The organism is Lentzea alba, from assembly GCF_011067745.1.
GTDB lineage: Bacteria > Actinomycetota > Actinomycetes > Mycobacteriales > Pseudonocardiaceae > Lentzea > Lentzea alba.
The window spans coordinates 114990-172660 of sequence record NZ_JAAMPJ010000010.1 but is presented as its reverse complement, the minus strand read 5'-3'; the positions used below and the strand labels follow the sequence as shown (position 1 = coordinate 172660).

At 68.9% G+C, this 57671-nt stretch carries 42 protein-coding genes (2 of these 42 cut by a window edge); 17 read left to right on the top strand and 25 right to left on the bottom strand.

Annotated features, from left to right (window positions below; translation table 11 throughout):
* The 4 genes in view from dmpG to G7043_RS31980 are tightly spaced (at most 9 nt apart) and all read right to left on the bottom strand, a layout consistent with a single transcriptional unit that may run on beyond the window.
* A protein-coding gene (gene dmpG / locus G7043_RS31995; RefSeq protein ID WP_166052055.1) for a 4-hydroxy-2-oxovalerate aldolase crosses the window boundary here: on the bottom strand, positions 1 to 371 show its 5' end (the start). It extends 640 nt beyond the left edge of the window; the window shows 371 of its 1011 coding nt (coding positions 1-371); the start codon lies at positions 369 to 371; the stop codon falls past the left edge of the window.
* Positions 337 to 1215 carry an acetaldehyde dehydrogenase (acetylating) gene (locus G7043_RS31990; RefSeq protein ID WP_166052053.1) on the bottom strand — a complete coding sequence of 293 codons (879 nt, stop codon included), beginning with the start codon at positions 1213 to 1215 and terminating at the stop codon, positions 337 to 339. The genes dmpG and G7043_RS31990 overlap by 35 nt, the downstream gene beginning before the upstream one ends.
* Positions 1216 to 1224: 9 nt before the next feature.
* Positions 1225 to 1995, bottom strand: a complete 771-nt coding sequence (locus G7043_RS31985) for a 2-keto-4-pentenoate hydratase (protein WP_166052051.1) — start codon at positions 1993 to 1995, stop codon at positions 1225 to 1227.
* Complete coding sequence (locus G7043_RS31980; protein WP_166052049.1) at positions 1989 to 3446, bottom strand: FAD-binding protein; 1458 nt, start codon at positions 3444 to 3446, stop codon at positions 1989 to 1991. Before G7043_RS31980 ends, G7043_RS31985 begins: the two co-directional genes overlap by 7 nt.
* 116 nt (positions 3447 to 3562) lie before the next feature.
* Here G7043_RS31980 and G7043_RS31975 point away from each other — a divergent pair, with 116 nt between their 5' ends.
* From G7043_RS31975 to G7043_RS31955, 5 genes are read left to right on the top strand one after another with little or no spacing between them, the layout of a single operon-like run.
* Positions 3563 to 5134: an FAD-dependent oxidoreductase gene (locus tag G7043_RS31975; RefSeq protein ID WP_166052047.1), complete on the top strand. Its 1572-nt coding sequence runs from the start codon at positions 3563 to 3565 to the stop codon at positions 5132 to 5134.
* Positions 5131 to 6273, top strand: a complete 1143-nt coding sequence (locus G7043_RS31970; RefSeq protein WP_166052045.1) for a Rieske 2Fe-2S domain-containing protein — start codon at positions 5131 to 5133, stop codon at positions 6271 to 6273. Before G7043_RS31975 ends, G7043_RS31970 begins: the two co-directional genes overlap by 4 nt.
* Positions 6270 to 6509 carry a hypothetical protein gene (locus G7043_RS31965; RefSeq protein WP_390828550.1) on the top strand — a complete coding sequence of 80 codons (240 nt, stop codon included), beginning with the start codon at positions 6270 to 6272 and terminating at the stop codon, positions 6507 to 6509. Before G7043_RS31970 ends, G7043_RS31965 begins: the two co-directional genes overlap by 4 nt.
* Positions 6502 to 7470 carry a ferredoxin--NADP reductase gene (locus G7043_RS31960; RefSeq protein ID WP_166052043.1) on the top strand — a complete coding sequence of 323 codons (969 nt, stop codon included), beginning with the start codon at positions 6502 to 6504 and terminating at the stop codon, positions 7468 to 7470. The genes G7043_RS31965 and G7043_RS31960 overlap by 8 nt, the downstream gene beginning before the upstream one ends.
* Positions 7471 to 7480: 10 nt before the next feature.
* The gene (locus G7043_RS31955) at positions 7481 to 8323 is read left to right on the top strand and encodes a MaoC/PaaZ C-terminal domain-containing protein (RefSeq protein ID WP_166052041.1); all 843 of its coding nucleotides are present in this window, start codon (positions 7481 to 7483) and stop codon (positions 8321 to 8323) included.
* Here G7043_RS31955 and G7043_RS31950 read toward each other — a convergent pair.
* The 7 genes from G7043_RS31950 to G7043_RS31920 all read right to left on the bottom strand — a co-directional run bounded on the left by G7043_RS31950 (position 8295) and on the right by G7043_RS31920 (position 16350).
* On the bottom strand, positions 8295 to 9749 hold the full coding sequence (locus G7043_RS31950) for an arabinofuranosidase catalytic domain-containing protein (protein ID WP_166052039.1): 1455 nt from the start codon (positions 9747 to 9749) through the stop codon (positions 8295 to 8297). The genes G7043_RS31955 and G7043_RS31950 overlap by 29 nt on opposite strands.
* Before the next feature lie 138 nt (positions 9750 to 9887).
* Complete coding sequence (locus tag G7043_RS31945) at positions 9888 to 11048, bottom strand: lipid-transfer protein (RefSeq protein WP_166052037.1); 1161 nt, start codon at positions 11046 to 11048, stop codon at positions 9888 to 9890.
* The gene (locus G7043_RS31940; protein ID WP_166052035.1) at positions 11045 to 11428 is read right to left on the bottom strand and encodes a MaoC family dehydratase; all 384 of its coding nucleotides are present in this window, start codon (positions 11426 to 11428) and stop codon (positions 11045 to 11047) included. Before G7043_RS31940 ends, G7043_RS31945 begins: the two co-directional genes overlap by 4 nt.
* The gene (locus G7043_RS31935) at positions 11415 to 12302 is read right to left on the bottom strand and encodes a bifunctional MaoC family dehydratase N-terminal/OB-fold nucleic acid binding domain-containing protein (RefSeq protein ID WP_166052455.1); all 888 of its coding nucleotides are present in this window, start codon (positions 12300 to 12302) and stop codon (positions 11415 to 11417) included. The genes G7043_RS31940 and G7043_RS31935 overlap by 14 nt, the downstream gene beginning before the upstream one ends.
* Positions 12302 to 13429 carry an acyl-CoA dehydrogenase family protein gene (locus tag G7043_RS31930; RefSeq protein ID WP_166052033.1) on the bottom strand — a complete coding sequence of 376 codons (1128 nt, stop codon included), beginning with the start codon at positions 13427 to 13429 and terminating at the stop codon, positions 12302 to 12304. The genes G7043_RS31935 and G7043_RS31930 overlap by 1 nt, the downstream gene beginning before the upstream one ends.
* Entirely contained in the window at positions 13419 to 14381 is a 963-nt protein-coding gene (locus G7043_RS31925; protein ID WP_166052031.1) for an acyl-CoA dehydrogenase family protein, read from the bottom strand. The genes G7043_RS31930 and G7043_RS31925 overlap by 11 nt, the downstream gene beginning before the upstream one ends.
* Before the next feature lie 73 nt (positions 14382 to 14454).
* Entirely contained in the window at positions 14455 to 16350 is a 1896-nt protein-coding gene (locus G7043_RS31920) for an acyl-CoA dehydrogenase family protein (RefSeq protein ID WP_166052030.1), read from the bottom strand.
* Between the two features lie 159 nt (positions 16351 to 16509).
* Between G7043_RS31920 and kstR the strand changes: the two genes are divergently transcribed.
* Both kstR and G7043_RS31910 read left to right on the top strand, forming a co-directional pair.
* A complete protein-coding gene (gene kstR, locus G7043_RS31915; protein WP_242642927.1) occupies positions 16510 to 17085 on the top strand; it encodes a cholesterol catabolism transcriptional regulator KstR in 576 nt (191 codons plus the stop codon).
* An 82-nt stretch (positions 17086 to 17167) separates the two neighbouring features.
* A complete protein-coding gene (locus tag G7043_RS31910; protein ID WP_166052025.1) occupies positions 17168 to 17566 on the top strand; it encodes a hypothetical protein in 399 nt (132 codons plus the stop codon).
* Here G7043_RS31910 and G7043_RS31905 read toward each other — a convergent pair whose 3' ends face one another.
* On the bottom strand, positions 17567 to 19108 hold the full coding sequence (locus tag G7043_RS31905; protein WP_166052023.1) for an SPFH domain-containing protein: 1542 nt from the start codon (positions 19106 to 19108) through the stop codon (positions 17567 to 17569). It lies immediately after the preceding gene.
* A complete protein-coding gene (locus G7043_RS31900; RefSeq protein WP_166052021.1) occupies positions 19105 to 20025 on the bottom strand; it encodes a TIR domain-containing protein in 921 nt (306 codons plus the stop codon). Before G7043_RS31900 ends, G7043_RS31905 begins: the two co-directional genes overlap by 4 nt.
* Positions 20026 to 20264: 239 nt before the next feature.
* Here G7043_RS31900 and G7043_RS31895 point away from each other — a divergent pair, with 239 nt between their 5' ends.
* Genes G7043_RS31895 through G7043_RS31885 form a run of 3 tightly spaced genes read left to right on the top strand, consistent with a single transcriptional unit; the run spans position 20265 to position 23958 of the window.
* Positions 20265 to 20840: a (2Fe-2S)-binding protein gene (locus G7043_RS31895; protein ID WP_166052019.1), complete on the top strand. Its 576-nt coding sequence runs from the start codon at positions 20265 to 20267 to the stop codon at positions 20838 to 20840.
* Positions 20840 to 21817 carry an FAD binding domain-containing protein gene (locus G7043_RS31890; protein ID WP_166052017.1) on the top strand — a complete coding sequence of 326 codons (978 nt, stop codon included), beginning with the start codon at positions 20840 to 20842 and terminating at the stop codon, positions 21815 to 21817. The genes G7043_RS31895 and G7043_RS31890 overlap by 1 nt, the downstream gene beginning before the upstream one ends.
* On the top strand, positions 21814 to 23958 hold the full coding sequence (locus G7043_RS31885; RefSeq protein ID WP_166052015.1) for a xanthine dehydrogenase family protein molybdopterin-binding subunit: 2145 nt from the start codon (positions 21814 to 21816) through the stop codon (positions 23956 to 23958). The genes G7043_RS31890 and G7043_RS31885 overlap by 4 nt, the downstream gene beginning before the upstream one ends.
* Before the next feature lies 1 nt (position 23959).
* Here the strand turns inward: G7043_RS31885 and G7043_RS31880 are convergent, their stop codons facing one another.
* Genes G7043_RS31880 through G7043_RS31860 form a run of 5 tightly spaced genes read right to left on the bottom strand, consistent with a single transcriptional unit; the run spans position 23960 to position 29706 of the window.
* On the bottom strand, positions 23960 to 25327 hold the full coding sequence (locus G7043_RS31880; RefSeq protein ID WP_207312001.1) for a cellulose binding domain-containing protein: 1368 nt from the start codon (positions 25325 to 25327) through the stop codon (positions 23960 to 23962).
* Complete coding sequence (locus tag G7043_RS31875; protein ID WP_166052013.1) at positions 25312 to 26715, bottom strand: beta-N-acetylhexosaminidase; 1404 nt, start codon at positions 26713 to 26715, stop codon at positions 25312 to 25314. Before G7043_RS31875 ends, G7043_RS31880 begins: the two co-directional genes overlap by 16 nt.
* Positions 26712 to 27530 carry a carbohydrate ABC transporter permease gene (locus G7043_RS31870; RefSeq protein ID WP_166052011.1) on the bottom strand — a complete coding sequence of 273 codons (819 nt, stop codon included), beginning with the start codon at positions 27528 to 27530 and terminating at the stop codon, positions 26712 to 26714. The genes G7043_RS31875 and G7043_RS31870 overlap by 4 nt, the downstream gene beginning before the upstream one ends.
* Positions 27527 to 28471: a carbohydrate ABC transporter permease gene (locus G7043_RS31865; protein WP_207312000.1), complete on the bottom strand. Its 945-nt coding sequence runs from the start codon at positions 28469 to 28471 to the stop codon at positions 27527 to 27529. The genes G7043_RS31870 and G7043_RS31865 overlap by 4 nt, the downstream gene beginning before the upstream one ends.
* Entirely contained in the window at positions 28468 to 29706 is a 1239-nt protein-coding gene (locus G7043_RS31860) for an extracellular solute-binding protein (protein WP_313888175.1), read from the bottom strand. The genes G7043_RS31865 and G7043_RS31860 overlap by 4 nt, the downstream gene beginning before the upstream one ends.
* Positions 29707 to 29886: 180 nt before the next feature.
* Here G7043_RS31860 and G7043_RS31855 point away from each other — a divergent pair, with 180 nt between their 5' ends.
* Together G7043_RS31855 and G7043_RS31850 are read left to right on the top strand one after the other, a co-directional pair.
* The gene (locus G7043_RS31855) at positions 29887 to 30651 is read left to right on the top strand and encodes a GntR family transcriptional regulator (protein WP_166052009.1); all 765 of its coding nucleotides are present in this window, start codon (positions 29887 to 29889) and stop codon (positions 30649 to 30651) included.
* 52 nt (positions 30652 to 30703) lie between these two features.
* A complete protein-coding gene (locus G7043_RS31850) occupies positions 30704 to 31624 on the top strand; it encodes a S41 family peptidase (RefSeq protein WP_166052007.1) in 921 nt (306 codons plus the stop codon).
* On the opposite strand, the gene G7043_RS31845 is transcribed toward G7043_RS31850, so the two are convergent.
* Together G7043_RS31845 and G7043_RS31840 are read right to left on the bottom strand one after the other, a co-directional pair.
* Positions 31593 to 33290 carry a cation:proton antiporter gene (locus G7043_RS31845; RefSeq protein WP_166052005.1) on the bottom strand — a complete coding sequence of 566 codons (1698 nt, stop codon included), beginning with the start codon at positions 33288 to 33290 and terminating at the stop codon, positions 31593 to 31595. The genes G7043_RS31850 and G7043_RS31845 overlap by 32 nt on opposite strands.
* A gap of 51 nt (positions 33291 to 33341) precedes the next feature.
* Entirely contained in the window at positions 33342 to 34967 is a 1626-nt protein-coding gene (locus tag G7043_RS31840; RefSeq protein ID WP_166052003.1) for a purine-cytosine permease family protein, read from the bottom strand.
* A gap of 78 nt (positions 34968 to 35045) precedes the next feature.
* Here G7043_RS31840 and G7043_RS31835 point away from each other — a divergent pair, with 78 nt between their 5' ends.
* Positions 35046 to 35513: a hypothetical protein gene (locus G7043_RS31835; RefSeq protein WP_166052001.1), complete on the top strand. Its 468-nt coding sequence runs from the start codon at positions 35046 to 35048 to the stop codon at positions 35511 to 35513.
* A gap of 3 nt (positions 35514 to 35516) precedes the next feature.
* Entirely contained in the window at positions 35517 to 35816 is a 300-nt protein-coding gene (locus G7043_RS31830; RefSeq protein ID WP_166051999.1) for a hypothetical protein, read from the top strand.
* Positions 35817 to 35822: 6 nt separating this feature from the next.
* On the opposite strand, the gene G7043_RS31825 is transcribed toward G7043_RS31830, so the two are convergent.
* Positions 35823 to 37799 carry a serine/threonine-protein kinase gene (locus tag G7043_RS31825; protein WP_166051997.1) on the bottom strand — a complete coding sequence of 659 codons (1977 nt, stop codon included), beginning with the start codon at positions 37797 to 37799 and terminating at the stop codon, positions 35823 to 35825.
* 123 nt (positions 37800 to 37922) lie between these two features.
* Entirely contained in the window at positions 37923 to 38597 is a 675-nt protein-coding gene (locus G7043_RS31820; protein ID WP_166051995.1) for a class I SAM-dependent methyltransferase, read from the bottom strand.
* Positions 38598 to 38668: 71 nt separating this feature from the next.
* Here G7043_RS31820 and G7043_RS50055 point away from each other — a divergent pair, with 71 nt between their 5' ends.
* The 3 genes from G7043_RS50055 (at position 38669) to G7043_RS31805 (ending at position 42775) form a co-directional block, all read left to right on the top strand.
* Positions 38669 to 39580 (top strand): helix-turn-helix transcriptional regulator, encoded by a 912-nt coding sequence (locus tag G7043_RS50055; RefSeq protein ID WP_166051993.1) that lies wholly within the window; start codon positions 38669 to 38671, stop codon positions 39578 to 39580.
* Between the two features lie 98 nt (positions 39581 to 39678).
* Positions 39679 to 40152, top strand: a complete 474-nt coding sequence (locus G7043_RS31810) for a GtrA family protein (protein WP_242642897.1) — start codon at positions 39679 to 39681, stop codon at positions 40150 to 40152.
* Positions 40153 to 40300: 148 nt separating this feature from the next.
* Positions 40301 to 42775 carry a helix-turn-helix transcriptional regulator gene (locus G7043_RS31805; protein ID WP_166051992.1) on the top strand — a complete coding sequence of 825 codons (2475 nt, stop codon included), beginning with the start codon at positions 40301 to 40303 and terminating at the stop codon, positions 42773 to 42775.
* Here G7043_RS31805 and G7043_RS31800 read toward each other — a convergent pair.
* The 3 genes in view from G7043_RS31800 to G7043_RS48700 are tightly spaced (at most 11 nt apart) and all read right to left on the bottom strand, a layout consistent with a single transcriptional unit that may run on beyond the window.
* Positions 42723 to 43064 (bottom strand): EthD family reductase, encoded by a 342-nt coding sequence (locus G7043_RS31800; protein WP_166051990.1) that lies wholly within the window; start codon positions 43062 to 43064, stop codon positions 42723 to 42725. The two genes, G7043_RS31805 and G7043_RS31800, sit on opposite strands and share 53 nt — an antisense overlap.
* Before the next feature lie 11 nt (positions 43065 to 43075).
* Positions 43076 to 47302 (bottom strand): type I polyketide synthase, encoded by a 4227-nt coding sequence (locus tag G7043_RS31795; protein ID WP_390828536.1) that lies wholly within the window; start codon positions 47300 to 47302, stop codon positions 43076 to 43078.
* On the bottom strand, positions 47292 to 57671 hold the 3' portion of the coding sequence (locus G7043_RS48700) for a type I polyketide synthase (RefSeq protein ID WP_242642896.1). 4626 nt of this gene lie beyond the right edge of the window; 10380 of the gene's 15006 nt are visible here — the last part of the coding sequence; its start codon lies off the right edge, out of view — the gene reads right to left on this strand; its stop codon occupies positions 47292 to 47294. The genes G7043_RS31795 and G7043_RS48700 overlap by 11 nt, the downstream gene beginning before the upstream one ends.

Below are 57671 nucleotides of genomic sequence, written 5' to 3'. Positions count from 1 at the left end.
CGAGCCAGCTGGAAGTGCTGGACGGAGACGTCCGCTTCGGTGCAGTGCGTGGCGATCCGGACGATCGAGGCGCCGTTGTCCTGCGACACCAGGATGTCGTCCTTCACGCCGACCCCGGGCAGCATCAGCACGGCGATCTTGGCCTGGGTCGCGGTCTCCACCGCGACCTTGATCAGGTCCTGCTCAGGCGTGAGACTGAAGCCGTAGTTGAACGACGACCCGCCGAGCCCGTCGCCGTGGGTCACCTCGATCACCGGCACCCCGGCGCCGTCCAGTGCCGCCACGATCGAGCGCACGTCCTCGACGGTGAACTGGTGGCGCTTGTGGTGCGAGCCGTCACGCAGTGACGTGTCGGTCAGCCGCAGCTGCATTGGCGATCTCCTCCCCCACCTTGGTCGCGGCGGCGGTCATGATGTCGAGGTTCCCGGCGTACGCGGGCAGGAAGTCACCGGCACCGGCGACCTCCACGAAGATCGACACGCGACCGGCGTCGAACTGCGGTTCGCTCAGCAACCGGAAACCCGGGACGTACGAACGGATGTCGGTCTCCATCCGGGCGATCGAGTCCGTGATCAGATCCGGGTCGGCGTCCTCGGGGATCGCGCAGAAGATCGTGTCGCGCATGATCATCGGCGGGTCCGCCGGGTTCAGCACGATGATCGCCTTGCCGCGTTCCGCTCCCCCGATCGCCTCGATCCCGTGGCTGGTGGTGCGGGTGAACTCGTCGATGTTGGCCCGCGTCCCCGGTCCCGCCGACACCGACGCCACGCTCGCGACGATCTCCGCGTACGACACCGGCACGACCCGGGACACCGCGTACACCACGGGAATGGTGGCCTGGCCACCACACGTGATCAGGTTGAGGTTGGGCGCGTCGCGATGGTCGCCCAGGTTCACCGGCGGCACGACGTACGGCCCGACCGCGGCCGGGGTCAGGTCGATCGCCCGGATCCCGGCCTCGGCGTAGCGCGGCGCGTTCGCCCGGTGCACCGCCGCGGACGTCGCCTCGAACACGACGTCCGGCAGCTCGTCCTGACACAGCAACCACTCCGCGCCGTCGACCGAGACCTCCAGGCCCAGCGACGCCGCGCGCTTGAGGCCCTCGCTGGCCGGGTCGATGCCCACCATCCAGCGAGGTTCCAGCACTTCGGAACGCAGGAGCTTGTAGAGCAGGTCGGTGCCGATGTTGCCGGAGCCGACGATGGCCGCCTTCACCCGTTCACCTCATTCGAATTTCAGGTCGACAGAACCAAGTCCGGCGAACTCGGCGTGGAACTCGTCACCCGGCCGCGCGTCGATCGCCCGCGTGCACGATCCCGGCAGCACGATGTCGCCTGCCAGCAACCGGACGCCGAACGAAGCGACCTTCTCCGCCAGCCACGCCACCGCGATCGCCGGGTCGCCGAGCACCGCGTCACCACGTCCTTCGGCCACCACTTCACCGTTGCGGCGCAAGGTCGCCGCCACCGCGCCGATGTCCAGTTCGGACGGACGAACGCGTTCGGAGCCGAGCATGAACCCGGCCGACGACGCGTTGTCCGCGATGGTGTCCTGCAGCCCGATCCGCCAGTTCTCGATCCGGCTGTCGATCAGCTCGATGGCCGGCGCGACGAACTCGGTGGCGGCCAGCACGTCCTCGACCGTGCAGCCCTCACCCGGCAGATCACGAGCCAGCAGGAACGCGATCTCCACCTCGACCCGCGGGTACAGGTACGCCGACGCGTCGGCCGTGCCCGCGAGCTGCATGTCGTCGAGCAGGTGGCCGTAGTCCGGTTCGTCGACACCCATCATCTGCTGCATCGCCAACGACGACAGCCCGACCTTGTGACCGATCACGTCGCGGTTGCGATGGCGGACGTTGAGCAGCTGGATCTCGTACGCGTCCACCACGTCGATCTCGGGATACAGCTCGACCAGCGGCTTGATCGGCACGCGGTCGCGTTCCGCCACGCGCAGCAGCTCGGCGGCCGCCTCCCTCTTCTGGATCGTCAGCACCTGGCCTCCTTCGAGACGTGTTGCCCAGCGCGACGCCCGGAGAAGACGCAGTCGGCGAGCGCGAGTCCACTGACGTAGGACTCGGAGCACACCCCGACTGCCGACCGCCCGGCGGCGTACAGTCCGGGAACTCCCTGCACCTGGCCGGTTTCCTCGTCGACGACGAGTCCGCCGAGCGTCAGCATCGGGCACGGGTAACCGAACCCCGCACGCACCGACACGTTGATCAACGAATAGGGCGGCCTCCCGAACGCTTCCGGTACGCCGATTCCCGCTTTCGCAGCTACTTCCTCGACGGTCAGCGCGGTGACCAGGCCGCGGCCCAGCAGGTGGCGGACCTGCCAGCGCTGGAACCGCGCCGTCTGCGTCCGCACCTGAGCGCGCGCCGTCCGCAGGACGTCGTCGTCGATCAGCAGCCACGCCTTGCCCCCGCGCGCGACGATCTCACTGCCGATGGCCGCGCCGTACCGCGTCGCGTCGCCGAACCGCCGGCCCTCGCTGTCGACGAGCACCCCGCGCTGCAACGCGCTGGGCGGCGTGATGAACCGCCACACCGAGACCTTGTCCATCCGCGCGGTCTTCCCACCAGCCGCGATGCCCAGCCGGATGCCGCCACCGTCGTCGCCCGGAGTGCCCAGCGCGAGTCCTCCCCGGTACGCCGGAGCGTTCTCGTGCACCAGGTCGCGATCGGCGATGAACCCACCGGCGGCGATGATCACGCCCTGGCGTGCGGTCACCGTCACCGTGCGGGCGAACCGCTCCAACCAGGCCGCGAGCCCGAACAGCCTCCTGCCGAGCGGTGGGTAGTAGAGCCACGGCTTGGCGCCGGCCCGGGACAACGCCCCGTGCAGGGCTTTCGGCAGCCCGGACAGCACGCGGCACCGGACGCCCGTCACCCGGCCGTCCGTCGTGACCAGCTCGACCGCGCGGGCCTGCGGCATGATCCGCACGCCCGCCCGGCGGGTCGCTTCCGCCAACCGGGCGAAGAAGACCTTGCCCGAGGTGCCTTTCGCCCTGGTCCGGTGCCCGCGCGGGGCCGGGTTCGGCCAGGCGTCCTCGCTGCCGGACTGATACAGGTAGTAGTCGTCGGTCGGGTACGAGGTCTTGAACGGGGACACGCGGGCGTCGAACGGCACGCCCTGGTCCTCCAGCCAGGCCAGCATCTTCGCGCTGTCCTCGCAGAACCGGCGCAGCGTCGCCTCGGACACCGCGTCGCGGACCTCGTGCCGCAGGTACTCGACCATCGCGTCGACCGAATCGGTGACACCGGCCTCGACCTGCTGCCGCGTCCCACCGCCCGCGTAGACGACTCCACCGGACAACGCGGTCGCGCCACCGCCGGCGAACCGGTCGAGGACCACCACGGACGCACCGCCGGCAGCGGCCTCGATGGCGGCGCACGCACCAGCAGCACCGAAACCGATGACGACCACGTCCGCGGAGACGTCCACGCTTAACCCTCCCGAAACGTGTTCTCGGTGAGTCGACTTGCCTGGAACTCCTACACCATAGCGCCAAAGCGCCCCAGAACTATAACCTGTTCTAGTCTGACTTCCGGGGAGGTGCGATGTACGACGTGATCGTCGTCGGCAGCGGCGCGGCGGGCATGACAGCCGCGCTCTGCACCGCTCAACACGGCCTGCGCACCCTCGTCGTGGAGAAGGCCGAGCACTACGGCGGCTCGACCGCGCGGTCCGGCGGCGGCATCTGGGTGCCGAACAACGGCGTGCTCACCGCCAACGGCGTCGCCGACTCACCAGAGCAGGCCAGCACCTACCTGGGGCACATCGCCGGGGAGGTGCCCGCCGAGCTCCGTCAGGCGTTTCTCGACTCCGGACCCGCGATGCTCGCGTTCGTCGTCGCGCACACACCGCTGAAGTTCCGCTGGGTCCGCGACTACGCCGACTACTACCCCGAGGCACCCGGCGGCCAGCCGCGGGGCCGCTCGGTCGAGCCCCTTCCGTTCAACGCGACCCTCCTCGGCGACGAGCTCAAGAACCTCGAACCGCCGTACGTGCCGACCCCCGCGGGCATCGTGATCACCCAGTCCGACTACAAGTGGCTGACGCTGGTCGGACGGCATCCGCGCGGCCTGGTCACCGCCGCCAAGGTCTTCGCCCGCCGGTTCCTGCCGGGCAGGCGGCTGACCATGGGCCAGGCACTGGCCGCCGGACTTCGCACCGGCCTGAAAGCACTCGACGTCGAGGTCCGGCTCAACACCGCGATGACCGACCTGCACTACGAGAACGGCCGGGTCGCCGGAATCCTGGTGGGCGACAAGCTGATCCTCGCGAACCACGTGGTCCTGGCAGCAGGCGGGTTCGAGCACAACGAAAGGATGCGCAAGCAACACCAGGGCATCGGTACGGAGTGGACAGTGGGCGCCAAGGCCAACACCGGCGACGGCATCGAGGCGGGCGTGCGAGCCGGTGCCGCTGTCGGTCTGATGGACGACGCCTGGTGGGGCCCGTCGGTCCCGTTGCCGCGCGGCCCGTTCTTCCTGCTCGCCGAACGCTCACTGCCCGGCTGCGTGCTGGTCGACAAGATCGGCCGCCGGTTCGTCAACGAGGCCGCGCCCTACATCGACGTGGTCAACGCGATGACCGGCGACACCTGGCTCGTCTTCGACCACACCTACCGCAGCCGTTACCCGTTCTGCGGCGTCCCGCCCCGCCGCCCGCTCCCCCGGCGTTGGAAGGAATCCTTCGTCACCGCGCCGAGCCTCGAAGAACTCGCCCAGGAAGCCGACCTGCCCGAGCTCATCGAAACCGTCCGGCGGTTCAACACGCTGGCCGTGGACGGCAACGACGCCGACTTCCAGCGCGGCGAGAGCGCGTACGACCGTTACTACGGCGACCCGCGCAACCACCCGAACCCCAACCTGGCGCCGCTGACCACCGGCCCGTTCTACGCGGTGAAGATCGTGCCCGGCGACCTCGGCACCAAGGGCGGCCTGCGCACCGACACCCGTGCGCGGGTGCTGCGCGAGGACGGTTCGGTGATCGAAGGCCTGTACGCGGCGGGCAACACCAGCGCGTCGGTGATGGGTCACACCTACGCGGGCGCGGGCGCCACCCTCGGACCGGCCATGACCTTCGGTTATCTCGCCGGCCTCGACATCTCTGGAGGAGAGCCATGACGCAGGACGCCGTACGCAACATCGACACCGGCGCGCCTCCAGCGCGGTTCGCGCGCGGCTGGCACTGCCTCGGACTGGCGAGCAGCTTCCGCGACGGCAAACCCCACGCCGTGGAGGCGTTCGGCACCAAGCTCGTGGTGTTCGCGGGCGAGGACGGCAAGATCAACGTGCTGGACGGGTACTGCCGGCACATGGGCGGTGACCTCACCCAGGGCACGATCAAGGGCGACAACATCGCCTGCCCGTTCCACGACTGGCGCTGGGCGGGCAACGGCCGGTGCGTCGACATCCCTTACGCCAAGCGGGTTCCGTTGCGGGCGCGCACCCGGTCGTGGATCACGATGGAGGAGAACAAACAGCTCTTCGTGTGGAACGACCCGCAGGGCAACCCGCCGCCCGAGCACGTGACGATCCCGCGCATCGACGCCGCGTTCAGCACCGAGTGGAGCAACTGGACCTGGGACTCGGTGGTGATCGAGGGCGCGAACTGCCGCGAGATCATCGACAACGTCGTCGACATGGCCCATTTCTTCTACATCCACTTCGCGTTCCCGACGTACTTCAAGAACGTGATGGAGGGCCACGTCGCCTCGCAGTACCTGACCACGCGGGGCCGGCCGGACGTCGCGATGGGCTCGAACTACACGGGTGACGTGGAAGTCCGGTCCGAGGCCGCGTACTACGGGCCGTCGTACATGATCGACTACCTGTGGAACGACTACAAGGGTATCGAGATCGAGACCGTGCTGATCAACTGCCACTACCCGATCACGCCGAACTCGTTCCGGCTGCAGTGGGGCGCGATCGTGAAGAAGCTGCCCGGCGTCGACGACGTGCACGCCGACAAGATCGCGGCCAAGTTCGCCCGCGGCATCGGCGTCGGGTTCCTGCAGGACGTGGAGATCTGGCAGAACAAGACGCGGATCGACAACCCGTTGCTGTGCGAGGAGGACGGGCCGGTCTACCAGCTGCGGCGCTGGTACGAGCAGTTCTACGTCGACGTGGAGGACGTCAGCGACGACATGGTGCGGCGCTTCGAGTTCGAGGTCGACACGAGCCGCGCGGTCGAAGTCTGGGAGAAGGAGGTCGCCGAGAACCTCGCCAGGCGGGAACCGGCACCTCAGGAGCAGGCGACGTGAGCGAGCGCGACGAGTTCCTGGTCGGCGGGATGGTGCCGGTTCGCTGCGACTGCGGGAACCGGGTGCTGGTGAAGAAGAACAGCCCGCAGCACACGAGCGTGCAGTGGCTGTCCGACACCAGCTCCTGTCCGGAACTGTGCGGGGCGCGGCTCGCGCTGGTGCCGACCTGCCTGCGGTTGCGCGACAGCATCGAGAAGGCCGTGCGCGAGGGGACGCTGGAGGTCGCCGATGGCTGAGGTGCACCGGCTGCGGGTCGACGCCGTGATCGAGGAGACCGCCGACGCGCGCTCCTTCGTGTTGTCCGGCGCCTCGTTCTCTCCGCGTCCCGGCCAGTTCCTCACCGTGCGGGCGGGTGACGTGGCGCGCTGCTACTCCCTGTCCAGCGCGCCGGGTGAGCCGTTGAAGATCACGGTCAAGCGCACGCCGGACGGCTACGGCTCGGCGTGGATGTGCTCCTCGTTGTCCGTCGGCATGGAACTGGACGTGCTGGCACCGGCCGGGGTGTTCACGCCATCCTCGCTGGACGGCTCGTTGCTCGCGTTCGCGGCCGGCAGCGGGATCACACCGGTGATGTCGATCATCAGGGCTGTGCTGACCCAGGGCTCCGGGCGGGTGTTCCTGGTGTACGCCAACCGGGACGAGAGCTCGGTGATCTTCGCTCGCGAGCTGGACGAGCTGTCCCGTTCCTGCCCGGATCGGCTGACTGTCGTGCACTGGCTGGAGTCGGTGCAGGGGTTGCCGCACGCGGGCGCGCTGCGGGCGTTCGTCCGGGAGTGCGACGAGGCTTTCGTGTGCGGGCCCGGGCCGTTCATGGAGGCGGCCCGCAAGGCGTTGCACGATGTTCCGGTCGTGCACATCGAGAAGTTCGTGTCGTTGTCCAGCGACCCGTTCTCCGAGGTAGTGCCGGTGGCGGACGATCGACCGGACGCGGTGGTCGAGGTCTCACTGGACGGCTCGCAGCATCGGTTCGCCTGGCCCGCACGTCAGAAACTGCTCGACCTGTTGCTGGAGAACGGACTGGACGCGCCGTACTCGTGCCGCGAGGGCGCGTGCAGCGCGTGCGCGTGCCGACTCGTCGAGGGCGAGGTGAAGATGCTCAACAACGACGTGCTCGACTCCGAGGACATCGCCGAGGGCATCGTGCTGGCGTGCCAGTCGGTTCCGGTCACCGACACGGTGAAAATCACCTACGAGTGAGGGGCGCTTGATGCCGATCGATCCTGCCGTCGCCGTCGGGGCGGAGCTGCCCGAGATCAAGTTCTCCTGGACCCAGTCGGACGTGCTGCTCTACCACCTCGCACTGGGGGCAACGGAACTCCGTTACGTGTATGAGGAAGGCCTGCGGGTGCTGCCGACGTTCGGCGTCGTCGCGCCCCGGTTCCACGAGACCGCACCGCCCGTCGTGTCGTTCCCCGGTGTCGACATCGACCTGGCGCGGGTGCTGCACGGCACGCAGGAGATCACCGTGCACGGGGCGTTGCCCGCCTCGGGCGAGGCGGTGCTGCGCACGCGGATCGCGGACGTGTGGGACAAGGGCAAGGCCGCGGTCATCGTGCAGGAAGCCACGGCTTTCTCGTTGGACGGAGCCGCGCTCTACACGACCCGGTCCAGCATATTCGCGCGCGGCGAGGGCGGGTTCGGTGGCTCACGTGGCCCGTCGGGCAAGGTCGAGATGCCTTCCCGGGAGCCTGATGCCGTGATCGAGACCCCGACGCTGCCGCAGCAGGCCTACCTGTACCGGCTTTGTGGCGACCGGAATCCGCTGCACGCCGATCCGGAGTTCGCTCAGCGGGCGGGCTTCGACGCGCCGATCCTGCACGGCCTGTGCACGTACGGGGTGGTGTGCAAGGCGGTGATCGACGCGCTGCTCGACGGGCCGGAGCAGGTGCTGTCGTTCGGGGCGAAGTTCGCGGGCGTGGTCTTTCCCGGCGAAACGCTGACGACGCGGGTGTGGCGGGACGGGCCACGGTTCGTGTTGACGACGTTCGCCGCGGACCGTCCCGTGCTCGCTGATGCCGTGCTCAGCCTCGCAGAGTCCACCGTTGGTTAGCACCGCCGTGGCACGACCAGAGGATGAGTTTCGTGCCGGCGGCCGTGCCACCGGCGTTGGCGTCCAGGCACAGACCTGACTGCACGCCGGAGATGGTGCCGTTCGAGTTGACGTTCCACTGCTGGTTCGCACCGCCGTGGCAGTCCCAGATGATCACCTGGGTGCCGTTGGTGGTGCCCTGACCGTTGGCGTCCAGGCACTTGTTGCCGTAGACCTGCAGCTTCTTGTCCGCCGTGTAGGTCCAGCGCTGCCGGTCGGTGCTCTGGCAGTCCGCCAGCTGCGCCTGGGTGCCGTTGGTGTTGGCCGGCGCGTCGGCGCACCGGTTGGATTGGCCGCCGACGATCTGCACGCCCGGCTGCGGGTTACCCCCTCCCGGTGGGGCGTAGCCGGCCGCGGCGATGTTGGCCTGCACGGCGTCCTCGGTGGCGTTCGACGGATAGCCGGAGGTGAGCACGCCCTCGAAGAACGTGCCGGCGCCGGTGACGCTGTTGTCACCGCCGATGCCGAGGAGGATCGCGCCCTGCTTCTTCATCGGGTGGTAGCCCTTGGGGCGCGGACCGTCGAACATGGTCGACAGACCGCCCGACTGCGCGTTGCCGCCGCGGATGGCCCAGTGGTTCGGCTCGCCCTTGACGATCGCCGTCACGAAGCGGTGGTTGATGGTCGGATTCTTGTTGTAACCGGCGTTCACCCCGGAGAACAGCCCCCACTCCAGATCAGCCATGATCCACGGGCCAGGGCCGTCGCCGTAGCCCCACTGCTTGCTGGATCCGAAGTAGACGGTCTCCATGATGGCGGGACTGTCGGCGGTGTTGGTCGTCTGCGCGTTGCCGTAGTCGAAGCAGCACCACTGGTTGTAGTGCTGGCCGTCGACGACGGCGTAGATGCCTTCCGGCTGGTCACCCGTCGCGACACCGTTCGTCTTGTTGTTGCGGTAGCCGGTGCCCGGAGAGATGTAGACCCCGTAGGCCTTCTGGCCGCCAACGGTGACCGGCGCGGCCTTCGCGTCGGCGAGGTTGTCCCATCCACCGGGCGCGGGGCCGGGGAAGTGACCGGGTGGCGCCTGGGTGAGGTGGTTACCCCGGCCGGACTGGTCGTAGATGACGCTGATGAGGCAGGTCGCGGTGGCGCAGAACGCGTCCTGGGCGGCGCTGTCGGCCACCCCGCCCGCGCTGAGCACACCGATGTCCCGCGTGGTGTTGTCCGAGGACCTTCTGACCTGGTAGAGCGGGCCGTTGTAGTTGCCGTACAATGCCCTCGTGGTGCTGTGCGCGGCCACGCAGGGTGTGCCGCCGGTGGTATAGATGTCGCACGGACCGGATGCCGCCGCGAGTGCGCTCGACTCCTCGGACAGAGCGATGGCGGGGACAGCGAGCGCGAGTGACGCCGTAACAACGATGCCGAGACGGGCTGATCGACCTCTCATGCCTGCCGATGCCTTCCGTGGGCTGCCCCCAGGTCGAACCGGTTCGGCAGGATCCGAGGACAAAGCTGAATACCGTCAACTGCACAACGTCCCGCAAATGACGGTATTCAGCAAGGCACCCATGTCGAACGGCACCAACTATGGTCGAACCGGTTCGACGGACTGGGCCAGGACCAGGCCGCTGGTCGGGACGCCGGTACCCGCGGTGACCAGGACGTGCTCGACGTTCGCCACCTGGTTCACCGCGGTGCCGCGCACCTGGCGCACGCCCTCGGCGATGCCGTTCATCCCGTGCAGGTAGGCCTCGCCGAGCTGGCCGCCGTGCGGGTTGAGCGGAAGCGCGCCGTCCAGTTCGAGAGCACCCGACGCCACGAAGTCGCGAGCCTCGCCCTTGCCGCAGAACCCCAGCTCCTCCAACTGCACCAACACGAACGGCGTGAAGTGGTCGTACAACACGGCGACGTCCACATCGGACGGACCGATGCCCGACTTCTCCCACAACCCGCGCGCCACGACACCCATCTCGGGCAGGCCGGTCAGATCATCCCGGTAGTAGCTGGTCATGATGAACTGATCGACACTGCTGCCCTGAGTGGCCGCCTTGATGTGCGCGGGCTTGTGCGGCAGGTCGCGTGCCCGTTCCGCCGAGGTCACCACGAGTGCGACCCCGCCATCGCTCTCCTGGCAGCAGTCGAGCAGCCGCAACGGTTCGGCGATCCACCGCGACGCCTGATGGTCCTCCAAGGTGATCGGGCGGCCGTGGAACCACGCGTGCGGGTTCGTGGCGGCGTGCTTGCGGTCGATCACCGCGATCCGGCCGAAGTCTTCCGAAGTCGCGCCGTACTCGTGCATGTACCGGCGGGCGAACATGGCGACCATCGCGCCCGGTGTGCCCAGGCCCATCGGGTACGACCAGCTGTTGTCGATGTTCGCCGCGGCCGCGGTCTGGACCTGGCCGAACCGGTGGCCCGACCGCTCGTTGAACGCCCGGTAACACACGACTACCCGGGCCGCGCCGGTCTCGATCGCCATCGCGGCCTGTTGGACGGTCGCGCACGCCGCTCCGCCGCCGTAGTGGACGCGACTGAAGAACGTCAGCTCCGGGATGCCCAGCTCACGGGCGACCGCGATCTCGGTGTTGGTGTCCATGGTGAAGCTGACCAGGCCATCCACATCGGACGGTTCCAGGCCGGCGTCCGCCAGTGCCGCTCGCACGGCCTCGGCGGCCAGTTGGAGTTCGCTGCGGCCGGAGTCCTTGGAGAAGTCGGTCGCGCCGATTCCCACGATCGCGGCGTTCATGCCGGCACCTCGATCTTCACGGTGCCGGTGACGTGGTCACCGTGCGCGGTCCGGCCGACCACCTCGACGACGAGGTCCTGCTGCGAGCGTTCGATCACCTGGCCGAAGAACTTCAAAGTGTCGTAGGCGAAGCAAGGCGCGCCGAGGCGGATGTTCACCTGACGCACCAACGCTTCCGGGCCCGCCCAGTCCGTGACGTAGCGCTGCACCAGGCCGGTCGTGGTGAGAATGTTGATGAAGATGTCCTTCGAGCCGCGCTGGATCGCCAGGTCGCGGTCGTGGTGGACGTCCTGGAAGTCGCGCGTGGCCAGCGCGGTGCTGATCACGAACGTCGGCGTGGCCTCGACGTGCCACTCGGGCAGGGAATCACCGATCCGCACGGGGCCTCCAGCTCGGCATCGTCAGTTCGTCGTCGACCTTCGTGAACACGACCTCGACCGGCAGGCCGATGCTCGGCTCGCCGTCCAGTTCGCCGAGCATCCGGACGCCCTCGTCCAGTTCGATCAGCGCGATCACGAACGGGGTCTGCTTGCCGGGCACCTGCGGGTGGTGGTGCACGACGTAGCTGTAGACCACGCCGCGGCCGTCCGAAACCAGGTACTTCGGTTTGGTGGCACCGCATTCCGGGCACATCGGGCCCGGCGGGTGCCTCAGCAGCCCGCAACCACCGCAGCGCTGGATACGCAGCTCGCCCACCCGGCAGCCTTCCCAGAAGTACTCGGTGTCGCGGTTGATGGACGGCCGGATCGCCTGGGCTTTCGGGGTTTCCGACGCCGGTTCGGGGCTCCGCGCAGCGGGCTTGAACTTCAGCACCCGGAACCGCATCTCGGCCACGGCCTCGTCCCCGACCCACCAGGTGCTGCGAGTCGTCACGAACCAGCCCTCACCCAGCCCCGTCTGCTTCGGGCCGGTGACGTCCTCCAGGCTCGTCGTCACCGACAGGTGCTCGCCGACCTTCAGGTACCGGTGGTAGGTCTGGTCGCTGTTGGTGGCGACCACGGACGTGTACCCGGCCTCGTCCAGGATCTTCATCATCGCGCCGAGCGGGTCGTCGAGGGCGCGCTGGCCGTGCAGCCCGGCCATCGTCCACACCTGCACCATCGCGGGCGGCGCGACCTCGGTGTAGCCGGGGTGCTGGTCGCCGATGGCCTCCAGCCAGTTGTTGATCATCGGCAGGTTGACCGGGTCACGCGCGAACCGTGGCGCCGACTCGCCCTGTTCGGCGATGCGCGCGGCTTCCTTCTCGATGTCGATCATCGCACCACCCGTGGTAGTCCGAGTCCGATGTTGGCGATCAGCTCGCGCTGGATCTCGTTCACTCCCCCGCCGAAGGTCAGCACGAGGTTGCGCCGCGCCTGCACGTCCAGCCACCGCACCAGTTCCGCGTCGGCGCCGTGGCGCCCGACCAGTTCTTCCAGCAACCGGCCGATGCGCTGGGTCCGGTCCGCGGCGAACACCTTGGTGGCGCTGGCGTCGGCGACCTCCACCTCACCGCTGGCGACCTGCCAGTTGAGCAGTTCGTTCACCCGGTGCACGGCTCGTGCCTCGGCGAACGCCCTGCGCACGTCCGGTTCGTCGAGCAGCTGACGGTCCGCGGCCCAGCGGTGGACCCGTTCGATCAGCGCGCCGAGCCGGCCGGACGGGCCGAGCATCACGCGTTCGTGGTTGAGCTGGGTGGTGATCAGCCGCCAGCCCTTGTTCTCCTCGCCGACGCGCCTGTTTTCGGGCACCCGCACGTCGTTGTAGTAGGTGGCGTTGACGTGGTGCGCGCCGTCGCAGGTGATGATCGGCGTCCACGAGTAGCCGGGATCCGTGGTGTCGACGATGAGGATCGTGATGCCCTTGTGCCGCGAGTCCGGCGCTCCGGTGCGGCAGGCCAGCCACACGTAGTCCGCGTCGTGCCCTCCCGTCGTGAACGTCTTCTGCCCGTTGACGACGTAGTGATCGTCTTGGCGTACGGCCTTGGTGCGCAACGCGGCGAGGTCGGTGCCCGCGTCCGGTTCGGTGTAGCCGATGGCGAAGTGGATGTCGCCCTTGAGGATCCGCGGCAGGAAGAAGTCCTTCTGCTCCTGCGTGCCGAACGCCTGCAGCGTGGGCCCGACCGTCTGCAGCGTCACGTACGGCAGCGGGACGTCCGCGCGGGCAGCCTCGTTGACGAAGATCTGCTGCTCGACCGGCCCGAACCCCTTGCCGCCGTACTCCCGCGGCCATCCGACACCGAGCCTGCCGTCGCGCCCGAGCCTCTTGACGAGTTCGCGGTAGGTGTGGCCGTGCCGTTCGGTGAGCATCGCCTCGCGTTCCCCGGCGGACATGAGGTTCGCGAAGTACTCGCGCAGCTCGTCCCGCAGCGCGACCTGCTCGGCGGTGAGGTCAATGAACATCGATGGCTCCCAAGCGGTGCTCCACTCCGCCGACGAACCGCGTCAGCTCCTTGGCCATGCCGTAGTACCGGTGCATCGGGTAGGTGATGTCGAGGCCGAGGCCGCCGTGCAGGTGGTGACAGGTGTGCACGGCCGGCAGGGCTTCGGCCGCGAGCCAGTACGCGGCCGTGTCCAGGTCGCGGTCGTCGAGGCTCCAACAGGCGGTCAGCGCGGCCAGGTGGAGGGTGCGGGCGGCGATGTAGACGTCCGCGACCTGGCTCGCCGCCGCCTGGAAGGTCGAGATGGGTTTGCCGAACTGGTGGCGGGTGCCGACATGCTTGACGGTGAGGTCGAGGGCTCCGGCCAGCACGCCGTCCGCGACCGCGCACGCCCCGGCCAGGGCGAATCGCCGCAGATCCGCGGCCGCGCCGGCCAGCTCTTCGCCACGGGCGCGGTCGAAGCGCACGGTTCCGTCCGATGTGGACACACCTGGTTGCGCCGGGTCGACGATGAAGACGCCGGTGTCGGTGCTGACCAGGATCCGTCGTGCTTCGGCGGCGTGCGGCACGTTGATCTTCACGCCGGTGATCCCGTCCGGGCCCGCCGTCGTGCTCGGCGAGGCCGGCAGTGGACGGGACGGTTCACTCAGCGCGGCGGTCAGCACGCCGTGGTGCTCGGTGACCAGCGGCAGGAGCTCGTCCTGTTGCTCCGGCGTGCCGTGCTTGGCGATCGGCAGCACGCCGAGCGCCAGCGTGGCCAGCGCCGGCACGTCCACCGCCTTCCGTCCGACCTCGGTGAGCAGCACGGCGGTTTCCAGGACGCCGAGCCCGTCGCCACCGAGCCGTTCCGGAACGGCCAGCGCCAGCAGTCCCGCCTCCCCCAACGCCTTCCAGGGGGTGTCGCTCTCCCTGCCCAGCACGTCGGCCGCGAGCGCGGCGATCTCCTGCTGGGTCTCGTCGAGCTTGAAGTCCATCAGGGCTCCTCGATATTTGCGGCGATCTCCTGCTGGGTCTCGTCGAGCTGAAAGTCCATCAGGGCTCACTGCGTCAAATTTCCCTGGGCAATCCGAGAATCCGTTCGCCGGCGAGGTTCATCAGCACTTGCGTGGTGCCGCCCGCGATGCTCAGGCACCGCGTCAGCAGGAACTCGTGGACCAGCTCGTTGTCGGCCGCCGCATCGGGCCCGAGCAGCTCAACGGCGAACTCGGCGACGTCCTGCCGTTGCCGCACCCCGACCAGCTTGCGCACGCTGGACTCCGCGCCCGGCTCCTGCCCGCTCAGCACCCGCAGGCTCGCCCTCAGGTCCAGCGCGGACACCGCGAGCCCCTGGGCCACCAGTTCGCCGAGCCGTTCCGGGTGTTCGGCGGCTTCCGGTTGGCGCAGAACACGTTCCAGCGCCTCACCCAGCGACGACCCCATCGCGACGCGTTCATTCGCGAGGGTCGTGCGCGCCAGCCGCCAGCCGTCGTTGACCGCGCCGACCACGCAGTCGTCCGGCACGAACACGTCGTCGAGGAAGACCTCGTTGAACCGCGCGTCGCCGGTGATCTCCCGCAACGGCCGGACGTCGACGCCTTCAGCACGCATGTCGACCAGGAAATACGTGATGCCCTTGTGCTTCGGCACGCTGGAGTCCGTGCGGGCCAGGCAGATCGCCCAGTCGGCCTGATGCGCGAGCGACGTCCACACCTTCTGCCCGGTGAGCCGCCAGCCGCCCTCAGTCCTGACCGCTTTGGTGCGCAACGAGGCCAGGTCCGAGCCGGCTTCCGGTTCACTGAACAGCTGGCACCAGGTGAGCTCGCCGCGCAACGTGGGTCGCACGAACCGTTCCTGCTGCTCGGCCGTGCCGTGCCGGAGGATCGTCGGCCCCGCCCAGCCGCCGATGATCAGGTCCGGCCGGCGCACCCCGGCACGCGCGAGCTCGTCGTCGATCACCATCTGCCGGGCCGGTGAGGCGTCCTGCCCGTACGGCCGAGGCCAGTGCGGCACCAGGAACCCGCTGTCCGCCATCCGTTCCCGCTGCCGCGTCGCGTCCAGCCCGGCGATCTCCTCGGCGAACGCCCGCACCTCGTCGTCCCGTTCGACGTCGAGGGAGTGCGACCTGCGCGCCCCTTCCAGCGCCAGCTCGGCGACCCGCCGACGCCACCGCGCGACACCGCCCGCGAGCTGCTGCAACGCCAACGCACGCCGCAGGTAGCGATGCGCGTCGTGCTCCCAGGTGAACCCGATCCCGCCGAGCACCTGGATGCAGTCCTTGGCGTTGCGCACCGCCGCGTCGAACGCCACCGCCGCCGCGACCGCCGCCGCCAGCGGATGCTCGTCGTCACCGACCGAACTCGCCGCGTCCCACGCGACCGAACTCGCCTGCTCGGCGCGGCACAACATCTCGACGCACAGGTGCTTGATCGCCTGGAACGACCCGATGACACGCCCGAACTGCTGCCGCTGTTTCGCGTACTCCACCGCGGTGTTCAGGCACCACGTGGCCACCCCGCTCGCCTCGGCGGCCATCAGCGTCACCGCGAGGTCGGTCGGATCGTCGACCTCGACCCCAGGCGCGTCGACCACGACCGATCCGAGCGAACGGGACAGGTCGACGGCTTCGAGCCCGGTCACCTGCCCGACCGGCACGAGTCTCCACGAGCCGTCGCGCACCAGCACGTGCGTCGCCTCGGCGGCACCCACCACGTGCTGTGGCGAAAATCCGAACCCGGCGACCCCGTCGAAATCCGGGAACAGCACCGAAACCAGCGCCGTGGGCAGCAACGGCCCCGGTACCAGGTTCTCCGCCGCCCGCTCCAGCATCACCGCGAGATCGGCGACCGTGCCGCCCTCCCGCGTCACCTCGAAGAACCCGACCCGGACGAGATCAGCCCACTCGCCCTTGGCCGCGTCCACGCTGTCCCGCAACGCTCGTTGTTCCCCGGTCGTGGCGATCGGCATGCGGCCTCCTCGAATACGTGAAGGAGTTTATAGAACGTGTTCTAATTCCGGCAACAGATCATGGCCGCGAAACCGATCGAGTATGATGCGAGGGCAGCTGCAACACGTTCCAGGAGGATCATCTCCGTGTCACCTTCGAAGTCGCGCACGGACGCGCTCATGGCGGGCGAGGAGCTCAGCTCCGCAGCCCAGCGCGAACGGCGCAAGCGGATCGTCGACGCGACCATCGCGCTGGCGTCCAAGGGCGGGTTCGACGCCGTCCAGATGCGCGCCGTCGCGGACCGCGCGGACGTCGCGCTGGGCACGTTGTACCGCTACTTCCCGTCGAAGGTCCACCTGCTCGTGTCGAGCCTCGCCGTGGAACTGGAGCGCGCCCAGGAGAAGATGGACCGCACCACGGTCCCCGGCGACAGCCCCTACGAGCGCGTGCTGTTCGTGCTCGGCCGCATCACCCGCGGCCTGCAGCGCAACCCGCACCTCACCGAGGCGATGACCCGCGCGTTCACCTTCGCCGACGCCTCCGCCGGCGCCGAGATCGACCGCGTCTCCTGGCTCATGGAGTCGATGTTCACCCGCGCGATGAGCGAGGAGGAGCCGACCGACGAGCAGAAGGCGATCGCCCGCGTGATCGGCGACGTGTGGCTGTCGAACCTGGTCGCCTGGGTGACGCGCCGCGCCACGGCCACGGACGTCGCGAACCGCCTCGAACTCACCGTGCGCCTGCTGCTCAAGTGAGAGCGGGTAGTCCTGGGGAATGACCCCGGAGTCCCACTCCCGAACGATGCCGGTGCACCCGTGACGCCCTAACGTCTGTCCTGTGAAGACACTCATCGTCCTCGCCGTGCTGGCCGTGATCGGTGGTGGCACGGTGTTCCTGGTGAACCAGAAAGGCGGCTGGTCGACGCTGACCGGCAAGGCCTGGGCCATCACCTACGAGGTCAAGGCCCAGCCCGCCGACACGGCCGTGGACGTCACCTACGCCGAGAACGCCGACCGGTACCGCAAGGAAACGCCGAAGACCTTCACCACGAGCAAGCCGCTGCCGTGGCAGTACGAGGCCGTCATCAACGCGGGCGAGAAGGCGCAGGTCAGCGCCACGCCCAAGGGCGACCAGGTGCTGACCTGCCGCATCCTGCTCGACGGCATCAAGGAACTGGCGACCGCGACCGCGAAGCCCGGCCAGAAGGTCACCTGCGAGGCCGTCACCGCCGGCTGATCACGCGGACGGCTCGTCCTCGTCGCCCGGTTCGAGCTGCGGCGGTGGGTCCTGCGGGAGGTTCTTCAAGGTCTGGTTGATCATCTGCTGGCCCACCACGAGCGGCATGGCGCCGTTGGCCGCGCCGGCGTCGGTCACCACGCTCGGCGTGTTGAAGTCCTTCAGCTGCCCGAGTGACTGCAACAGCACCTCCGACTGCACGCCCCACACCTTGGCCCTGGCCTCGTTCTCCGCCACCGGGACCGCGGCCTCCTCGCGCGCCGTCTCGAGGCGCAGGCGCTTGATCTTCTCCTCGACCTCGGCGTTGCGCAGCCGGTACGCCAGCGAGTCCTGCTCGTCGCGTTCGCGGGCTCGCTGACGGCGCCGCGCATCGAGCTCCGGGTCCTCCGACTCGAAGTCGCTGAGCGTCGTCCGGCCGGCCTCCACGCCCCACTCGGCGAGCGCCTCGGCGACCTTGGACTCCAGTTCCATCCGGACCTCGTTGAGTCCCTCGATGAACTGCAGCACCTCGTACTCCGAGGCACAGCTCTCGAAGTAGCCCTTCACGGTGCGGCCCAGCACGCGTTCGACGAACCGCTGCACGGGCGCGGGGCTCTGCACGTCGCCGAGACCGGTCATGTCGCGGTCCTCGCCGAACCGGCGCACCAGCCGTGGCGCTGCTTTGGCCGGGATGCGGATGATCTGGGTCATCGTGAACAGCAACCGGTGGCCCTCGACGTTGGCGACGATCTGGTCCAGCGCGGCGTCGTAGCGGTCGGCGGTCTTGGTGTCGCTGCGTTGCCAGTCCAGCGTCAGCTCACGGGTCGGGATGATCACGACACGGGCGAACCACGGGTTGATGCGGTAGACACCGCCGTGCGACAGCGTTTCGGCTTGGGCGCCGCGACGGCCGCCGTTCGCCAGGAACACCCAGGGTTTCTGGAAGCTCGCGTGGCCGGGCACGATCGGGCCGACCGCGTTGTCGTCGTCGTCCGGTGCCGCGCCTTCCTTGGCGATGACGACGCCGGTGGCGCCTTCCGGGATGCTGATGTCCATCAGGTCCGAGCGGGTGAGCTCGTACTTCTCCTCCTCCCCCAGCGTCTCCGTCGTGATGACCTCGAACAGCTCCGGGTTGATGTCGTAGTAGGCGCCGCCGGGCAACACCATGGGCTGCTTGCCCATCTGCCCACCGTTCAACAGGAACGTACGGCCGTCCTGGAAGTAGTCGCACTCCACGTGGTCGCACAGGGTCCGCTCCACCGGCGGCACGGCGCCGACCTTCGCGATGACCAACCCGATCGTGCCGGTGGGGACGTGGGTGCGCTCGACGTTCCTGATCCGGAACAGCAGCGGTGGCAACAGGTAGCGGCGGTCGGCCTGCAAGGTCGCCGCCTGCACGCCCTGGCCGCCGTGCACGCGCACCGGGTACTTCTCGCTCTTCAGGCTGCCGAACCGACGGTGGACCAGGCCGATCTTGCCGGTCGGCACCGACTGGTAGCCGGTGAGCGCCACCGCCAGAGCGGCGATGGCGGCGATCACCAGAACGACGATGAAGGGTGTCATCGAACCTCGCTGTTCCGCAGTCTTGTGTGCACGGCCATCACCGTGTCGGTCCACTTGTCGTGCCAGCTCTCGTACCGTTCGAGCTGTGGGTTGCGCATCGTCGGGAAGAAGCCCGGCGGGAAGTCGTCGGCGGCGACGAGCTCCTCGTACAGCGGGGAAACCTCGCCCCGCAGGCCCTTCCACCCCACCGACAACGCCAGCGCGAGGAAGTCGCGGTGGCGGCCGGGCGGTGCGCCGGGCGGCGGTCCGGGGTGCCGGGCGAGCTGCACGGCGAACCCCTGCTGGGCGAACTTCGCCCACAGCGCGTCGATGTCGGCGAGCAGCCGGGCGGGCAGCTTCGCGCCGTCGGTCCGGCGCAGCCATCCCTTGTCCAGTCGCCGCGCGGCGTCCAGCAGCAGCGACGTGGTCAGGATGTCGGCGTGCGCGAACTGGCGTTCTTCCAGCGCGTGCCGCAACTTCCGCAGCGAGGTCTCGGCCGGCACCGCGGTCACCGGCACGACCGGGCTCGGCCTCGGCGCCGGCGGGGTGCGCTCCTCCAGCAGGTCGCGCAGGTCGTCGAGCTCCCGCGTACCCGGCAGCCGGCCGTCCCTCGCGTCGAAGAAGCTGGTGGCGGCCAGGAGGAAGTGCCGATGCCCGCGCAACAGGATCGGCAGGAACGGCCGCCCGAACCGCTGACCTTCGAGGATCTCCCGCTCGACCCACTCCGAGCGCTCGGACGCGGGCGACATGATCACGATGATGCCCGGCGCGGCGGACAGCCTGTCGCGGATCTCGACCGGAACCCTTGCGCCCCACCGCAGTTTGGCGTCGAGCCAGACCGGGAGAGCGGCGGCCTCCAGGTGCTCGGCCAGCCGCTTCACGTAGGCCGCGTCCGCCTGCGTGTACGAGAGGAAGAAGCCAGAGGGCCCAAACGACATGCCGCAAGTTATCCCCGCGACCACTGCTCCAGACAGACGCGTCCACGCATTGTCCTTCTATTGGCCAATTCGTGAATTCAGCCTGATGAACCGGTATACAGCCACAAACAGGACGAAACAGCGTGATACATCGGATCTATTAGTACCGGAACTCCCGTTACCGGCCAGATTCGGCACGTTGGCGCCTTGACCCATCGGATCGATACTGCTTGTGTGGCCCCGAGCACAGGGGGTCACAGATGACAACCAGCAGGCGGCAGTTCTTCGGCCAGGCGGCGGCGGTGTCGGCCGGCGTCGCGTTGTCCGCACCGGCGGCCGAGGCGTTGGCGAACGGGGCCGCGCCCGATGCCCCAGGCCTGGTCGAGGTCGCGTTCAAGGTGAACGGCGAGCGCCAGAAGCTCAGTCTCGATCCACGGGTGACGCTCCTCGACGCGCTGCGGGAACGACTCGGGCTCGTCGGCACGAAGAAGGGCTGCGACCGCGGGCAGTGCGGCGCCTGCACCGTGCACGTCGACGACCGGCGGGTGCTCTCGTGCCTGACGCTGACGGCGACCTTGCAGGGCAAGGAGGTCACCACGATCGAGGGCATCGCGCACGGCGACGAGCTGCATCCCGTGCAGCGGGCGTTCATCGATCACGACGGCTTCCAGTGCGGGTTCTGCACGTCCGGGCAGATCATGTCCGCGGTCAAGGTGGTCGAGGAACGCGAGGTGCGCACCGACGACCAGATCCGGGAAGCCATGTCCGGCAACATCTGCCGCTGCGGCGCCTACCCGAACATCCTCGAAGCGATCAAGCAGGCCAAGGAGAGCTGATGCGCGCGTTCGACTTCGCCACGGCGTCGACCGTCAGCGACGCCCTGAAGCTCGCCAGGCCGGGGTCCGCGTTCCTGGCCGGCGGCACCACCCTGGTCGACCTGATGAAGCTCGACGTCATGACGCCCGACCGCGTGATCGACGTCAACGCCCTGCCGCTCAAGGGGATCAAGCTGCGGGACGGTGCCCTGCACATCGGGGCGATGGAACGGATGGGTGACGTGGCCGCCCATCCCGTCGTCACGTCCGTGCACCCGATGATCTCGCGGGCGTTGCTGCTCAGCGCGTCCGGGCAGTTGCGGAACATGGCGAGCATCGGCGGGAACCTGATGCAGCGCACGCGCTGCGACTACTTCCGCGACGTCACGTCGGCGTGCAACAAGCGCCTGCCGGGCAGTGGTTGCCCCGCGCTGACCGGGATCAACCGCGGCCACGCGATCCTCGGCACCAGCGACTCCTGCGTCGCGACCCACGCCAGTGACGTCGCCGTCGCGTTCGTCGCGCTGGAGGCCCAGGTCGTGCTCCGGAGCTCCGACGGCGACCGGACGGTGCCGCTCGAGGACTTCTACCGGCTGCCGGGCAGCACTCCGGAACGGGAGAACGTGCTCGGACCGGGCGAGCTGATCACCGAGGTGGTCGTGCCCACACTGTCCTGGGCGCGGCACTCCACCTACCTCAAGATCCGTGATCGGCAGTCCTACGAGTTCGCGCTCACGTCCGTCGCGGCGGCGATCAGCCTCAAACGGGGCGTGGTGCAGGACGTCCGGCTCGCGGCCGGCGGGGTGGGCACGAAACCGTGGCGCTTGCGAGCCGTCGAGGAAGCCCTGAAAGGCGGTGTGGCGATGGAACGGACCTTCTCCGACGCCGTCGAGTCCGCAGTGGACGGAGCACGGCCATTGGCGCACAACGCGTTCAAACCAAGTCTGTTGAAACGCTCCATCGTGCGCGCCCTGCTCGACGCGGCGGGTGTGCGGTGATCGGGCACGACGTCGACCGGGTCGACGGCCGCATCAAGGTCACCGGCGCGGCACCGTACGCCGCCGACACCAAGATCCCCGGTGTCACCTACGGCTACCTGGTGACCAGCACCGTCGGCCGCGGGCAGATCACCGGCATGGACACGGCCGCGGCACTCGCCTCCCCCGGCGTGCTCGCCGTGTACACACCGTTCAATCCGCTCAAGCTCTTCGCGTACGTCCAGGAGCAGAACGATGAGCGGCTGCCTCCGTTGCAGGACAAGGAGATCCGGTTCTTCGGCCAGGCCATCGGGTTCGTCGTCGCCGAGACGTGGGAACAGGCGCGCGACGCCGCCGGCCTGATCACGACGACCTACCAGCAGCAACCGCCGATCACCGAGTTCCCCGGCCGCACCCTCCAGAAGTTCGACGAGGTCGAGGAGGTCGTCGGCGCCCAAACCCTGGGCGACATCACCTTCACCGCCAGCTACACGACACCGTTCCAGCACCACTGCGCGATGGAACCGCACGCGACCGTGGCGACCTGGAACAACGACCACCTCACCGTCTACACCGTGTCCCAGGGCGCGTTGCTGGTGCAGCGCAGGCTGTCCGAGACGCTCGGCGTCGACCCGGTGAAGATCCACGTGCTCAGCCCGCACGTGGGCGGCGGGTTCGGCGGCAAGTGGGGCAACTGGGCGCAGGTGCCGCTGGCGTGCGCGGCGTCCAGGGCGCTCGGCCGGCCGGTCAAGGCGGTGCTCACCCGCGAGCAGGTGTTCGCGATGGCGGGACACCGGCCGATGACCAGGCAGACCATCTCGATGACGTGCACCGCGGACGGCAAACTCACCTCGATCGTCAACGACGGCGTGACCAGCCGCGGTCTCGGCGGCAACTGGTCCGAGTCCGTGGCGAACTGGACGCTCACCACCTACGCGAGCCCGAACATCCGCGTGACCAAGACGATCATGCCGCTCAACCTCGGCGCCGCGACCGTGATGCGCGCACCGGGCGAGGCGAACGGCTCGTTCGCCCTGGAGAGCGCGATGGACGAACTGGCGGAACAGCTCGGCATCGACCCCGTCGAGATGCGGCTGCGCAACTACGCGACCCTCGTGCCGAACACCGGGAAACCGTGGTCCAGCAAGCACCTCGACGAGTGCTACCGGCGCGGCGCCGAGGAGTTCGGCTGGTCGCGCCGCGCCAAGCAGGTCCGCGCGACCGTCGACGGCGACTGGCTCGTCGGCACCGGCATGGCCACCGCGACCTACGGCGCGTCCCGCGGGCAGGCGTCCATCAAGGTCAGGCTGTACCCGAACGGCACGGCGTCGGTGTCCGGCACCGCGGCCGACCTCGGCACCGGCCAGTACACCGTGTTCGCCATCCTGGCCGCCGACGAGCTGGGCATCCCGGTCGCCCGCGTACGCCCGGAGCTCGGCGACTCCACCTCGCCCGCCGCGGCCAACGCGGGTGGTTCGAACTCCACGTGTACCAACGGCCCTGCCGTCCAGGTCGCGGCCAGGTCCGTCCAGACCGAGCTGATCACATTAGCCGTCACGAACCCGCGTTCTCCGTTCCACGGCAAGGATCCCGCGTCGATCGTGTACCGCGACGGCAGCGTGTCGTCCGGCGGCCTGACGATGAGCTTCGGCACGCTGCTCACGACGTGCGACGTCGGTGGCGTCGAAGCGATCGGCACCTCACCTAGGCTGGTCGACCCGGAACACGGCTACCGTTCGTTCGGCGCGCACTTCTGCGAGGTGCGCGTGCACCGGCTGACCGGCGAACCGCGGGTGACCCGGTGGCTGTCGGTGTGCGACGCGGGCACGATCGTCAACACCAAGGCGGCCCGCAGCCAGATCCAGGGCGCCGTCGTGATGGGCATCGGCCAGGCGTTGCTGGAGGCCACCGAGGTCGACGCCAGCGCCCGGTTCACCAACGCCAACCTCGCCTCGTACCTGGTGCCGGTGCACGCCGACGTCCCGCGCATCGACGTCCGGTTCCTGGACCACCCGGACCCGCTGGTCAGCGGGCTCGGTGCGAAGGGCATCGGCGAGCTCGGCATCGTGGGCGTGGCCGGCGCGATCGCGAACGCCGTCCACCACGCCACCGGTGTCCGGGTCCGCGATCTGCCGATCACACTGGACAAACTGCTGGGGTGAGCTACACGTTGTCGACGTGCTCCACGCCGGCACTGCGGTAGCTCTGCACCGCCGTCTTCACCTCGGCCGGGCTGAGCACCTGGTCCTTGGCGAAGTACACGTAGTCGACCTCCTGCTGGTAGGCCCGCTCGGCGCTGCTGCCCTGCAGACCGCCCGAGATGAACCACAGGTTGAAGTTGATCGACATCGGCGTCTCGGGGTAGTACCTGTCACCGTGGTCGGCAACGAGCGTGCCGTCGATGTAGTACTTCACGCGGCCGTTCGCGACCTGGAAAACCAGGTCGTGCCAACCGTGGTAGCTCGCGCGCTGTTCGTTGTGGATGTTGTCGGCGACCCACGGCTCGTTCTGGTAGGTCTCCCAGGTGGTCTCGTACATGATGTTGGCCGGTTCGCCCCAGCCGCCGTTGGGCAGGTACTCGAAGTCGATCTCGCCGTAGTTCGGGTCCATCGGGGCGTTGAGCGGGGTGATGGTGAAGAACGTCTGCACGACGTGGTCGCCGTCCGGGCCGAAGACGGGCGCGTCGCTGAACTTCACCCTGGACGCGTAGGTGCCCTCGAAGAACTTCCGCTGGTGGAACAGCTCGGTCTGCCTTGCCGCGGAACCGTTGTTCCACGAGTCGAGGCGCATGACCTTCTGGCCGTCCACGGTCGGGAACGTCACGCGCGACGGGTCCCATTCGGCGCCGGGCACGCCGGGGCCGCCACCGCCCGACCGGACGGTCCAGCCGCGCTGGCCGATGCGCGAGTCGCTGGAGCTGGTGTAGCTGAAGTCGTCGAACATCTTGGGGCCGTTGGGGTTCGGCGGTGTGGACGTCGTGGTGGTCGTGGTGGGCGGGCTGCCACCGGGCGGGGTGCCCCACAGCAGGGTGCCGCCGCGGTGGACGGTCACCTTGTGCCACGCCGAGTACGTGCTCTCGCCGCGGAACGAGTAGTCGTCGGACTGGGTGATCGGGCCCCAGTTCGTGCGGTAGAAGCGGAGTTGCAGGTCGCCGGTGTCGGCTCCGGCGTTCAACGTGCCCGCCCCGGTGGTGAAGCCGACCTCCAGGTAGCGGTCGGCCGAGCCTCCGGTCAGGGTGCCGAACTGGCCGGTGACGTTGGCGCAGCCGCGGACAGCCCACGAGCAGGCGAACCGGTAGCCGACGTCCGGGGTCTCGCCGCGGAAGTAGTAGCGGATCTTGACGTCGGACAGCGGCACGCTCGTGGTGCCGGAGTTGACCAGCTTGAACCACGGTTCGACCTGATCGGTGGTCGCACCGGACGCGCTGGTCCGGTACTGCGCGGTGATCGCGTCGGCGGCGAAGGCGTTGGGCGCGACGGCCACTGCGGCCACGGTCAGCGCCGCGCAGGAAACGGCTATGAGTGCTCGCAAGGTTCTCTCCTCACTTCGGCAGGGATGGACAGTGCGGCGAGCCTTGATGCGTGGTAGCGCATCCGGGTGGTGAAGCCCTCCCAGTCCGGTCGCTGCGACCAGAGGGTGTCGGCCAGCGCGACGAGACGCGGGAAGGCCAGGTATTCCAGGTGTTTCCGGGTGCGGACGTGCTCGGTCCACAGCTGGCACTGGGCGCCGAGCACGCCGTCGGGCAGCGGCACGTGGTAGACGTCCTTCGTCGTGACGACGAATCCGGGCTGGCCGGGTGGTTCGTGTCCGCCGTCCGACTGCGGGTAGTCCAGGTAGGTGGCCGTGTGCGGGGTCATCACCACCGGCTGGCCCTGCTCGAGTGCCTTCGCGGCTTGGGTTTCGTCCTTCCACGGCATGATGACGGACCGTGGATCACCGGTCGGTTCCCAGGCCGCGGGGATGCGGCCGCGGTCGAGCAGATACTCGGCGGCCTGGTTGAGGAATCGGCCGTGCACGTCCTCCGGCAGCAGGCATTCGTCGCCGCCGAGGTGGACGTGCTCGTTCGGGAAGACCTCCATTACCTCGGCCAGCACCTCGCGGACGAAGCCGGCGGCGTGCGGGCCGAACGCGGCATCGCTGATGCCCCACCGGGTCCAGACCGGCAGTGGTTCCGGGGAGATGCCGAGGTCGGGGTAGGCGGCCAGGGCCGCGCGGGCGTGGCCGGGCATCTCGATCTCCGGCATGATCGCGATGCCGCGCTCGGCCGCGTGCGCGACGAGCCCTTCCAGTTCGGCGCGGGTGTAGACGCCGCCGTGGGGCGTGCCGTCGCCGTTGGTCTCGGTGCGCCAGCCGCCGATCGAGGCCAGCTTCGGGCGGCGCGGCACCGGCATCCGCCAGCCCTGGTCGTCGGTCAGGTGCAGGTGCAGGACGTTGAGCTTGTGCAGGGCCATCAGGTCGATGAACCGCCGCAGCACGGGCACCGGCTGGAAGTGCCGGGCGACGTCGAGCATGAACCCGCGCCACGGCAACCTGGGCACGTCGCGGACGTCGACACCGGGCAGCGTCCAGTCCACTTCGGACACCCTGCTCGACCGGAGCGCCTCCACCGGCAGGAGCTGGCGGATCGTCTGCACGCCGTGCGCGAGGCCGTTCGGCGTGCCGGCGCGCAGCAGGACGCCGTGTTCGTTCACGGTCAGCGCGTAGCCTTCCGCGCCGAGCCCGACGAGCTTGGCGTCCAGGGCGATGACGACCTGGCCGTGGTCGGCGATCGGCAACGGCAGCCCGGTGGCCGGCCGCAGGAGGGTGCGGAGCAGTCCGGCAGCCTGCTCCGCGCCGGGCGTGACCCGCACGCTCGTGCCGCGGTCGAACGTGAAACCCCTGCCGCGCCGCACGACTCTGGTCGGGAGCGGGACGATCATCCCTTCACCGCCCCTCCGACGATGCCGGTGGTCACCCGGCCCTGCAGCACCACGAAGATCAGCAGCACCGGCAGCATGAACAGCGTCGAAGCGGCCATCGTGGCGCCCCAGTCGGTGCCGAAGGTGTTGTTGAACGACGACAACCAGACCGGCAGTGTCCGGTCGTCCTGGTCCTTGATGATCAGCACGTTGGCGAAGGCGAACTCGTTCCACGCGGTGATGAACCCGAACAGCGAGGTTGCCAGCAAACCCGGCGCCAGCAACGGGAACACCACCCGCCGGAACGCCTGTCCGCGCGAACAGCCGTCGACCTGAGCGGCCTCCTCCAGGTCGACCGGGATGGCCGCCAGGAACCCGCGCAGGGTCACGATGGTGAACGGCAGCGTCATCATGAAGTAGACCAGCGTGAGCATCCAGAGCGTGTCGAGCATGCCGGTGTCCCTGGCGATCACGTAGACCGGGATCAGCAGCGCCTCCCACGGCGTCATCTGCGCGACGAACACCATCAGCACGAACGCTCTCCTCCCCTTCCACCGCAGCCGAGCGATCGCGAACGCGGCGAGCAGGGCGATGACCAGGGAGAGCAGCACCGCTCCGCCCGCGACGAGCAGGCTGTTGCGCCAGAAGGAGAAGAACCCCTTCGCGGCGATCGCCGTGCCGAAGTGGTCGAACGTGACCGCAGCCGGGAAGAACGTCGGTGTCGCGCTCTGGATGTCCTTCGTGGGTTTGAAGGCCGTGAGCACCATCCAGTACACGGGGAAGACCGAGATCACGAAGACGAGGAGTGCCGCCGTGGTGCGCGCGAACCGGCTCATGATTCCCGCTCCTGCCGGTAGAGCTCGCGGAAGTACGCCAGCAACGCGAGCACGAGCAGCACCACCATGAGCATCGACACGGCCGCGCCGAGGTCGTAGCGCTGCAACGACTGCGCGACCTGGAACGCGTAGACCGGCAACGTCGTCGTGGCCTGACCCGGACCACCCTGGCTGATCACCCAGATCTGCACGAACGCCTTCACGACCCAGATCACCTCCAGGCACGTGATCAGCCCGAACATGGCGCGCAGCACGGGAAACGTGATGGTCGAGAACACCCGCCACGCGCCGGCGCCGTCGATCCGCGCGGCCTCGTAGAGCTCCTGCGGCACGGTGATCATCGCCGCGTACAGCGACAGCGCGGCGAACGGGATCGACTGCCAGACGATCAGCGTCACGAGGATCCCGAACGTCGCCTCGCCGTCGGCGAACCACGTGTAGTCGCGGTACTCCTCGAAACCCAACGTCACCAGTGCCCAGTTCACGACCCCGAGCCGGGATTGGAAGAGCCACTGGAACACCGTGGTCGCCGCGATGATCGGCGTCGCCCAGGTCAGCACGAGGCCGCCCATCACGAGCAGCCTGAGCCACTTGTTCAGGCGTACCAGCAGAAGCGCGACCAGCGTCGACAACACCATGATCAGCACGACGTTGATCGCGGTGAACCACAACGTCCTGCGCACCACGGCCCAGAACTCCGGGTCGGACAGCACTCGTGCGTAGTTCGCGAGCCCGACGAACTCGGCGTCACCGCGCACCAGCTGCGGCAGCCCGAACTCCTGCAGCGAGATGATCACGTTGCGGATGAGCGGGTACAGCAGCAGATACGCGGTGGCGAGCAACGTGGGCGCGATCAGCAAATACGGCAGGATCGGGCGCTTGCGGCGTCTGGGTGTGGCCGGCGCGGTCGCCCGCACCGGCCGCTGCGCCAGGAGCGTCATTTGCCGGAGTTCAGCGCTTGGGTGATGACCTCGTCGGCCTTCGCGGCCGCAGTTTTGGGATCGGCGCCGGTGAGAACCGCGGTCTGGAACTCCTTGATCGGGTTGCGCGCCTCGACCGCCGCCCAGTTCGGCGAGTTCGGCGTGGCATGTCCATTGGCCGCACCGACCGCCATCGCCGCCGTGCCGGGATCGCCACCGACCTCCTTGGCGAGCGACTTGCGGTTCGGCACGTAGTTCATCGCCTTCGCCAGTTCGACCTGCCACTTCTCGCCAGCGAGCGCCTTGACGACCTCGTAGGCGCCTTCCTGGCGGGAGGACGCGAGCGGGATGATCAGGTCCGAACCGCCGGTGAACACCGCGCCGGGCTGATCGGCCGTCTTGCCGGGGATCGGGAAGAACCCGATCTTGCCCTCCAGCGCCGGGTTGGCCTTGACGACGAGCTTGGCCGCGCCCGGCACCGCGATGAACTGCGCGACCTTGCCGCCCGCCACCACGTCGGTCTGCTGCGGCTTGGCCTCGTCGGAGTCCTTCGGCCCGTCCCCCAGCGTCTGCAGCCGCCGGTAGAAGTCCATGCCCGCCAACGCTTCCGGCGTGTTCAGCGAGCCTTTCCACTGGCCACCGTCCTGTTTAGCCAGGTCGCCACCCTCGTCCCAGACGAAGCCCGAGAGCGTGTACCAGTTCTGGCCGGGCAGGTAGATGCCCTGCTGATCACCCTGGTCGAGCTTCGCGGTGGCGGCGAGCCACTCCTCGCGGGTCTTCGGTGGCGTCACCTGCGCCGCCTCGAACAGGTCCTTGCGGTAGATCACGACCCGGTTGGCCGCGTAGAACGGAACACCGAACTGCTTGCCGTCCACCGCACCGGGTTCCGCCAGCCCAGGAATCCAGTCTTCGCCGTGAAGCTCGGCTTTGCGGTTCGTCAGGTCCGTGACGCCCTTGCTGGCCACGTACTGGGCGACCTGGGTGTTGCCGACCTCGATCACGTCCGGCGGATCCGTGCTGGCCAGCGCACTGGTCACCTTCTGCGTGATGCCGTTCCACTCCTGGATCTGGATCTTCACGTCGAGGTTCGCGTGCTCGCGTTCGAACTCGCTCTCGAACCTCGTCACGAAGTCGTCCGTGGCCGTGTCCTTCATCAGCCACACGGTGATCTCCTGCTTCTCATCACCCCCTCCCGCGGACGTGCCGCAGGCGGACAACGCGAGTGCAAGAACGAGCAAGGCAGCGGAGCGCGACACGACTCACCTCTCGCTGGGGGATATGACCAATTGGTCAGGTCCGATGGAGTGGGTAGAAAGTGGCATAGACCACTTCTCAGGTCAAGCCCCAGCTCGAAGGCGTGAGAACGCTCCCGATCTTGCACTGTCTGGTTGCTTACCACTGGTATGCCATACTGGCCGCCGACGAAGCGGAGAGGCATGGGCGAAGCGATCCTCAAGCGCGAGCGGGTCCGCGACCACCTGCTCGAACTCATCGAGACCCACCCGGCGGGAGCCCCGATCCCGGCCGAACGCGTGCTGTGCCAACAACTCTCGGTGTCCCGCCCCACGGTGCGCTCGGCCGTCGAGGAACTGGTCAACACCGGCCTGCTGGTCCGCCAGCACGGCCGCGGCACCTTCGTCGCCCGCGCCAAGATCACCCAGGAAATGGTCTCCGGCACCGGCTCCATGTCCCTGCCCCAGGCCTCGGGCACGTGGTCGTCCCGGGTGCTGGAACACGCCCGCATCCCGGCGGGCGCCCGAGTAGGCCGTCGCCTGCACCTCTCGCCCGCCGCCGAGATCCACTACATCGCCCGCCTGCGCCTGGTCGACGGCGAACCGATGGCGCTGGAGTACCTGCACGTCCCCGCGGCCGTCGCGCCCTCGTTGACGTTGCACGACATGGAGTCCGGCGATTTCTACGAACGGCTGCGCGAGCACGGCGTCCACGTTTCCGAGGCGGTGCAGTCGATCGAGCCGACGGTGACGAACGAGTCCGAGGCTTCCTTGCTGGGCGTGCCCGAGCTCGCGCCCGCGTTGTTGTTCGAGCGGCTCACCACCGACTCCGAAGGGCGGCAGGTCGAGTACGTGCACTCGATCTACCGGGGTGACCGGTACCGGATCGTGTCGAAGCTGACTTTGGGCGACCAGCCGCGCAGCACGGTGGACGTGCAGGCGAAGATCGGCAACTCGAACCCGTTCTGACGCAACGCGGTGATAGGTTCCGTCGATGGTCGTCTCTGATCAACATCCGACGGTGAGCGCAGAGGATCGGCGCGGTGTGCTGGAGTGTGCGGCCGATCTGCTGGAGGGCCGGTACGTCCTGACCGAGGTCGGCCGGTCGCTGGCGCAGCAACTCCGGCGCGACGCCGCCGCCGATCGCTGGCAGGCGCTCACCGACGCCAGTGAGTTCGCCGCGGCGCTCACCGAAGAACTTCGGGCTGTTTCCGACGACGGGCACCTGGCCGTGACCTATTCCGCGGCGGAGTTGCCGGCGGTCGAGATCACCGCCGGCGACGCCTACTCGGAGGAGGAAGCGGAGCGTTACTACGGCCGGCGGGTCAACCACGGCTTCGAGAAGTTCGAGCTGCTGCCGGACAACATCGGCTACCTCAGCTTGCGCGTGTTCGCGCCGTCGGCCATGGCCGGCGACGTGGCCGCCGCCGCCATGACGTTGCTCGCCCAGGCCGACGCGATGATCGTCGATCTGCGTCGCAACGGCGGTGGTCACAGCGACATGGTGGCCCTGCTCGCCGCTTACCTCTTCGACCACAGCGAACCGCTGAGCAGCACCTACCACCGCCCTGAAGACCGGCTCACCACCAGCAACACACCGGCCTGGGTCCCAGGGCGCCGGTACGGCGCCACCAAGCCGGTGTACCTCCTCATTTCTCCGAAGACGTTCTCCGCCGCCGAGCACTTCGCCTACGACCTGCAGGCGCTGGGCCGGGCCGTGGTGGTGGGCGAGCGCAGCGGCGGAGGCGCGCACCCGTTCGAGTACCGGCGGCTGCACCCGCACTTCGTGTTGTGCCTGGCCGAATCCCGATCCATCAACCCGATCACCAACGGCAACTGGCAGGGCGTCGGGGTCGTCCCGGACGTCGCGGTGCCGGCGGATCAGGCGCTTGATGCCGCACTGGAACTCGCTAGAGGAACCGCGCGCTCTGGCTGTCGATGAACGTCTGCGCGCGCTCCAAGGTGTGCGAGGCATAGGTGCCACCAGCCCGCGCCTCCAGCAGCGCGTTCTGCTGAGCCTCCATCATCATCCGTTGCAGCTCCCGGCGCTGGTGCATCGGGCTGTCCGGATCCTGTTCGACGAACATCTTCTCGACACCCTCGCTCATCGCGAGCGTGCGTTCCCGAGTCTGCTCCAGCAACTGCGAGTCGAACTCCTTCCCGTTCTCCCGGCACAACTCGGGATTGCCCAGCAAACTGTGGGTGGCGGTCATCAGCTCGCCCGCCAGTCGCGCGTACTCCCGCCGCTCGTGCTCGGCGTCGTTACCGCGAACCCCGAGCCACCGGATCACCAACGGCAGCGAACCGCCCTGCACGACCAGCGTGACGATTGCGACCGTGAAGGCGATCAGGATCAACTCCGGCCGGTGCGGCAGGTCCGTGGGCAACGTCTGGGCGGCGGCCAGCGTCACGACACCGCGCATCCCCGACCACGCGAGCACGGCACCGCCGCGCCAGCTGAGTCCTTCGCTCGCGTAGAAGGCCACGTCGGCCTGCCTGCGTTGCAGCGCACGGACTCCCCGGTCGTACCTGCGCTCCTCACCGGGACGAGGGCCGCGCGCGGTGAAACGGTCCAAAAAGGACTCCATCTTGTCGGCGAACGCGTCCGCGCGCCGCTGCTGACGGCGCAGCAGCGCGATCAGCGGGATGACGAACACCCCTCGCAGCAACACCAGAGCCGAGGTGACCAGCAGGCCGATCACGAGGGTCCGAGCCAGCCCCTCCTTCGCCACGTCGCTGATGACCGAGGTGAGCTCGAAGCCCATCAGCAGGAAGACGCCGTTCTCCAGCAGCAGCTGGATCGTGCGCCAGTTCGTGCGTTCGGAGATGCGGTCGTGCGCGGCGAACTGGCGGGCGCTCAGGTGTCCGGTGATCAGGCCGGCCACGACGACGGCGAGCACGCCGGACGCGTGCACCTCCTCGGCCGGGATGAACGCGAGGAACGGCACGACGTACGAGATCGCGGTCGTCAGCACCGGCTGTCCCTGGATCCGCGAGCGCACCAGCACCGACCCGATGCCGACCGCCGCCCCGATCACCACGCCCACGGATACGGCGAACGCGAAGTCGCCCAAAGCACCGCCGAACGACACGCTGGCGGTGATCGCGACGATGGCCGTGCGCAGCAACACGAGCGCGGTGGCGTCGTTGACCAGCCCTTCGCCTTCGAGAATCGTCACGAGCCGCGGTGGCAGACCGAGCTTCTTGCCGATCGAGGTGGCGGCGACCGCGTCCGGCGGGCTCACCACCGCACCGAGCGCCAACGCCGCCGCGAACCCGATCTCCGGCAGCAGCCACCAGATCAGCAGTCCCGTCCCGAACGCCGACACGGCCACCAGCAGCACCGACAGCGACCCGATGGTCGCGAAGTTGCGCCGGAAGTCCACCACCGGCACGTTCACCGCCGCCGAGTACAGGATCGGCGGCAGCACGACCGTCAGGATCCACTCCGGCTCCACGAACACGTGCGGCGCGCCGGGCAGCTGACTGCACCCCATGCCGACGAGCACGAGCAGCACGGGCGCCGCGACGCCCAGCTTCGGAGCGAAGTACGACACCGCCACGATGATCAGCACGCCCGCGACCGCGAGCATCGCCAGTTCCTGCATGACGTGCAGTTTGTCTGATGGAGACCGATCTTGCCCGTGGAGTGTGGGCGATCAGTCCCGAGGTGAGCCGGCGGCGGGCAGGACGTGACGGCCCTCGCGATCGGTGCTCAGGCACAACGAGCAGATCTCTCCGCCGATCGCGCTGGCCGTCATGTCCGGCCGCTCGTAGGACTCCCCGCACACCACGCACTCGTAGAGCGTCCCGCTCGGGTTCCCGTCCGCGTCCAGCACCGGTTCCGCGATGCCGTCGTCGGTGCGGCGCAGGTAGAACCGGCCACGCGTGAGCACCGCGAGCAACGGCGTCAGCACGATCGGGATGCCGACCGCCACCAGCGGTGAGTAGGGCTGCACGGCCGGGCCGAACAGTCCGAAGTAGACGGAGATGGACAGGATCGACGAGGCGAGGAACGACCCGACGCCCACCGGGTTGACCGCGTAGAGCATGCCCCGGCGGAACTCCGGCAGCTTCGGCGACAGCTTCAGCAGGTACTTGTTGATCGCGATGTCCGCGGCGACCGTGACGACCCACGCCATCGCGCAGTTCGAGTAGAAGCTCAGCAGGTTGTTCAGGAAGCTGAACATGTCCGCTTCCATCAGCACCAGCGCGATCGCGAGGTTCACCAGCACGAACACCAGCCGCCCCGGGTAGTGCTTGGTGACGCGGGTGAACGAGTTCGTCCACGCCAGCGACCCGGAGTAGGCGTTGGTGACGTTGATCTTCACCTGGCTCAGCACCACCAGCACGAGCGCCAGCGGCACCACCAGCCACGGCGGCATGAACTGCTTGAACACCCCGGTGAACTGCTCGATCGGCTCGACGGCGGCGACCTTCCCGACCGCGTCGAGCACGTAGACGGCCATGAACACGCCGATCGCCTGCTTGAGCGCGCCGAACACCACCCAGCCCGGTCCGGCCAGAATCGTCGCCGTCCACCAGGCCCGCTTGTTCTCGGCGGTCCGCGGCGGCATGAACCGCAGGTAGTCGATCTGTTCGCCGATCTGCCCCATCAACGACAGGCACACGCCCGCGCCGAGCATCACGGCCGCCGTGTTGACCCCGGTGTCGCCGTAGGCCAGCCAGCGGTTCACCGAGTCGGGGTCGGCGATCACCAGGTACAGCAGTGGAGCCACCATCAGCAGCAACCACAACGGGTTCGTCCAGCTCTGCAGCTTCGCCAGCACCTTCATCCCGTAGATCACCAGCGGGATGATCACCAGTGTCGACGTCGCGTAGCCCAGCCACAGCGGCAACCCGAGCGCGTAGCGCAGGCCCTGCGCCATGATCGAACCTTCGAGCGCGAAGAAGATGAACGTGAAGCTCGCGAAGATCACACTGGTGATGACCGACCCGTAGTAGCCGAACCCGGATCCGCGCGTGATGAGGTCGAGGTCGATGTTGTACCGGGCCGCGTAGTAGGCCAGCGGGAACCCGGTCACGAAGATGACGATCGCGGCGAACCCGATGGCCAGCAACGCGTTCCCGGTGCCGTGCGTGAGCCCGATGCCGGCGCCGATCGAGAAGTCGGCCATGTAGGCGATCCCGCCCAGCGCCGACGCCCCGACGACCGACGGCGTCCAGCGCCGGTAGGTCCGCGGCGCGAACCGCAGCGTGTAATCCTCCAGCGTCTCCTTGGACGCGGCAGCCGGCGCGCGCTCCACAACCTCGTCAACCGTCATAGTTGCCGACGCTAAGAAACCCGCGTTTCAGGCGATCACCGCTTGTGTGACGGACGTGTGACGCTAAGTTCACCGATCATGGATGACCTGGTCGAGTTCATGAAGGAACGCCGCCGCGCCGACGAAGCGGCCGCACAGGCCTGGGCCGCCCGCTCCGCCACCATCACCGCGTGGGCCCAGAAGGTCGCGTCCCTCCTGACGAGCCACCAGATCCCGGCCGGGCAAACCCTCTACGACCGCGTCGGCGACCAGAAGGTCCGCATCGCCGCCGGCTGGCTGGTGCTCACCACGCGGACTCCGAGCGGCTCGCATCCCGGCGTGCTCAAGGACGCCGGGATCCTCCTCACCCCGAGCGGGGAGCTCTGGCAGTACGACAACGAGTGGCCGATGTCCGCCCGCCTCACCGCGACGATCCCCGCGTTCCGCACCGCCGAGGGTGCCGCGCTGATGGCCCGGTGCGAGTGGATCCTCGACAACGTCATCGAGGCGTTCGCGGACACGCTGGACCGCAACGGCATCGACGTCACCGAACTCGAAGGGCTCTGAGCCGTGCCCGACCGGCCTGAGATCGTCTGCATCTGCGGCTCCACCCGGTTCGTGGACGAGATGCGTGCGGCGAACCGTGAACTGACCCTCGCAGGTGCCATCGTCGTCGCGCCGACCGAAGCAGGCGAGTTGATCACCAACGAGCAGAGGACCGCGCTGAACGCCCTCCACCTGCGCAAGATCGACCTGGCTGACCGGGTTCTGGTCGTCAACCCCGGCGGATACATCGGCGAGGCCACGAGCGGGGAGAGCGCACATGCCCGCGCCACCGGCAAGCCGATCTCGTTCACCGATCCCGTCTGAGCCCGTCTAGCGGGCCGGCAGTTTCCAGATCCGGATCGACTTGTCCGCGCCGGCGCACGCGATCCGTTCGCCCTTGGGGTCGAACGCCACGTCCTCGATCCGCGCCCCGGCCCCGATGACCGTGGCGCGAACCGACTTCGAGGCCACGTCCCACAGCTGCACGGCGTTGCCGTGGCCCCAGGTCGCGATGGTCCTGCCGTCCGGGTGGTACAGGGCCTTGGTGATGATGTCGTCGCCCTCGGTCCGGTCGAACACCGCCTTGCTCTGCCCGGTCGCGACATCCCACAGCTGCATGCTGTTCGAGCCGTCGTCGTCGGGAACCGCGAGGGTCTTGCCGTCCGGGGAGAACGCCGCACCGGGGGAACTGGAGTCCTTGATGATCTTCACGGTCTTCCCGGACGCCGGGTCGACCAGCTTGATCTCCTGGTACTTCGTGCCGCCGTAGGCCAGCAGCGACCCGTCCTTGTTGAACGCGAGCTCACTGCCGCCGTCGGCCTCGGTCAGACCGATCTTCACCTTGCGGGAGGCCACGTCCCACACCTTGAGGCCGCCGCCGTGGGTCAGGCCGACGATCGTCTTGCCGTCCGGGTGGAAACGCAGGGTCTTCATGATCGCCCTGGCGTCCTCCAGCGTGCCGATCTGCGTGCGGTCGGCCAGGTTCCACAGGTACGTGGTGCTGTCGCCGGTGCGGTTGCCGCCCGCCGCGAGGATCTTGCCGTCGGGGCTGATCGCGACCGCGCACGCCGAGGCGCCGCCCGGCCCGTCCGGGTTCTGGACCGTGCCGAGCACCTTGCCGGTCTCGGTGTCCCAGATGCGGACGATGGCGCCGTCGAGACTGTCGTCGCCGCTGACCAGGATCTTGCCGTCCGGGCTCCACGCGATCGAGGTGACGGTGTCCTTGTGGTCGGAGAGCTGGATGTGCTCGGTGATCTCCTCGGGCCGTCCGGGCTGCGCGACCTGCGAGGTCGTCGACTCCTCGGAGCCGCCCTCCTTGTCGGCGGCGGGCTTGTTGTCGTTCGTGGACGGTAGTTGGGCGCCCTCGCCGTCGTTCTTCCGCGAGGTCAGCCACCACGCGGTGCCGCCACCGGCCACCGCGAGCGCGCCGACGCCGGCCAGCAGCAGCGTGCGTCTGCTGGGGCCGGAGCTCTTCATGGTCGGCACCGCCAGCACGACGGGTGCGCCGGCCAGCAGCGCGAAGGCCTGGTCGATCGTCGCGCGCTCGGCCGGGTTCTTCCGCAGCAGCCCGCCCAGCAGTGACGACAGCTGGCCGGCGCGCTGGGGTGGCGCCGGTTCCTGGGTCAGCAGCATGGACAGGGTCGTCATGAAGTCCTGGCCCTGGTACGGCGGCCGGCCCTCCACGGCGGCGTAGAGGGTGGCGCCGAGCGACCACATGTCGGTCGCCGGGGTGATCGGCGCGCCGGTGCCCTGTTCGGGCGCCATGTACGCGGGCGTGCCGACGATCGAACCGTCGGTGGTCAGCGGCACGTCGCCGGTGAGCCGCGCGATGCCGAAGTCGGTGATCACGACCCGGTCGCCGGACAGCAACACGTTGGCGGGCTTGAGATCGCGGTGCACGATCCCGGCCTCGTGCGCCGCCCTGAGCGCGCTGAGCATCGCGTTGGCGACGTAGGCGACCTGGTCGACGGGCAGCGCGCCCTGCGCCTTGATCGCGTCGGACAGCGAGCCGCCGCGCACGTACTCCATCACGATCATCGGCGTGCCGTTGTACTCGACGACGTCGTGCACGGTGACGATGCCGGGGTGGTTGAGGTGGCCGGCGAGCTGTGCCTCACGCATGGCGCGCTGGCACAGCAACGCCCGCTGCTGCGCGTCGAGACCGGCGGGCAGCAGCAGCTCCTTGATGGCCACCTCACGGCCGATGACCTCGTCACGGCCGAGCCAGACCCGGCCCATGCCGCCGGTGCCGATCACCTGAACCAGCCGGTAGCGCTGCGCCACCAGACTTCCCATCGCGTGTGTCACGGCGCGCAGCTTAGATGGGAACACGTCCGATTTCGTGCGTATCCCTCAAGTTCGGGAAGTACCGGAACTGTTGGCAGCAAAGAAACATTGTGCGTCTTCAATCGGTCGGCAATAGACCTGTCGCTAGTGGACCTTCGCGACCTCGATCCCGACTTCCCCGAACATCCGCAGTTTCAGCGTCCTGGTCGGCTCCACGGTGAACCCGGCTGCAGCGATCCGCTTCGCCACGGCGTCACCGACGTTGTCCTTCAGCTGGACGCGGAGTTCTCCGCTCGCGCCGCGCTTGCGGGCCCCGTGCCCGTGGCCGTGGTCGTGGTCGTGGTCGTGCAGGACGGCGTCGGCCAGCACGAGCACGCCGTCCGGCCGCAGCACGCGACGCACCTCGGCGAGCATCTCGTCCTTGGCCGAGGTTTCCAGGTGGTGCAGCATCAAACTGGAGAACACCACGTCGAACGAGGCGTCCGGGAACGCCAGTTCCTGGGCGAACCCGCGATCCAGCTGTGCCGTCAACCCGGCCCGCCGGATCTTGCGCTCGGCGCGTGCCAGCATCTTCAGATCCGGGTCCACGCCCACCAGTTCCACGTTGCGGTGCCGCTTTCCGGTCGCCCGCAACAGGTTCCCGGTCCCGCAGCCGACGTCCAGCACGCGCTGGCCGTCCCGCAGACCGGCCAGCGCGATCATCTCCTGGTGCACTCGACCGAGTCCGGACACCCGGTGCAGCACGTCGTAGAAGGGCAACAGGTAGTGCTTGCCCATACCCGGCAGGTAGTCCCGCTCCTGGGACGATATTTCGGCCATGTGTTCCATTGTGACCGGGCTTCCAGCACCGTTTCTGTGTCGATCCACGGTTTGAGTGGGATGATTTGACGGTGCGAACCCGACGAACGCCCGTGCGCGCGGACGAACCGGCGACCTACACCTGGCAGCCGGTGCCCGGCGAGCTGTCCGTGGCGGTCATGACCCTGGGACACGACGCCGACATCAACGGCGCGCACGAGGCGCACTCGCACGACTTCCCCGGCCTCGCCTTCTTCTCCGGCGACGGCGGCATCGTGCGGACCGGGAAGCAGGTCCGGCACGTCGAGGCGGGCGACCTGTTCGTCATCGCGCCCGGCGACGTGATGGGTCAGGCTCACTGCGACGACCTCGTCGGCGCGCAGGGGTGGGGCGTGTTCTTCACCGCCGACGTGCTCGGCCCGGAGACTCCCGGCGCGCATCTGGCGTGGCGCACCCATCCGCTGCTGTTCCCGTTCGTGCGCGGCGGTGCGACCGACGCCCTCCGGCTCAAGGTGCCGCCGCAGGACCGGAGCGAGTGGGCGGCCCGCGTCGAGGCGCTGCGCGACGAGCTGACGCACCGCCGCGAGGGCTACCGCGAAGCCGTGTCCGCTCATCTGGTGCTGCTGCTGGTCGGGGTGTCGAGGCTGGCCGCGGACGTGGTCGGTGACCTGCGCGAGAACGCCGAACCGATGCTCGCCGAGGTGTTCGACGTGATCGAACGCCGTTACCCGGAACCGTTGTCGCTGCGGGAGGTCGCCGAGGCCGTGCGCATCTCCCCCGGCCACCTGACCTCGACGGTCCGCAAGCGCACTGGCCGCACGGTCCAGGAGTGGATCACGGAGCGCCGGATGGTCCAGGCGCGGCGGTTGCTGGGCGTCACGGAGTTGACCATCAGTGACATCGGGCGGCAGGTGGGGTTCCCGGACGCCGGGTACTTCGCCCGGACCTTCGGCAAGGTGCACGGGATGAGCCCGACGTCGTGGCGGAGGGTGAACGCCCGCTGAACTCTCGCGAACGGCCTGGCGCGCGGTGGCCGTTTCGTCGGCTTCGCCCTGCCCGGTCGTGGCACTGTCGTGCTGTGACCGGCGGCGAGCAGACCACCTTGAGCACCAACGAAAGCGACCTCGGGACGAGGTTCCACGACCTGATGGAGGTCGTCGTCCGGCGGCTGCCGTTCGGTCTCGCGAGGGTGGTCGCTCCCAGTCTTCTCGGCTTCGCGCTGATCAACGGCTGCACGTTCGGCATCGACCTGCTGTTGCTCGCGCTGTTGCGCAGCGGCCTGGGCCTGCCGGTGCCGATCGCCTTCACCATCGCCTACGTCGTGGCGTTCGGGCTGAGCTTCGTCCTCAACCGCGCCCTGAACTTCCGCTCGCACGCGCCGGTCGGCCCGCAGGCGGGGCTGTACGCGGTGGCGATCCTGATCAACTACCTGGCGTTCATCCTCGGCCTCGGCAGCGCGCTGACCGCGATCGGCGTCCAGTACCTGCTCTCCCGCGTCGTCGCCGGCGCGTGCGAGGCCGCCTTCATGTACAGCGTGATGCGCTGGATCATCTTCCGCGACACCACAAGCCGGTGATTTCGTCAGGCTGACGTCCCCGGCAATCCATGCCAAATCAATGCCATGCCGTGACAGCTCAAGGTCGTCACTTTAGGTTCATAACCAGTCATTCTCCGTCAACGGCGTAGCCCACCTCGGCGGTGCGCGACGCCAGGAGGACCGGCTGATGCGACTGGTGGAACGAGAAGAACAGCTCGCTCGCCTCGAGGCGATGTTCGCCGACTGCCTGGCGGGCCGCGGTCGGATCGCGCTGGTCAGCGGCGCGCTCGGCAGCGGGAAGACGGCGTTGCTGCAGGAGTTCGGTGAGCGGGTGGCGTTCGCCGGAGCCGCTTTCGTCAGTGCGGTGGGGTCGTGGACTGAGCGCGGCCTGCGGTACGGGGTGGTCAGCCAGCTGCTGCACGAAGCGTCCGTGTCCGTGCTCGGCCGCCGGGTCGTCAGCGCCGTCCTGCAGCGCAGCGCCCTGCTGGGCCCGGCGCTGCACGCGCTCTGCCTCGGCCTGCTGGAGATCACCGACCGGGTGCCGCTGGTGATCGGCGTCGACGACGTGGACCTCGCCGACCAGGCGTCGCTGAACTGTCTGCTGGCGCTGGCCCGGCGACTGCGGTCGGCGCGGGTGCTGTTCCTGTTCACCGAGTCCGCGCAGCCGCGGTCGTCGTTCCGGATCGAACTGCTCCGCCTGCCGCAGTGCGCACACGTGGTCATCGACCCGCTGACCGAACGCGGTGTCGCCACCCTGCTCGGTTTGCCCGACGCCGAGCGGATCCACTCGTTGAGCCGCGGCAACCCGTTGCTGGCGCGGGCCATCGCCGAAGACGACCTGCCGCAGGCCGTGCTGCGTTGCCTGCACCGCGGCGGACCTCTCGTGCGGCACACCGCACGGGCGATCGCGGTGCTCGGCGAGCGCTCCACACCGACGGCGATCAGCAGGTTGATCGGCGTGGACCGGCACGCGATCACGCACGCCCTACGGGTGCTGACCGCGGCCGGCCTGCTGGGCGGTGGCAGGTTCCGGCACGCCGGCACGCGGGACACCGTGCTGGCCGACGCCCCACCGACCCAGCGCGGCAGCCTGCACGCCCGCGCGGCGCGGATGCTGCACGACCGGGGCGAGGCCGCCGAGGTCGTCGCCTGGCACCTGCTCGAAGGCCCGCCGCGCTGGCACGAGTGGGTCGTGCCGGTGCTGCGGGCGGCGGCCGAACGCGGCCGGGCGGACTTCGCGACGCGGTGCCTGGAGCTCGCCCGGAAGTCCTCTGTGGACCCGGCGGAGAAGGCCGCGATCACCGCCGATCTCGCCCAGCGGGAGTTCCGGTCGAACCCCTTGGCGGCCGGCCGTCACCTGTCGGCGTTGCGAGAAGCGTTGCGGGCCGGTCATCTCGACCGTTCGGCGACGGTCACGGTGGTCAGCCAGCTGCTGTGGCACGGACGGACCGACGACGCGCTCGTGCTGGCGCGGGACGACCCGGACGCCGAGCGGTTCCTGGCCTCCGCGCACCCGGCGCTGGCACGGTGGCGGCGCCACTCGAACTCGCCGCTCACCGATCTGCTCGGCCGCCAGGACAGCGCCGCGGCACGCCGTGCCGAGAGGGTGCTGCGGGGCTCGCGGCTGGCCGGTGAGATGCCGTGGGCGGCGGTGTTCGCGGTGCTGACGCTGATCTACGCCGATCGTCTGGAGAGCGCGGCCGCGTGGTGCGAGCGGTTGCTGCACCAGGCCGGTGACAACGTGACGTGGCAGGCGATGTTCTCGGGTCTGCGGGCGGAAGTCGCTCTGCGCCAGGGTGATCTGCGTGCCGCGCGGCGCCTGGCCATGGTCGCGTTCGGGCTCCTGCCGCCCCACGCGTGGGGCACCGCGGTCGCAGGTCCGTTGAGCTGCTTGGTTCTCGCCTGCACCAGGTCCGGCCAGTACGCGGAGGCCGGCGAATACGTCGGACAACCCGTTCCGGAGGCGGCGTTGCAGACCCGGTTCGGGCCGCACTACCTGTACGCGCGGGGCGAGTACCACCTCGCGACCGACCGGCCTGACCTCGCGCTGGCCGACTTCCGCGCGTGTGGTGAGCTGATGCTGGCGTGGGGCCAGGACCATCCCGGCGTGCTGCCGTGGCGGGTGCAGGCCGCGCGGGCACTGCTGACTCTGGGCAGGCCCGCTCGGCACCTGTTGATCGACCAACTGGAGCTGACCACCAGTCGATCACGCACGCGCGGTTTCGCGTTGCGCGTGCTGGCTCCTCTCTGCGATCCCGCCGTCCGGACGCGGATGCTCGCGGAGTCCGCCGAGATCCTCGAAGACCGCGGCGACAGGTTCGGTCTGGCACACACCCTGGCCGACCTGAGCACCGCCCTCGGCGACCACCCGCGAGCCCGGATGATCGCGCGACGGGCGTGGCACGTGGCGCACGACTGCGACGCCCAGCCGCTGCTCCCCGCCGACGTGCCGGACGAGGCCGGCCAGGTGGAGGCCCTGACCGAGGCCCAGCGCCGGGTGGCGGCGCTGGCCGCCGACGGTCACACCAACCGGGAGATCGCGCGCAGACTGTTCGTCACGACGAGCACCGTCGAGCAACACCTCACGCACGTCTACCGGAAGCTGGACATCAAGCACCGCAGTGAACTTCCGGCCGGATCTCATCGACGACCTCGCCGGTGAACACCACGACCCCGGCGCCGGCGAAGTTCGCCATGTCGGCCTGCGCGGCCTGCCCTTCCGGCGTGCTCATCGCGGCCTGCAACGCCTCGGCGGAGTCGGCGGTGATGTCGACCTTGACGTAGAACGGCGGCGGCGTGCCGTCCGGGTTCGGGGCGAGCTTCGTCGCGGTGGCGCCGCGCAGTCCCAGTTCGACGACCTTGCGGGCGAGCGGCGCGTGGACGGTGAAGAAGTGCTCGTCGAACGCTTCCGGGTCGGCCGGGTGGTGGTAGAGGCAGGTGAAGACGTACATCGGTGGTCCTTTCACTGGGGGAAGTAGCCGGTGCGCTGGAAGAACCGGATGCAGGTGTCGAGCAGGTCGTCGGTGATCTCCGGGCACGGGAAGCCTGCTTCGACCGTTTCCTCGATGTCGTAGGTGATGCGCAGTTCTTCGGCCTGGGTCGCTGCGGTGAACACGTCCAGGAGGGCGTTCGCGGCGTTGTCCGGATCGCTGCTCACGCGGTCGTTCCACTGGTCTCTCGGGATTTCTTCGAGGTCGTAGCCGTGGTGGTTGAGGCGGTCGATGAGGTTGTTCAGGCTCACCGGTTCGGGGTTGTACAGGTGGTAGGTGTCTTGCCTGGGTTCCATCGACAGTCCGACGATCGCGGCGCTGACGTAGTCGACCGGCGCGATCGTGAACAGCCCTTTTGCTTGTGCGGGCACAGCTTTGGCCTGCAGGCAGCCTTTGAGGCTGCGCCACACGAAGTCGTTCGTCTGGCAGGCGCCGTCGACCTGGCTGCCGCACACCGTGTCCGGCCGGTACACCGTGACGGGCAGACCCCTCCGTTGTGCCTCTCGCACGATCTCCTCGGAGACCCACTTGCTCTGCTGGTACCCCGTTGGCAGCTGCTCGGCCGGCCCGGTCTCGGCATCCGTGGACTTCGGTCCTCCCGGCTGCGCGAACACTCCCGTGGTGGACACGTAGTGCACTCGCACTGTGCGATGTCTCGCGGCCAGGCGCAGCACTTCTTCGGTGCCTTTGACGTTGGCCGCCTTGAGATCCTGGTACGGCTGCAGCCAGTTGACCTGCGCGCCCGCGTGATAGACGACGTCGATTTTTCGCGCCAGGTTGTCGAACCGTTGCTCGTCGAGGCCCAGTCGGGGTTCGGCAAGATCTCCTCTGACCGTTCGGACGCGGTCGAGATCGACGTCGAGGCCATACCAGTCGAGGTTGTTTTTGAGGCGGGCCAACGCTGTGGTGTCGTCGTCGGCCCGCACTAGACAGTGCACGCGGGCTGTCGTCTGGTCGAGGAGGTCGCGCAGCAGGAACGCCCCGAGGAAGCCAGTCGCGCCTGTCAGCAAGATCTCTCGCGGTTCACCGGTTGCTCGGATGGTCGGCTGGATGTCTTGATCCAGCGCGATTTCCTCCGCGAAGTCGATCTCCGTGATCGCGCTGCCGCCGTTCAGGAACGCCGCCAGCGCAGCGGGCGTGGGGTGGTCGAACACAATGGTGGCCGGCAGCCTGCGCCCGCTCGCCGTCGCCACCCGGTTGCGCAGCTCCACCGCCAGCAGTGAGTCGACGCCCATGTCCTTGAACGGTTTCGCGGCGTCGAACTCGTCGTCTTCCAGCCGGAGCACGGCTTTCGTCGTCGCACACACCAGCTCGAACAGATCCTCGGCCGTTTCCTCCGGCTGTTCGGCCGGGTGGTTCGCGTCGAGCCAGTAGCGTCGCCGTTGGAACGGATAGGTCGGCAACTTGACCTTCCGCGCTCCGGGGAACATCCCTGCCCAGTCGACCTCGACCCCGCGCACGAACGCTTCGCCGAGCGCCCGCACGAACCGGTCCGGTCCGCCGTCGTCGCGGTGGAGGGTCCCCGTGACGGCAGCGCCTTCCACCGTCTGCTCGACCGCGACCGTCAGCACCGGATGCGGGCTGATCTCGATGAACTTGCGATACCCGTGGTCGGCCAGCGTCCTCATCGCCGACTCGAACAACACGGTCTGCCTCACGTTCCGGTACCAGTACTCGGCGTTCAGCTCGGTCGTGTCGAGCCACTTCTCGTCCACCGTCGAGAAGAACTCGATCGCCGCCTTCTTCGGCGTGATGCCGTCGAGCACCCTGATCAGGTCGTCCCTCAACTCCTCGACGTGGTGGGAATGTGACGCGTAGTCCACCGGAATCCGCTTGCCCGCCACGGCTTCAATCGCATCCAGATCACCCGACACCACGATCGACCCCGGCCCGTTGATCGCCGCCACCGCCAACCGCGGATCACGCGGCAGCTCCGACACGACGACCATGCCGCCCCTGCCCGCGAGCCGCCGCGCGATCAGCTTGCTGCGCCGCGCCACGATCCTGGCTCCGTCCTCGACGGACAGCGCCCCGGCCGTGACCGCGGCCGCGATCTCCCCCTGCGAGTGCCCGACGACCGCTTTCGGTTCCACCCCTCCGGCCCGCCACAGGTGCGCGAGCGACACCATCACGGCCCAGAGCGCGGGCTGCACGACGTCGGCCCGCTCCAGCGCTTCGGCGTTGCCGAGCACCTCGAACAGGTCCCATTCGACTTCCGGCTCCAGGGCTTCCGCGCACTCCCGGATCCGCTGCGCGAACACCGGTTCGGCCTTGATCAGGTCGCGCGCCATGCCTACCCACTGCGCGCCCTGGCCCGGGAAGACGAAGCAGACCTCGCCCTCGACGTCGGCCACACCCTCGACCACCCGACCGCCCACGACGACGGCCCGGTGTTCCAGCATCGCCCTGGTCGTGACCAGCGAAAACGCGACGTCGGCGGTCGGCTCCAGGTCCCGCACCTGCTCGATCCGCGCCCTCAACGCTTTCGCGCTCCTCGCCGACACGACCAGCGGCACCTCGCCCGCCCCCACAACCAGCGGTACCCCGCCCGCCCCCACAACCAGCGGTACCCCGCCTGCCGCGACGACCGGCGGCACCTCGCCCACGCCGGCAATCAGGGGCACCTCGCCTGCCTCGGCAACCCGCAGCACCCCGCCGGCCCCGGCGACGCGCCGCACCCCGCCCGCGCCAGCAACCAGCGACACCTCGCCTGCCTGGGCAATCGGAATCGATTCGGACTGACGGGCCCCCTGGGGGGATCGGGTCCCCACTCCAATCATCTCAGCCAGGTCTGACAATTCCTGCGCGCTCGCAGCTTCCAAGATCACGTGCGCATTGGTGCCCGACACGCCGAAAGACGACACCCCCGCCCGGCGCGGACGATCCACCGACGGCCACGGCCGAGCCGACGTCAGCAACTCGACCGAACCAGCCGACCACTCCACGTGTGGTGAAGGCGAGTCCACGTGCAGGGTCCGCGGCAGCACACCGTGCCGCATCGCCATCACCATCTTGATCACGCCACCGACCCCGGCCGCAGCCTGCGCGTGACCGATGTTCGACTTCAACGACCCCAGCCACAGCGGCCGAGAACGCTCACCGTGCACAGCGATCAACGCCTGCGCCTCGATCGGATCCCCGAGCAAGGTCCCGGTGCCGTGCGCCTCCACCGCGTCCACATCGGATGGTTCCAGCCGAGCCTGCGCCAGCGCCGCACGAATCACCCGCTGCTGTGACGGTCCGTTGGGCGCGGTGAGCCCGTTCGAAGCCCCGTCCGAGTTGACCGCCGACCCGCGCACGACCGCCAAAACCTCGTGCCCGTTGCGCCGAGCATCGGAAAGCCGCTCCAGCAGCAAAACCCCGACTCCCTCAGCCCACCCCGTGCCGTCAGCCGAAGCGGCGAAAGCCTTGCACCGCCCGTCGACCGACAACCCGCGCTGCCTGCTGAACTCCACGAACACCGCCGGACTCGCCATCAGCGCCACCCCGCCGGCCAACGCCAGCGAACACTCCCCCGCCCGCAACGACTGCACCGCCAGGTGCAACGCCACCAGCGACGACGAGCAGGCCGTGTCCACCGTGACCGCGGGCCCCTCCAACCCGAACGTGTAGGCCACTCGCCCCGACGCCACGCTCCCCGCGCTGCCGATCCCCAGATGCCCCTCGAGCAACGTCGGCACCCGCCCCGAGAACCGCGACCCGTAGTCGTTGTACATGACTCCGGCGAACACCCCGGTCCTGCTGCGCCGCAACGACAACGCGTCGATCCCGGCGTCCTCGAACGCCTCCCACGACGTCTCCAGCAACAACCGCTGCTGCGGATCGATCGTCAGCGCCTCCCGCGGCGAGATCCCGAAGAATCCCGCATCGAACTCCGCAGCGTCATGAAGAAACCCGCCCGACCGCGTGTAGCAGGTCCCGCTCACCGACGGATCCGGCGAGTACAACGCGTCCAGATCCCAGCCGCGGTCTCCCGGGAACGGCCCGATGGCGTCCACCTCGTCCGCGACCACCCGCCACAAATCCTCCGGCGACCGCACCCCGCCCGGATACCGGCACGCCATCCCGACGATCGCGACCGGTTCGTTCAGCCGCGCCAGCAGTTCGTCGTTCTCGCGCCGCAACCGCTGGTTCTCCTTGACCGCAACGCGCAGCGCCTTCACGACCTGGTCCACGTGCCCCTCCGCCTCAGCGCCCACCGAGCACCAGCCGCACCAGGTCGTCGGCGTCCATGTCGTCGATCACGTCGGTTTCCTCCGCCCCGACGTCCGGCAGCAACTCGGCCATCAGATGCTCGGCCAGCGCACCCGGACTGGGGTGGTCGAAGACCAGCGTCGACGGCAAGCGCACGCCGATCGCGGCACTCAGCCTGTTGCGCAACTCCACCGCGGTGAGCGAGTCGAACCCGAGCTCCTTGAACGTCCGCTCAGCCGGCACCCGCTCCGGAATCCCGAGCACCCCGGCCACCTCAGCGCGCACCAGGTCAAGCACCTGCCCCGGTTCCCCGGTCGGCCGCCACGCCTCGATCTCCGGCTCCCGCTCCCGAACCAGCCCGCGCAACAACGGATGCACCACCTGCGCAGCAGTAGCCAACGGCACCGGCACCAACACCGGTTCCCCGCACCGCAAGGCCGCGTCGAACAGCCGCAAGCCTTCCTCCGCACCCAACAGCCTGATGCCGCTACGAGCCATCCGGGCTCGGTCGACCTCGCTGAGGTGCCCGGTCATGCCGCTTTCTTCGGCCCACAGCCCCCACGCGAGCGACACAGCCGGCAACCCACGCGCCCACCGATGCTTCGCCAATGCGTCCAGGTACGCGTTCGCCGCCGCGTAATTCGCCTGCCCCGGCCCGCCGAACGTGCCCGCGGCCGACGAGAAGTACACCATCGGCACGTCCGGCAACAGCTCGTGCAGATGCCAGGCCGCATCCGCTTTGGGCCGCCACACCCCATCAACGCGCTCGGGCGTGAGCGACGAGATCACGCCGTCGTCGAGCGTTCCCGCCATGTGCACCACGGCGTCCACCCGACGCTCGGCCAACAACCGCTCCAACGCCGCCCGATCCGCCACATCGCACCGCACAACCTCGGCACCGAGTGCTTCCAGTTCAGCGTCCCCACCTCGCCTGCTGGCGAGCACCAGGCGCCGAACCCCATGCGCGGTGACGAGATGCCGCGCCACCAGCCTGCCCAACGTGCCCGTGCCACCGGTGATCAACACCGTGCCGTCCAACCTGACGGCCTGCTCCCCCAGCGTGGTCCTGGCGAGCCGCGGCACCAGCACCTCGTTGCCGCGCAACGCAAGCTGCGGCTCCCCGGACGCCACCGCCGCCGCCAACTCCTCCTGGCGCACCTCACCCTCGACGTCAACCAGGACGATCTTGCCGGGGTTCTCCGACTGCGCGGACCGCACCAGTCCCCACACCGCCGCGCCGGCCAGGTCCGGATCCTCCCCCGTCGCGTTCTTCGTGACGAGCACGAGCGGTTCCTGCACACCCGCGACCCATTTCTGCAACACCATCAACGCCTGGCGCACGTGGTGCAGCTCAACAACTTCCCCCGACAGCTCAGCATCCACGACCGGAATCGGCTTCCACCGCACCGCATACAGCGACTCGGGCGCGAGCTGACCAGACGACACGGGCCGGATCACCAACGAATCAACGTTCACCACGGCACGGCCGCTCTCATCGACCGCGACGAGCGACACCACGTCACTCCCGATCTCGCTCAACCGCACCCGAAGCACCGAAGCACCGGTCGCGGCCAGCGACACCCCGCTCCACGCGAACGGCACCCTGCTCTCGTCGTTCTCCAGCGCGATCGCGTGCAACGCGGCATCGAACAACGCCGGGTGCACCCCGAACCCAGGTTCCCCTTCCGGTAACCTCACCTCGGCGAACACCTCGCCATCGCCCCGCCAAACCCGGTGCAACCCTCGGAACCTCGGCCCGTAAACGAACCCGATACCGCTCAACCGCTCATACAAATCGCCAACCGCCACCTCTTCCCCGACAGGCGGCCACGCGATCTCCACCTCCGGCGGCCCACCGGGCGCCAGCACCCCGCTCGCGTGGCAAACCCACTCCTCACCCCGCGAGAACACCTCGATCGTCCGCCGCCCCACCTCGTCCGGACTGCCAACCACCACCTGCAGCTCGGCCTCCGACACCACCAACGGCGCCAAGATGGTCAACTCTTCCACCACGCCACACGCGGCCTCCCGCGCGGCGTGCAACGCCATCTCGAGGAACCCGGTGCCCGGCAACAACACCGACCCCAGCACCGCGTGATCAGCCAGCCATGGATGCGCCGCGAGCGACATCTTCCCGTTGAACAGCAACCCGCCCGACGCCAAGCTGATCGCACTCCCCAGCCACGGATGCCCGGCCGCTGTCAGCCAGTAGTGCTTGCGCTGAAAGGCATACGTCGGCAGCTCGACCCGCCGCGCCCCGCGACAACACCGCGCCCAGTCGACGTTCGCCCCACCAACCCAGGCCCGCGCCAACTCCCCCAGGAATCGCCCCCACCCGCCGTCGTCCCTGCGCAGCGACCCGACCACGGTCCCCTCGACCACGTCCTCAATCCCGATCGTCAACACCGGATGCGCGCTGACCTCGACGAACACCCCGTACCCGTCCTGCGCGAGCTGCTCGATCGCCCCTGCGAACCTGACGGTGCCGCGCAAGTTCTCGTACCAGTACCCCGCATCGAGCCCGGCCGTGTCGAACCGTTCCCCCGTCAACGTCGAGTAGTAGTCGATCCCGGTTCGCCGGGGTTCAATCCCCTGCAGCGCCTCAAGAATCTCTTCCCGAACAGCCTCGACCTGCGGCGTGTGCGACGCGTAGTCCACCGGAATCCGCCGCGCGTGCACCCCCCGAGCCTCACAAACCGCCAACAGCTCTTCCAACGCCTCCGGCTCCCCGGCGAGAACCGTGGCAGCGGGCCCGTTAACCGCCGCAACGTGCACCTTTCGCGCGAGTTGGCCGGCCGCGTCCACAGGCAGTGCAACCGACACCATGCCACCCGTACCCGCCAACCCGGCGATCGCCTTGCTGCGCAAACAAACCACCCGAGCACCGTCCTCAAGGGACAACGCCCCGGCAACGACCGCAGCCGCGATCTCCCCCTGCGAATGCCCGACAACGGCCTGCGGCTCAACCCCGTACGCCCGCCACAACCCGGCCAACGACACCATGACCGCCCACAGCGCGGGCTGCACGACCTCAACCCGCTCCAACGCCTCGGCGTCCCGCACGACCTCGAACAAATCCCAGTCGACCCACCGACTCAAGGCGACCGCGCACTCACGCATCCGCTCGGCGAACACCGGCGCTTGCTCGATCAGTTCCACCGCCATGCCCACCCACTGCGAGCCCTGGCCGGGAAACACGAACGCCACCCGCTCGCCGCCCTGCGCCGCCCCGGAAGCGATCTCCACCCCGTCCGCCGACAGAACCGCCCGATGCCCGAACACCGCCTTGGCCGCGAGCGCACCGCCAACATCCGCCGGGTCGAGCTCAGGATGCTCCCCCGCGAACGCCACCAACCGCTCAACCTGCGCCCGCAACGCCGCCTCGGACTTGCCCGACACCACCCACGGAACCGGCCCAACCGCGACGCTCACCGGGTCACTCGTCAGCTCCGATCGACGAGCCGCGGTACTCGTCACGTCCTTGGCGACTTGCCCGCCCACGACGTCCGACCCGATCGCAGCTACGCCCTTCACACCGACGACCACGTCCTTCGCCGAATCCACCTGGTCATCCGGCGCGATCCCATCCGCGGCAATCCCATCCGCGGCAATCCCATCCGCGGCAATCCCATCCGCGGCAATCCCATCCGCGGCAATCCCATCCGCGGCGTCGCTGCCCGCGTCCGCCGCGGCGCCCGGAATCGATCCCGATTGGCAGGCCCCCTGGGGGGATCGGGTCCCCACTCCAATCATCTCAGGCAGGTCCGACAATTCCCGACCGGCCGAAACCGGAGCGGCCTCCAAGATCACGTGCGCGTTCGTGCCGCTCATCCCGAACGACGACACCCCGGCCCGGCGCGGCCCGGACCCGGCGGGCCACGGCCGAGCCTCCGTCAGCAACTCGACCGCGCCCGCCGACCAGTCCACGTGCGGCGTCGGCGAGTCCACGTGCAAGGTCGCCGGCAACAGTCCGTGCCGCATCGCCTGCACCATCTTGATCACGCCGCCGACGCCCGCCGCCGCCTGCGAGTGGCCGATGTTGGACTTCAGCGACCCCAGCCACACCGGCTCAGTCCGCTGCCCATAAGTCGCGATCACGGCCTGCGCCTCGATCGGGTCGCCCAACTCAGTGCCGGTGCCGTGCGCCTCAACGACATCAACATCGGCCATGGACAGCCCCGCCGCCGCAAGCGCCGCACGGATCACCCGCTGCTGCGATGGTCCGTTGGGCGCCGTCAGCCCGTTTGACGCGCCGTCCTGGTTCACCGCCGACCCACGCACGACAGCGAGCACTTCGTGGCCGTTGCGTTGGGCGTCGGAGAGCCGCTCCACCAACAACACACCGACACCTTCTGCCCATGCGGTGCCATCTGCAGAAGCCGCGAACGGCTTGCACCGGCCATCAGGAGCGAGCGCGCGCTGCCTGCTGAACTCGACGAACGGCATCGGTGTCGGCATCACCGTCGCGCCCCCCGCCAAGGCAAGCGAGCACTCGCCGTTGCGCAACGCCTGCGCGGCCCAGTGCAGAGCCACCAGAGACGACGAGCACGCCGTGTCGACCGTGATCGCCGGCCCCTCGAACCCGAACGTGTAAGCCACCCGGCCGGACGCAACGCTGGCCGCGCCGCCGGTGCCGAGGTAGCCCATGACGTCGTCGGGCGCGCGGTCGTACAGCCGTGACGCGTAGTCGTGGTAGACGGCGCCGGTGAACACGCCGGTTTGGCTGCCGCGCAACGACAACGGGTCGATCCCGGCACGTTCCACGGCCTCCCAGGACACCTCAAGCAACAGCCGCTGCTGCGGGTCCATCGCGAGCGCCTCACGCGGGTTGATCCCGAAGAACTCGGCGTCGAACCGTCCCGCGTCGTGCAGAAAGCCACCCTCACGAACGTACGACTCCGCGAAGTCCCAGCCACGGTCCACCGGCGGGCCGCTGATCGCGTCGCGCCCCTCGGCCACCAGCCGCCACAGGTCGTCCGGCGAGGCGACCCCACCCGGATACCGGCACGCCATCCCGACGATCGCGATCGGCTCGTCGGCACGGGTCACCACAACGGAATCCCTGCGCCCGCCACGCAAATGCTCCGCCAGCGCCCGCGGAGTCGGGTAGTCGAACAACAAAGTGGCCGGCAAGGTCATACCGGTGGCCGTCGCCAGCCGGTTGCGCAACTGCACCGCCATGAACGAGTCGAATCCGCACTCGCTGAACGCCCGTGCGGGGTCAACGGCGTCCGGGCTCTCGTGGCCGAGCACCGCCGCCGTGTGTGCGCGCACCACGTCGAGCAGGTCACGTTCCGATGCGCTCGCCACGGCCGTTGGCGCTGAACCGTCCAACCAGTAGCGCTTGCGCTGGAAGGCATAAGTGGGCAGGTCGACGCGGCGCGCGCCCGTTCCGTCGAAGAACCGCTCCCAACCCACCTGAACGCCGCGCACGTACAACTCGGCCAGCGCCGTCAGCAGCCCCGCCGGCTCCTGCGCGTCGCGCAAGGCGGCGCTGAACACGCACCCGTCCACTGAAGACAGGTTGTCGGCGGCAAGTGCTGTGAGCACGCCACGCGGACCGAGTTCCAGAAACGCCGTGACGCCTTCGTCCGCCACGGTGCGCACGGCGTCTGCGAAGCACACGGTCCGGCGCGCGTGTTCCACCCAGTACTCCGGCGAACTGACCTGCCCAGCCACCACGGGGATCGACGGCTCCCGGTAGGTCAGGCCCTCCGCGACGCGCCGGAACTCGTCGAGAATCGGTTCGACGAGCGGCGAGTGGAACGCGTGACTGACGTCGATGCGTTTCGACGTCGCGAACCGCGCGGCAATCGCGAGCACCTCGTCCTCATCACCGGAGATCACGACCGCGTCCGGCCCGTTCACCGCCGCGATGTCGACCCGGCCCGTCAGCAACGGCACGATTTCCCGCTCGCTCGCCTGAACCGCCACCATCGCGCCACCTGCGGGCAACGCCTGCATCAACCTGCCGCGCGCCGCGACGAGCGTTGCCGCGTCCTCCAGCGACAACACTCCTGCCACGTGCGCTGCCGCCAGCTCGCCGATCGAGTGCCCCACGAGGAAGTCCGGCCGCACCCCGAACGCCTCTACCAGCCGGAACAGCGCGACCTCGACGGCGAACAACGCGGACTGCGCATCGGCGGTCCGGTCGAGCGGCCCTCCGCCGAAGACCAGATCGCGCAGACCGTCGCCCAGATGCGCGCAGACCTCGTCGAACGCCGCCGCGAACACCGGGAACGCCTCGTACAACTCTCGCCCCATGCCCGGCCGCTGACTGCCCTGCCCACTGAACAGAAACGCCACCCGACGCCCGGTCACCGCGACGCCCTCCACGACGTGCGGACTCACCCTGCCTTCGGCGAGCGCCCCGAGCCCGTCCCCGACGACCACGGCCCGGTGCTCCAGCGCCGCCCGCGTGGTGACGAGCGAGTACCCGAGGTCCAAACGCCGGTCCGTGCACTCCAGCAGCCGACCCGCCTGCGCCCGCAACGCGTCCGCGCTCCTCGCCGACACGACCAACGGCACCTCGCCCAGCGCGGCGTCCGGAATCGATTCGGACTGGCAGGCCCCCTGGGGGGATCGGGTCCCCACTCCCATCATCTCAGGCAGGTCCGACAATTCCTGGCCAGCGGAAACCGGCCCAGCCTCCAAGATCACGTGCGCGTTCGTGCCGGACACCCCGAAAGACGACACCGCCGCCCGCCGCGGACGATCCACCGACGGCCACACCCGAGCCGCCGTCAGCAGCTCCACCGCCCCCGAAGACCAATCCACCTGCGGCGAAGGCGAGTCCACGTGCAAGGTCCGCGGCAGCACTCCATGCCGCATCGCCTGCACCATCTTGATCACACCACCAACGCCCGCCGCAGCCTGAGCGTGACCGATGTTCGACTTCAACGACCCCAGCCACACCGGATCCACCCGCTGGCCATGGACAGCGATCAACGCCTGCGCCTCGATCGGATCACCCAAAACAGTCCCGGTGCCATGCCCCTCGACGAGATCGACATCGGCAGCAGACAGTCCGGCCGAAGCAAGAGCCCGCTGGATCACGCGCTGTTGCGACGGGCCGTTGGGCGCGGTCAGGCCGTTCGACGCGCCGTCGGAGTTCACGGCGGAACCCCGGACGACGGCGAGCACGCGGTGTCCGTTGCGCTGCGCGTCAGAAAGGCGCTCGACCAGGAGCACGCCAATGCCCTCCGACCACCCGGTCCCGTCAGCCGACGCGGCGAAGGCCTTGCACCGCCCGTCGGCAGACAACCCGCGCTGGCGACTGAACTCGACGAATGTGGCGGGCGTGGCCATCACCGCGACGCCGCCGGCCAGAGCGAGCGAGCACTCGCCGTTGCGCAACGCCTGCGCAGCCCAGTGCAGAGCCACCAGAGACGATGAGCACGCTGTGTCGACCGTGATCGCCGGGCCCTCGAAGCCCAGCGCGTACGCAACACGGCCGGACGCCACGCTGCCCGCCGTGCCCAGGCCCAGGTAGGGCTCGACCTCCTCGGGAATCGAGTCGAGACGCGAGGCGTAGTCGTGGTACATGACGCCGGTGAACACGCCGGTTTGACTGCCGCGCAACGACAACGGGTCAATGCCGGCGCGTTCGAGCACCTCCCACGAGACCTCCAGCAACAGCCGTTGCTGCGGGTCCATCGCGAGCGCCTCGCGGGGCGCCAGCCCGAAGAACTCGGCGTCGAACTCCGCCGCGTCGTAAAGGAAACCGCCGTAGCGCGTCGACGACTTGCCGGGACGATCAGGATCCGGGTCGTACACAGCGTCCCAGCCGCGGTCCGCCGGGAACTCGCCGATCGCGTCGACCTCGTTCAGCACCAGGTCCCACAGGTCCTCGGGCGAACGGACACCGCCCGGATAGCGGCACGCCATACCCACGATCGCGATCGGCTCGTCCGAACGAACCGAGGCAGCGGTGACCGGGGTGTGCGAGCCGCGCAGTTCCCCGGAAAGGTGTTCGGCCAGGGCCAGTGGAGTCGGGTGGTCGAAGACGAGGGTCGCGGGCAGGCGGAGGTCGGTGGCGGCGGACAGGCGGTTGCGGAGTTCGACAGCGGTCAGGGAGTCGAAGCCGAGTTCGGCGAAGGCGCGGGTGGGCTCGACGGCGTTCGCGGCGTGGCCGAGGACCGCGGCGGTGCTGGCGCGCACCAGATCCAGGAGGCTCTGCCGCTGGTCCGGTTCAGAAAGGGTCGGCAAGCGCATGTCAGCGTTGCGACGCAACGGGTTCGCTGAGAACTGGGCTGCGATCAACGCGGGTTCGGAAGCGCGTAACGCCGCGTCGAACAAGGTGAGGCCGGTCTCGTCGGACATCGCGACGGTGTTGTCGTGGACGCCGGCCCGAGGGAGGTGGGCGGTCAGCGCGCTGGTTCGCTCCCACAGTCCCCACGCGATGGAGACGCCGGGCAGTCCGCGCACGTGGCGGTGCCGCGCGAGGGCGTCCAGGAACGCGTTGGCTGCCGCGTAGTTGCTCTGCCCCGGACTGCCGAACACGCCCGCCACCGACGAGAACAGCACCAACGGCACGGACGGCACGAGCTCGTGCAGATTCATCGCGCCGATGACTTTGGGGCGCAGCACGGTGTCGAGGCGTTCGGGCGTCAGCGAGGTGATCACGCCGTCGTCCAGCACCCCCGCCGCGTGGATCACGGCCGAAAGATCGGGAATGCCTTCGAGCAAGGCCGCCAGTTCGGCACGGTTGGCGACATCGCAAGCGGCGACCGTGACGTGCGCGGCGAGCTCGGCTTCCAGCTCAGGGCCAACGCCCCGCCGGCTCACCAGCACCAGCCGCCGGACGCCGTGCGCGGCAACGAGATGCCGCGCGATCAAGCCACCCAACGCACCGGTTCCGCCGGTGATCAAAACAGTGCCACTGCCGAGCATACTGTCCTCAGTGGACGGTTGAGCCTGCCGCAGCCGTGGGACGTACGCCTGACCGTCTCGCACCATCAGCTGCGGTTCGCCGGACGCGACCGCAGCGGGCAGCGCCGAGTCGTCAGCGTCGACGAGGAAGATCTGGCCCGGATGTTCGGACTGCGCCGATCGCACCAGTCCCCACACCGCGGCGCCGTCGAGGTCGGAGTCAACCGCGCCGCAGGTGTGCACGACGAGCCGGGTGTTCTCGCCGATCCATTGTTGCAGCTGTTCCAACGCCGCATGAACGTTCTGCGGCGACACCACAACGACGTCGTCAGGCATCTCGGTGACGCGCGGCAACGCGATGGGTGCCCACTCGACCCGGTACAGCAGGTCTTTGAGCAGCGTCGGTCGCAGCATCAGGGACTTCACGGCCGCGACCGGCAGTCCGGCGCCGTCGGCCAACTGCACCGAGATGCTGTCGCCGTTGCGGGTCAGCCGGACGCGCAGGGTGGTCGCGCCCGTCGCGAACAGCTCGACGCCGTTCCACGCGAACGGCAAGAGCGCTTGTCCTGGCTGCGTTTCTCCCCAGCCTGCCAATGCGATGGGGTGCAGCGCGGCGTCGAGCAGTGCGGGGTGCAGCCCGAACTCGGAAGGATCACCCGGCAGTTGCGCCTCGGCGAACAGCTCGTCGCCCCGCCGCCACAACGCGGTCAAGCCCTGGAACTCCGGGCCGTACTCATACCCTTCGGCGGTCAACGTGTCGTAAACGCCGGCGAGGTCGACAGCGGTGGCGTTCGCTGGAGGCCATTCATGCAGGCCGAGGGGCTTCGAGACCGAGGCGGTCAGCGTGCCGCTCGCGTGCCGCTGCCACAGCTCGCCGCGGCTGTGCACGGTGAACGTGTGGTCCCGCGCCACCGCAACCTGCACTTCGACACTGCCCCGTTCCGGCAGGATCAGCGGTGCCTCGATGATCAGCTCGTCGATCGCCGGGGCGCCCACCTGGCGGCCGGCCGCCAGCGCCATCTCGACGAAAGCCGTGCCGGGCAACAGAACCGTGCCGGACACCGCGTGGTCAGCGAGCCACGTTCGCCGTGACAGGTGCGTGGTGAAGATCGTGGTGGCGGCGTCTGCGAGTTCGAAGGGCGCGCCCAGCAACGGGTGGCCGTCCGGTTCCACCCAGTACCGCTGGTGCTGGAACGCGTAGGTCGGAAGGTCGACGTGACGCCCGTCGAAACGCCAGTCGACCTCCACACCCCGCACCCACAGCTGTGCCGCGGCGGCCAGGAGGCGGTCCTCGCCACCGTCGTCACGGCGGAGTGTGCCGAAACCGGTCAGCAGCACCGGATGCGGGCTGACTTCGAGGAGGATCTTGTCGCCGAGCTCGCGGACGACCTGGTCGTACCGGACCGTTTCGCGCAGGTTGCGGTACCAGTACTCGGGGTCCGGCGGTCCGCCGCCGCAGGTGGAGAGGAACGGGATCGCCGGCTCACGAGGTTCGATGCCGGC

Excerpts from the sequence above, each read along its gene's own strand:
- G7043_RS31975 (WP_166052047.1), top strand. The coding sequence starts at position 3,563 with ATGTACGACGTGATCGTCGTCGGCAGCGGCGCGGCGGGCATGACAGCC.
- G7043_RS31970 (WP_166052045.1), top strand. The coding sequence starts at position 5,131 with ATGACGCAGGACGCCGTACGCAACATCGACACCGGCGCGCCTCCAGCG.
- G7043_RS31960 (WP_166052043.1), top strand. The coding sequence starts at position 6,502 with ATGGCTGAGGTGCACCGGCTGCGGGTCGACGCCGTGATCGAGGAGACC.
- G7043_RS31955 (WP_166052041.1), top strand. The coding sequence starts at position 7,481 with ATGCCGATCGATCCTGCCGTCGCCGTCGGGGCGGAGCTGCCCGAGATC.
- G7043_RS31950 (WP_166052039.1), bottom strand. The coding sequence starts at position 9,749 with ATGAGAGGTCGATCAGCCCGTCTCGGCATCGTTGTTACGGCGTCACTC.
- G7043_RS31945 (WP_166052037.1), bottom strand. The coding sequence starts at position 11,048 with ATGAACGCCGCGATCGTGGGAATCGGCGCGACCGACTTCTCCAAGGAC.
- G7043_RS31930 (WP_166052033.1), bottom strand. The coding sequence starts at position 13,429 with ATGTTCATTGACCTCACCGCCGAGCAGGTCGCGCTGCGGGACGAGCTG.
- G7043_RS31925 (WP_166052031.1), bottom strand. The coding sequence starts at position 14,381 with ATGGACTTCAAGCTCGACGAGACCCAGCAGGAGATCGCCGCGCTCGCG.
- G7043_RS31920 (WP_166052030.1), bottom strand. The coding sequence starts at position 16,350 with ATGCCGATCGCCACGACCGGGGAACAACGAGCGTTGCGGGACAGCGTG.
- kstR (WP_242642927.1), top strand. The coding sequence starts at position 16,510 with ATGGCGGGCGAGGAGCTCAGCTCCGCAGCCCAGCGCGAACGGCGCAAG.
- G7043_RS31905 (WP_166052023.1), bottom strand. The coding sequence starts at position 19,108 with ATGACACCCTTCATCGTCGTTCTGGTGATCGCCGCCATCGCCGCTCTG.
- G7043_RS31900 (WP_166052021.1), bottom strand. The coding sequence starts at position 20,025 with ATGTCGTTTGGGCCCTCTGGCTTCTTCCTCTCGTACACGCAGGCGGAC.
- G7043_RS31895 (WP_166052019.1), top strand. The coding sequence starts at position 20,265 with ATGACAACCAGCAGGCGGCAGTTCTTCGGCCAGGCGGCGGCGGTGTCG.
- G7043_RS31890 (WP_166052017.1), top strand. The coding sequence starts at position 20,840 with ATGCGCGCGTTCGACTTCGCCACGGCGTCGACCGTCAGCGACGCCCTG.
- G7043_RS31875 (WP_166052013.1), bottom strand. The coding sequence starts at position 26,715 with ATGATCGTCCCGCTCCCGACCAGAGTCGTGCGGCGCGGCAGGGGTTTC.
- G7043_RS31870 (WP_166052011.1), bottom strand. The coding sequence starts at position 27,530 with ATGAGCCGGTTCGCGCGCACCACGGCGGCACTCCTCGTCTTCGTGATC.
- G7043_RS31865 (WP_207312000.1), bottom strand. The coding sequence starts at position 28,471 with ATGACGCTCCTGGCGCAGCGGCCGGTGCGGGCGACCGCGCCGGCCACA.
- G7043_RS31855 (WP_166052009.1), top strand. The coding sequence starts at position 29,887 with ATGGGCGAAGCGATCCTCAAGCGCGAGCGGGTCCGCGACCACCTGCTC.
- G7043_RS31845 (WP_166052005.1), bottom strand. The coding sequence starts at position 33,290 with ATGCAGGAACTGGCGATGCTCGCGGTCGCGGGCGTGCTGATCATCGTG.
- G7043_RS31840 (WP_166052003.1), bottom strand. The coding sequence starts at position 34,967 with ATGACGGTTGACGAGGTTGTGGAGCGCGCGCCGGCTGCCGCGTCCAAG.
- G7043_RS31835 (WP_166052001.1), top strand. The coding sequence starts at position 35,046 with ATGGATGACCTGGTCGAGTTCATGAAGGAACGCCGCCGCGCCGACGAA.
- G7043_RS31820 (WP_166051995.1), bottom strand. The coding sequence starts at position 38,597 with ATGGCCGAAATATCGTCCCAGGAGCGGGACTACCTGCCGGGTATGGGC.
- G7043_RS31805 (WP_166051992.1), top strand. The coding sequence starts at position 40,301 with ATGCGACTGGTGGAACGAGAAGAACAGCTCGCTCGCCTCGAGGCGATG.
- G7043_RS31800 (WP_166051990.1), bottom strand. The coding sequence starts at position 43,064 with ATGTACGTCTTCACCTGCCTCTACCACCACCCGGCCGACCCGGAAGCG.